The organism is Acidovorax sp. GW821-FHT11A03 (assembly GCF_058809075.1).
Map to the genome: position 1 here is coordinate 111,222 of NZ_JBXASG010000002.1, position 56,301 is coordinate 167,522.

Genomic DNA, 56,301 nt, shown 5'->3' on the forward strand with positions numbered 1-56,301 from the left:
CCTGGACAATTTTGCGCTGCACAATATCAATATCAACGGCCCCTACCGAAGATCGATTGAGCTCATCCCTGCCACTGAAGAATATTCGATAAACATCATCCTCCAAATGTACAGGCAAGGGATTTGCGGCATGAGAGCGAAGCTTGGGATGCCTACCGGTCGACGCTGGTTCATAAATCCGCCCTAGTTTTTCCCATTTTTCCTGGATCATATTCCCCTCAATCTTGAACTAGGCACCCTCGAGCGTTCAGTTGCTGCTCCTGTATACACGCCATCAGACTCCGCATCCCCAAGAAGCAATGCTCCCGCACCAATCACACATCTGGCACCAATTTTTATGTGGTCCCGCAGCGTGGCATTGACACCAATAAAACACTGCTCCCCCACTTCAACACCGCCTGATATAACTGCATGTGAAGCAATGAATGTATGATCGCCGATCATGGAATGATGGCCAATATGGTTACCACTCCACAAGGTCACATTGTTACCAACAACCACAAATGGTTGAATAGTATTATCTTCCAAGACAAAGCAGTTCTCACCGATTTTGCGACCATTCAAGATGGCTGCACGAGAGCTTATATAGCTGGCGAGCCCATACCCAAGGCCCTTGATCGTGAGATATTTTTCTTTGCGAATTGCATTGATTTTGGAGTAACTCAATGCCACAAAAAAATCATGATCTGCCGGTGAGTATTTATCACTCACGCCCTCAAAAGGAACAATGGGCAGACCACAAAGCTCCTCCGTATCAATAAAATTCGCGTCGACGGAGAATGCTACCACTTCGTAATCAGAGTCTGTGCTGAAGTAGAAATGAGCAATCTCTGCTATATTGCCGGCGCCAAAAATGATCAGCTTCTTTTGCATCACAATTTCCTTACAAGAATGGTGAACTCATACAGCCCATAGTCATGCAGCAATGCTACCTCGCGTGAATACCTCTTCTTGCAGAGGTCAAACAATTCGCAAGGATCCGAATAATACAAATAATCTCGCTTCCTATCCTCATCCGAATACGAAGTCAAGCAATTAAATGAAAATCCACGCCTACTTGTTTTATCCAACACATCAAGAGTGGCCTCCAAATAACCTTTCCACTCCACGTCACTACGACCAAGACGGACATTGAATATTCCGCTGGCAATCCCATAATCGGCGATCGTATCAGGTTGATGCGCGACAATAAACTTGGCTCGGGCTCTTGCTTGATGGCGAGTCCGTGCAGCACGCACCATATCCTCCGAAACATCGACCCCGAGATACGAATACGAACCTACCGGATGCCTAGGATCCAAATAGTCAAGCAGTGCTCCGTAGCCACAGCCCAAGTCATTGACAGAAAATTCGCCATCATCTCCTTTTATGACTTTGCAAAGCTGCTCAAAGCGAAGGATCTGACCTTGTTCTCCGTTCCAGTCAACACCGTGCGGCGTGTCCCCATATTCCGCAATTTTCTCTGAATAATAGGAGGCAACTTCTGTAAGTAGGACCGCATTATCTTTCGTCATAGATATGCCGTATGATTGTGTATGGACGCTGCTTGGCCTCAGAGAAAATTTTCGATAGATAAATTCCGACAACACCGACAAATGAAATAATCATCCCCCCGAGCAGCCAGATTGAAGCCATCACGGACGTCCAGCCACCAAGAGGGTGACCCAGAAACAACCAGTTGATCACCAGATAGGTGATATAGAACAAGGCAAAAATCGATATTAAAACACCAATGTAAAAGATACTGATCAATGGAAGATTACTAAAAGATGTCACCGAATTGACCAGAAGCGACATCTTCCGTCGAAATGTGTATGTTGTCTCGCTGGTGTTGTGTTTCTTTATTTCGCAAGGTGATTGCATGAAGCCAGTAATGTGCCAAAGACCAGCCATGAACACTTCTCTTTCTTGGTGCCTCAGCAGTGCTTCAACATAACGTCTCGACATCAGACGCGCCGTGACGATATTTTCTGGCAGAGCAAGCCCAGTCAATAATCTGAAAAACTGATAAAACCAACCACCACTCCAGCGCTCAAACCAGTTTCCCTTTCGCCTCTCTTGAACACCATAGACCACATCGCTGGCCTCACTGTTCATCTGCGCAGCAAAGCGCTCCAGCCACTCAGGCTCCTCCTCAAGATCACTATCGATCAGGAATATGCGCTCTCCTTTAGCATGCGCCAAACCCGTCATCATCGCTTTGTGATGGCCGAAGTTTCTTGACAAATCGATGACAACGATGCGCGAGTCTCTTTTTGCAAGCCTGACAGAGAGGTCCAAGCTGTCATCCGGTGAACCATCATTGACAAGAAGAATTTCAAAATCTTCTCCGACTAATCGGGTTGCCGCTGCACTGGCCCGTTCATAGAATTCGCTGACATAGGCCGCAGATTGATAGAGAGTCGCAACAATTGAAAGCCTCATGCGAGATACCTCATGTACTTCGGCGAGCTCTTGCCACAGTTGAACAGAAGATCGAGAATAGTGACATCCTGCCTGAAATCACCCCACAATTGTGGATAATCCGAATATCCTGCATAATCAAACCACGTAAGCTCTACTGATTTTTCAGAAAATATCCCTTCATTGATGTAGTCTTTTGCCGCGGGGCCTGAGATATATTCGGAAGCACCCGCTTGGACGCAGAGATCGACAAGGCGCTCAGTTTTACCATCAAGCAGTACGTAGTCCCATGAGCTCTTGATTACTGTTTTAATAGTCAAATAACTACAGACAGCATCGATAAATAATCTATTCAGTTGCGAAATATGGGTGTATTCCCGCTCCAAGTACAGAGGCTCCAACCAGGCAGTGATTTCGGAAAAACAAGGAGCACGCCGATAATTCTGCAGCAGTGCCTTCCAATGAGACAGCTTCCATTCATCCCCTTCAATTTCAGTTTCCCGAATTTTCTGAAGGTATTTCCCCTTTACCCGAACGGGGACTGTGAGCCACTGAACATCCTGTGGTGTTTTGATTTTATTTCTATTCCTCCAATCTCGACGCGTGTATTGCATATCATCGTAAACGATGAACTCATCCACCGCCGCAATCATGTCGAAGTATCCTCTCCAGGGAATATAATTCGACTGAAGAATCGCCACTTTCTTTCCCATCCTTCAACCCCTCATAAACAAGACAGCCCCAGCAGCTAAAATCTAAAGAATTTTGAGCCTTTTCGAGGCGGATAGAATTTTATATATCACAACCTAGAGAGTCGTTCGTTCATACTTTGAGAGTGAAACATCCACCCCTCGATATTCGACGTATGCATAGACAAAATGCACGGATGGGCTAATCGGTGCATACCATTGCATTCAATGAAAATATTATCCCGAATGATGCCAGCCTCTTTACTCCTGCGGCGACGCTACCGTTTTATCCGGTACGCAAGATCATGGGCAATGTGCTTGATCAGATAAGGTATCAAGGCACGGTGAATCTGTGCCCAACTCACCTCGTGCCCCAGCGCACGCCGACGTAAGCGAGCCATCTCTTCCATGCCGATTTCGTTAATCTGCGCCGATGTTTTCTGAGCACCATGGATACGGAAAGCCCCGAGGAAATCGGGCAAGCGCACCATACGGGCTCCGGCATTCCGGAAACGCTGCAGCAGGTCCCAGTCCATGGCGAAGCGGAAACTCTCGTCGATGTGGCCGCCGGCTTTCTCCCAGATGGAACGTCGCCAGAACAGGGTTTCCTGGGGAATGAAGTCAGCCCAAGAAAGCACTTCATCGTCATGCGCGGGCAGCACCCAACGCCCGATCTCCGCGCCTTGCTCATCGATCAAGACTCGATGCCCATACACTACATCCACCTCCGGATGGGCTTCAAAATACTCGGCCACGGTAACCAGAGCTCCGGGCAATAAGAGATCATCTGAATTGAGCCAAGCCATGATCTCTCCGGATGTTTTTGCAAAGCCCAAATTAATAGCCTCGGATTGTCCACTATCCCGAGCCGACTCCCATCCGCTCAATTTTTTTTCATAGCACTTCAAAATTTCGACCGTCCCATCATCTGAAGCGCCATCCTGAACAAAATAATCAAGCGATGGATAATTTTGGCTAAGCACGCTATCCATTGTCTCTTCTATAAAATGCGCTTGCCGAAATGAAGGAGTCACAATAGAAATTCGCGGTGCGCTACGATCCGAGCCCCATTCACGATGAAGAGGCCTCTGCAACGGAAACGGGGCATGATGCTCAAGTCTACCTAACTTGGGATAGAATAACCTGGACAGGTTTCGAATAGTTCTCAGCACCGGCATTACCGGGCGGATAAAAAAGAATGCGGTCCGATAGGCTCTCAGGGCATTAGCCTGCTCTCTTATTATTTTCTCTTTAGCTTCCAATTCAGATTGAGTTGCAGCTTTCATCCCCAAGATAACCTCTTCAAGGCCCTCTGGATTGGTGATCTGCTGCATTTTCTCAATGACAATATCTTTCGCAAATATTTTCTCCTTGAGTTGACTGCAACAGTCAATTGCTTGAAATGCCTGGAGCCAGTCGACGCCATTATTTCGTGCATAACTCTGAATCACGAAAGACATTGAGGCCGGAAAGAAAATAATCACGTCGTTCACAACCGCAATACGGTGGACATCACTCAAGGATCGTAGCGACCGGATGATTTCGTCAAAGCTTGGCCAATGGCTCACTTCGTGCGGGTATGGAGGCGAGGCGAGAAAGAGGCGCGCATCGTCAATCAGCACAACAGACTCTTCATTCAGCCCCTCAATAGCAGCCAATTCATTCAAAAGGGGGCATTGTGACGTCTGACCAGCAGTATCAATAGCGACGCACCAATGGGCATCAAGATAATACAAGATCGCTTTCCCAAAAAGCTCACCTCTCAATTCACTTAGAATTTTCGGTGAAGCGCCATGACGAATATCTATGTTATCCCATGCCTCAAAGCGTTTCATTGCTTCGGCATGCAAGGATTCCGAGAGTTCGATGGATACCAAGCGAGGGAAATAAGGGCGTGCGAGCTCTATGGTATCCCCGTGGAAAGTACCGGTCTCGCAAAAAATATCAAACTGTTTTGCACTGCACAAGGCGTTCAACAATTTGGAGTCAATATGAAAAGTTACCGCACCCATCCGCTCAATCTCCGGCTAAAAGAGTCGATAATTCCCAAGCGTTCGTCGCATGCAGCTTTGAGCCCATCAATTACCGCGAGTCTCTCATCGCAAATATCCCTCAACTCCGCCCGATCACGAATCAGTGCCGAGACAATCGATAGCAAAGCAGGAATTTCCCCACCGATACTATGTTGAGCCGAGTCAACCTCAGATTTATTCGCATACCCTCGCTGGATCATCAGATTCCCATGAAGGTGCATATAAATGCCATTTATCCAAGGTGTCCACTCGGGAGGAGGCTCCCAAGCAACTTGCCCTTCTCGGAAAAAACTGGGATTTCGAGCCTGAAGTTGCTGAAATGGATTACTCCAAGCAATCGGAGAATTTTTCGATCGAATAAAATCTCGCAGCTTTAGCAAAATCTCCGGTGTCGGATTTATGAGCTCTTCAAATCCCACAACCAGTGTATTGGGGCGCTCATTCACCCAACATTGAAAGTGGTCCGTCCATCCACCGTAGTAGTCGACACCCAATACGAGCCCCAGCAAATCCGGTCGTGGACTGGGGGTACGACGACGATGATAATATTCGTAGGATAGTAAGGCCTTTCGACCATCGCGCACGACATAGACGGCAGGTTGATTGTCGACAGGCGGACGGTGTGTCTTTACCAAGAATATCTTATCCGACTCAGTGGCACGCACATAAAAGTCCTTCCAGGGCTCGTTGATCTCCAGCAAACCAACCGTGTGTGCTACGTCTTCCAATTGCCTACTAATATCCTCATCGCCTGGCTCATCCGAGTAGGATCCCACTCCCAATGCTCCACTCAACACCTGACGAAGCAAGGTATTTCCCGAACGAGGAAAGGAGGCTAGCCATATAATCAATTCAAAATCTCCGGTTCAGACCGTTGCTCCACGCACCGGCAGTCCAAATAAACCAAGGAATGGTGCAGCCTCGTTTTCATAGTCCCAGCGAACTTCCAGCGGACCAAACCAATTTGTACTATCCAATTCAATTGCACGATTATGACCGTTCGGCATGGATAATGCGACACGCAAGGAATACAAGCCTGCTTCTAGACGCAGATCAATCTCAAACTCAAATACAGACCAAGCGCGCTCCTGAGATACAATTTTTTCACAGCCCAATCGACTGGAATTCGAGGAATTGACTATCTGATCATACCGATTTTTGATAGCAAGTCCGACACGGAGGTTCTCAATTTCCCTTCCTACCTGAAAATACACTCTAACTTTTACCGTATCACCAAGACGCGCGGCAGTCGTATCACAATCGGCGCCATCCAGCACGCGCACGGCGAAAAGGCATTTACCCGATGTGGCCGGACGAGACCAAGCAATCCCATCTTCGAACTTCGGCAACTCCCCATCTAGGAGTGGGAGAGGAATCTTGGCTTGGGCCGTCGAAACCGGGTCCGAACCTTCGGCAAAGTAATGCCGCACCGCGACTTGTGTTTCACCGACATAAACTTGCTCTCCGTTGCGCAAGTACACAGCCCTCTGACATAGGTCACGCACCGTCCCCATGTCGTGGGAGACGAACAATAAGGTTAGTCCCCGGTCACGCATTTCCCGCAGTCGGTTGAAGCATTTTTGTTGGAAGAAGAAATCCCCGACGCTCAAAGCTTCGTCGACGATCAGAATGTCGGGATCACACAACACCTGCACAGAAAAGGCAAGGCGCATCATCATGCCGCTGGAATATGTTTTCACCGGGCGGTCGATGGCATCCCCGATTTCAGCGAATTTCTCGATTTCAGAAAAGCGACCCAATATCTCTTGGCGTGACAAACCAAGCAGCAGGCCATTCAGCAGCACATTTTCACGACCTGAATACTCTGGATTGAAGCCACTACCCAGCTCCAGTAAAGCAGAAACCCGCCCATGAACGCTCACCGAACCCATCGTCGGCTTCAGGGTGCCTGTCAGGATTTCAAGCAGTGTGCTTTTGCCCCCTCCATTTCGGCCGATGATGGCGACGGACTCTCCTTTTTGCACTTCAAAATCGATGTCACGCAGAGCCCAATGCTCTCTGACACCCCGTTCATATTTTGGCCACAGCGTATGCAGCACTCTGGAGCGGGCTGAATCGAAGACTGGATAGCACTTGCTCACGCCCCGGACTGAGATGACAGCGTTATTCATGATCTAGAGCAAATCAGCAAACAAGGGGCGGACCCGCCTAAAAAAATAGAGCGAGCCGTACGCAAAAGCGATGCTGAAGGCCATATAAATAAAAATCCCGGTAGCACCAGGCAAGTTCCCAATCAAAAGCAAATCACGAATCCATCCCACCAGCAGTGTGAGTGGATTCCATATCAAAATCGACCGCAATGGCTCAGGCATGCTTTCGGCAGAATAAAATATCGGGGTAACAAATAAAAATACATGACTGATGATGCCAACGATCTGCCCGGTATCGCGCAGCATTACCCCCAGCGCGGAAAATATCCAACCTATCCCCAGCAACAGGGGGAGCATGGCAATAAAAATCATGGGAAAAAAGAGTGCCGTCATTTTTGGCATGCCAAAAAATACCACGCAGCACAGAAACCAGACAGCAATCCCAATGGTCGCATGCAGCAGTGCCACGATAGCGCTCACCAAGGGGAGAATTTCCAGAGGAAAAACCACCTTCTTCACAAAATTCTGGTTTCCCACAACCATCGCAGGCGCTTTTATCAAGCACTCTGAAAATGCGTTGAATACTATCAACCCCGCAAAAATATACAATGCATAACCGAAGGTTCCTCCTCCTCCGTCCCAACGAGTTTTCAGCACTACACCAAAAACCAAGGTGTAGATGGACAGCAGAAACAGCGGATGGATCAGGGCCCACAACACCCCCCCCAGCGATCCTTGATAGCGCCCGGAGAATTCACGCCGTACCAATTCAGCAATCAGGCCTACGTGCTTCATGCTTTGATCTCGCGATGTCTATCAATCATTCAGCAATCCGGCCGTAGGTGTCTTCAAACCGCACAATGTCATCTTCCGCCAGATAACTTCCAGATTGCACTTCAATAATTTCCAATGGCACTTTGCCTGGATTTGCCAAGCGATGGACATGGCCTAGAGGAATGAACGTGGATTCGTTCTCGCCGAGCAAGAAGGTCCTGTCGCCATTGGTGACCTGCGCCGTTCCCTTCACCACAATCCAGTGCTCGGCCCGATGGTGGTGCATTTGCAGGCTGAGCTGTGCGCCAGGATGAACCACGATGCGCTTGACTTGAAAACGTTCGCCACTGTCGATGCTGTCGTACCAGCCCCAGGGGCGGTGCACCTTGCGGTGAGTCGAAGCCAGGCTCCGCTTTTGCGTTTTCAGCTCTGCCACGATTTTTTTCACGTCCTGGGTTTTGCGCTTGTCCGCCACCAAAATGGCATCGGCGGTTGCCACCACCACCAGGTTATCCACGCCCACGGTGGCCACCAGGCAGGTTTCGGAAAACAACAGGCTGTCGCGGGTGTCGATCGCAAGGGTTTGGCCGGTGTGGGCGTTTCCACTGGCATCGCGTGGCAAAACGTCCCAGAGCGCATCCCAGGCGCCCAAGTCGGACCAACCAGCGTCGAGCGGCACCACGCGAGCCGGCATGTTCAGCTCTTCCTGACCCGGCAGATGTTCCATGACCGCGTAGTCGATGGAGTCGGCCGGGCAAGCAGCAAAGGTTTCACTGTGCGGACGAATGAAGTCCATGTCCCGGCTGCTGTGCTCCATGGCGGAGCGACAGGCTTGAAACATCGCAGGCTGCAACGCCGCCATGGCCTTGAGCCATTGGTCGGCTCGCACCATGAACAAGCCACTGTTCCACAGGTAGTTGCCGCTGGCGATGTATGACTGAGCCAGTTCAAGGCTGGGTTTTTCTTCAAAGCTCTGGATGGAGAACGCGCCAGTACCTACGATGGGATGTGCCTTCTGGATATAGCCGTATCCGGTTTCAGGGCGGTCGGCCACAATGCCAAAAGTGACCATCGCGCCGTCCTGTGCCAGCGGCCAAGCCTCTTTCACGGACTGGTGCAGGTTCCCTGCGTTTGCGACGACGTGATCTGCAGGCATGGCCAGCAAAATGGCCTGAGAATCGGCCGCGAAGGCGGCCAAGGTCAAAGCAGGGGCTGTGTTGCGGCCGGCAGGCTCCAGCACAAGCTGCGCGCCGTCAACACCGGCTTCCTGCAATTGCTGGGCCGCCAAGAAGCGGTGGGCGCTATTGCACACCACAAGTGGTGGCTTCATCGCGATGGAGGAGTCCAGGCCGTCCAGACGTGTTGCTGTGTCTTGCAACATGGAAACTCCGTCGCCACCCAGTGCCAGGAATTGCTTGGGATAGGTTTCGCGGGAGAGTGGCCACAAGCGGGTACCCGAACCGCCACAGAGGATGACGGGGAGCAGGTGATAGGAGGTCATGAATCGATGGTGTCAGCGGGGCTTGCAGTCGCCGCCGTATTGCGAAGGATTTCGTTATCTGCCTCCAGCAGCGCGAGTCGCTGGTTCAACCGGCGCATGTCCCGTTCAATGCGGGTATTTACCATGTCAGCGTGGAGGGCCTTGACTACCAGCAACACACAGGCCATCAGCAGTAAAAGCGCTGGCGGGTAGCCAAACCCTGCCCATCCGGCCAAGCGATCGATCAGGCCCGGCCAAGCTCCCAGCACCGCCGCGACCCCGGCTACAACGGCCCAGCTAAGGCCATGCATCAGGTAAAGATGATCGCGGCGTACTAGATAGAGAATCAGCACGGCTAAACCCGTGCCCATGAGTGCTGTCGTTACTTGCAAGGGTGCCATTGGGCTCACTACTCCTCCAGGTTTGGATGCGAGACCGTGTGCCGTTCTATCGCAGGCGGAGCAGTCGGGTCAGGGACCACCGCATCGCAGGCGCCCCCGTCGCAAATGCGCAGGGCGTTTTGGTCTGCGGCGATTGTAGAGCCTTGCGTTACTACGGAACGCCACCGCGCATTCGTCTCGAGCCTTACGTAAATCATTGATCTGTTTGAGCCCTTGGAAGCGCACGACAGAAGGGCACAGATGCCTGCATTGGTTCGCGAGAATTCCACGCCACTGGAATTTATTTAGATTGTGCCCTGCTCCCTTTTGGTTTCCCGTAGACGATGTTTGGTTCGGGTTCGCAAGCGCCCGGAGTGGCATTCGCTTGTTTCGCCCCCCAAGCTGCCATCGCCCCATGTCGTGAGAGGACCAATTGAATCCCCTTTGTGCCTGGGCCATACCTGTATGGAGAAATTTCAGTCTACGAGGTGCCAGGACGCTGCCCATAGCTGGAACAATCATCATCTAGGTTGCAGCGATCCCGATACTGGCGCAGCCCTGGGCAATATCGGCCAAGGCAGTTCAGTTCAGCGTTCGAGTTGAGCAGAGGTGTAGACATCGCCATATCGGACGATCTGTGTCCTATATTGGATGAGCGTCCCGAACCGATCGCTGTTTCAAGCAGCGCAGCTCTTGTACCAAGCGAAGAGCCCCTCTCGCTCGGGGTAAAGCTCAGTTTGTCGGACCTCAAACACCTTTGCGCCAGCACGGTGCGCAGGCTCAAACGATCTCTCAATCATCGAGGTGCCGACCCCATGGTGTCGATATGCTGGATCAACGGACGCAGCCCAAAGAATGCAGTGCTTTCCATTGAACTGATGGAAGTAATTCGAAAACCAACTATCTCTCCCTGGACATCAGTCGCATTGACAACGACGTGTGACAGGGGATCTGTCTCGCCTATCTCCGCGGAGTGTCTTGACCTCACTCGCGCACATGGTTCTACATAAGATTCGGCATCCAGCTTTGCCGCGTCCAGTAACTGACAGACTGACTGCATGGGGTAGAGGCAATGCTGAGCGTTGAGGTGAGCGGACGCTACGGACGGTCCGATTGAATGCCCATGTCATTCTTCAGCGCGGATATGTAATAAGCGCCATCACAGCGAGGGCCAACATGAAGCGCCCAGGTTTTAGTAGGAGGCCATTCCTCGCGACAGGGCGCGTGGCGGCTCCCGGGCTCTCAAGGCGCCTTTGCTGAACGGTCACAACGACCTCTCACCTTCTGCCGCTTAAGCTTGTTCGAGAAGCGCGCGCGGAACGGCGCGGGGAACGGCGCGTGCCCAAGGACGATTCAGCGTAGCTCCAGGCGCATCCTCCAGTTGGAAGGTGCTCACGGCTTCGGTGAGTTGCTGGGCCTGCAGCTCCAGGCTCTTGGCGGCGGCGGCGCTTTGCTCCACCAGAGCCGCGTTCTGCTGCGTGGCGTGGTCCATCTGGTTGACGGCCTGGCCGATCTGGGAAATGCCCGTGCTCTGCTCGGAGCTGGCGGAGCTGATCTCGCCCACGATGTCCGTCACCCGCTTGATCGCGCCCACAACCTCGACCATGGTCTGCCCGGCTTGATCCACCAGGCCCGTGCCCACGGACACCTTCTCCACGCTTTCGTTGATCAGCGCCTTGATCTCCTTGGCGGCGCTGGCGCTGCGCTGCGCGAGATTGCGCACCTCGGTGGCCACCACAGCAAAGCCTCGGCCCTGCTCGCCGGCGCGGGCTGCCTCTACCGCGGCGTTCAGCGCCAGGATATTGGTCTGGAAGGCAATGCCATCGATCACACCGATGATGTCCGAGATCTTGCGCGAGCTGTCGTTGATGTCCCGCATCGTGGTGACGACCTTGGAGACCACCTCGCCGCCCCGTGTGGCCACGGCGGATGCGCTGATGGCCAGCTGATCGGCCATCTTGGCGTTCTCGGCGTTGTTGCGGATCGTGGAGGTGAACTCTTCCATGGTGGCGGCGGTCTGCTGCAAAGCGCTGGCCTGCTCTTCGGTGCGCTGGCTCAGGTCTGCGTTGCCCATGGCGATCTCGCTCGTGCCGGTGGAGATGGAGTCGGTGGCGCCCCGTACCTTGCTCACGATGCTGGCCAGGTTCTGCTGCATGGCACTCAGCGATGCCAGCACGCTGCCGCCGGGGGCTGCGCTCGCCCCCGCAATGCTGGACAGGTTGCCGCCCGCCACCTTGCTGGCGGCACTGCTCAGTGCATCGGGCTCGGCACCCAGGGCCCTCAGCACTCCGCGGGTGATGGCCACCCCGCATGCCACCGCCATCACGGTGGCCAGCAATGCCAGGCCGATCAAGAGCCGGCGCTGGAATTCGAAATCGGCCTCGGAGGAATCCACCAGCTGTTTGGAGCGCTCATCGGTTGTCTTTTGGTACTCGTCGGTCTTGGCAATCAGGGCGGCGAGAAGCGGCCGGCACTCGTCATTGATTTTCGCAATGGCTTCGTCCTTTTTGTCGGCCATCGCCAAATCGACGATGGACAGGGCCACCGGCCCATATGACTGCTCGATCTTTGCGAGTTCGGCCACCAGCGTCCTGACGTTGACTGGAATGCCTGGGCCTTCTACCGCCTGTTTGAGCAGGGCCAGGCGTTTTTGGACGTCTTCGTGGGCTTTGACGACAGCCGCCTTTTCCGCGTCGCGTTCTGCAGGCTTGGTCGCCAGCACCATGTTCCGGGCGGCCACGGCGCGCGCGTCGACGGCGCTCCGTATTCCTTGGGCCAGATGTGCCCGTGCGTCGATACCGGTCACGAAGTCATGAAATTGCGTCTTGGCGCTGCTCATGTCCTTGATGGCGAACGCGGACAGGACCACGATAAGCACCACCATCAAGCCAAACGACAGTGCCAACCTCGCCCGCATCGTCATGTTCTGAAAACCCATCGCAGTCCCCCAATGTTCATCTGCGTTATGGTCAGTAGATTTGTAATATTTTGTCAATAGACAACAACTATTGTGATGAAGGATATGGATTCAGTGTTCATTGCTGCGCTGCCACGTGACCCATGTGCGGAGAAATAGATCACACCGGGACACGGCATTCCCCCGGGGATCACCGCTTCGGCCCGCCCCACTGCTCGCAAGGGCTTGATCGTTCTTGGCACCACCAACATCATTCCACCGACTGTTCGGCAGCTGCAAGGCCTGGCCTCACCGCTGCAGACCAGGCCGTTGCTCAGACCCCTTTCAGGCCTCTTCGCGCAGCGACGCCCTGAGGATCTTTCCCACCGGCGACTTGGGCAATTGCTCGCGGAAAACGATCTGGCGTGGCACCTTGTAGGCCGTGAGCTGGGTGCGGCAGTGGCGCTCCACGTCCTCTGCGTTGAGCGCCGGGTTGCGCGCGACCACGAAGGCGCGCACGGCCTCGCCGGTGCCGGCATCCGGCACACCGATGACGGCGGCCTCGGCGATGTCGGTGTGGGCCGCGAGCACGTCTTCCACCTCGTTCGGGTAGACGTTGAAGCCGGACACCAGAATCATGTCCTTCTTGCGGTCGACGATGCGGATGAAACCGCCCTCCTCCAGCTGCGCAATGTCGCCCGTGTGCAGCCAGCCGTCCCGGATCGCGCTGGCACTATCTTCCTGCGCATGCAGGTAGCCGGCCACCACCTGCGGCCCTTGCACCAGCAACTCGCCGCGCTCGCCCTGGGGCAGATCGCGCCCCTGGTCATCGACGATGCGCACCCGGCAGCCCGGCATGGGCACGCCCACGGTGCCCAGGCGCGGCGTAGCCGAGGGCGGGTTGCACGAGACGATGCACGATGTCTCGGTCATGCCGTAGCCCTCCAGGATGGGGCAGACCACCGCCTGCCAGGCCTGCGCGGTCGACGTGCGCAGGGTCGTGCCACCCGAGAAGGCGTAGCGCAGCTTCGGTGGCCTGGCCTGGAACCAGGGCTCGGCCAGCAGGCCGGCGAACAGCGTGTCCACGCCGGTAGTCCACTGCACGTCGAACTGCTCGAAGGTCTTTTGCAGGTTGGACATGGGACGCGGGTTGGGCACCAGCAGGTTGCGTGCACCGACCTCGAAGAACACCAGAAAGTTCACCATGAAGGCGAACACGTGGTACATGGGCAGCACGGTGAGCATCGTCTCGCCCTGCTTCGGCCCGTCGTAGGCGTCGAGAAAATCGCGCGTGATGCGCAAGGTGGCCAGGATGTTGCCGTGCGTGATCACCGCCCCCTTGCTGCGCCCGGTGGTGCCGCCCGTGTACTGGTACAACGCCACGGGGTGGCTGTGGCGCGCGATGGGCGCCAGCGCCTGGCCGCGCACCAGCGCGTCGGCCATGCGCGACAGCGGCGCCGCGGTGGAGTCCGCAGGCCCGGCCATCTTGGCGCGGATGGCCGATGCCACAGGTTCCTCAAAGAAGTCCCACAGGCTGGCCGTGAGCACGGGCAGGCCCAGGCCCTCGGCCACAGGCTGTGCCACCGGCAGGAACAGGTCGCACACCAGCAGCAGCTTCGCACCGCTGTCTTCGAGCTGCAGGCGCAGCTCGCGCCCGGTGTACAGCGGGTTCACGTTGGTCACGATGAGCCCGGCCTTCCAGGCGCCGAACACCGCGATGGGGTAGTGCAGGCAGTTGGGCATCTGCAGCGCAAGCACCCCGCCCGCCTGCAGCCCCTGCTCGCGCACCAGCCAGGCGGCAAACGCGTCCGACAGCGCATCGATCTCCTTGAAGCTGCGCACCACGTTGGCCCCTGTGGGCAGCACGAAGGTGAAGGCGGGTTGGTCGCCGTGGTCTGCAGCGGCCTTGGCAGCCAGTTGCGCCGCGTTGGCGGGCAGTGCCGCCAGGTCCAGCTGGTAGTGGCGCAGGGCCTCAGGGTAGGAGCACTCCCAGGGCGTTGGCGATGCGGTGGTGGCGGTCATGGGCGTTGTCTCCGGTCTTTTCTTTTGTGAACGCTTCTTCAGGCCTTTGCCTTGAAGGCTGGGAGCTTGTCACCCAGCCGCGCGCCCATTTCGGCTCCCAGCGCCTGCAGGCCGCTCAGGGGACGCACCATGACTTCGAACTCTGTTATCTGGCCCTGCTCGTTGAAGCGCACCAGGTCGATCCCCTTGAGCTGCTTGTCGCCGACGCGCGCGCTGAACTCCAGCACGATGTTCAGGCCGTCGTCGGTGGCCAGCTGGCGGTGGTAGGTGAAGTCCTCGAACACCTGGATCACCGTGGACAGGGCCAGCATCAGCGCCGGGGCCGAGGTGTAGGCCGTGTTCGCCATGGGCGAGCGGAACACCGCATCGGGGTGCACGATGGAGAGCAGGTTCGACAGGTCGCGGCTGGCCACCATGTGGTGCCAGGTGTCGAGCGAGCGGGCGACGGCGGGGTGGATGTTCTTCGGGGCTTCGGTCATGGATGTCTCCTGGGGTGAGGTTGTTGGATCAGATGGCGGCGGCAAGCGTCGTGCCCTGCAGGATGGCGCGCTTGGCGTCGAGCTCGGCGGCCACATCGGCACCGCCGATGAGGTGCGCGCTCTGGCCCCCGGCCAGCAGCACGTCGTACAGTTCGCGCAGCGGCTCCTGGCCGGCACAGACCACGATGTGGTCGACATCGAGCACGCGCGGCTGGCCGTCGATGGTGATGTGGAGACCGGCGTCGTCCACGCGCTCGTAGGCCACGCCCGAGCTCATGCCCACGTTGCGCGCCTTGAGCGAAGTGCGGTGGATCCAGCCCGTGGTCTTGCCCAGCTGGTCGCCCACCTTGCTGGCCTTGCGCTGCAGCAGGTGCACCTGGCGCGCGGGCGCCTCCACCTGGGCGGCGCGCAGGCCGCCGGCCTGGGCATAGGCGGTGTCGATGCCCCATTCGTCATTGAACTTGGCGGGCGCCAGGGCCCCGCTCTCGCCTTCGTGCGTGAGGTACTCGCCCACGTCGAAGCCGATGCCGCCCGCGCCGATCACCGCCACGCGCTGGCCCACGGGCTGCTTGTCGCTCAACACGTCCAGGTAGCTCAGCACCTTGGGGTGGGTGATGCCGTCGATGTCGGGCGTGCGCGGCCGGATGCCCGTGGCCACCACCACCTCGTCATAGCCCTGGCCCGCCAGTTCCTGCGCGGCCACGCGGGTGGAAAGGCGCACCTCCACGCCATGCAGCTCCAGCTGGCGGCGGTAGTAGCGCAGGGTCTCGTAGAACTCCTCCTTGCCCGGCACCTGCTTGGCGATGTTGAGCTGGCCGCCGATCTCGCTGCCCGCATCGAACAGCACCACCGTATGGCCCCGCTGCGCGGCCGTGACGGCAAAGCTCAGGCCGGCAGGGCCGGCGCCGACCACAGCGATGCGCTTCTTCGCCGCAGCGGGTGCAATGACCAGCTCCGTCTCGTGGCAGGCACGGGGGTTGACCAGGCAACTGGTGATCTTGCCGCCGAAAGTGTGGTCCAGGCAGGCCTGGTTGCAGGCGATGCAGGTGTTGATCTCGTCGGCCCGGCCCTGGCGTGCCTTGCGCACGAAGTCGGCATCGGCCAGCAGCGGCCGCGCCATGGAGACCATGTCGGCGCAGCCCTCGGCCAGCAGGCGCTCGGCCACCTCGGGCGTGTTGATGCGGTTGGAGGTAATGAGCGGTATGCCCACCTGCCCCATCACCTGCTTCGTCACCCAGGCATAGGCCGCGCGCGGCACCTTGGTGGCGATGGTGGGGATGCGCGCCTCGTGCCAGCCGATGCCGGTGTTGAGGATGGTGGCGCCCGCCGCCTCGATGGCCTGGGCGAGCTGTATCACCTCGGCCAGCGTGGAGCCGCCCTCCACCAGGTCGAGCATGGACAGGCGGTAGATGATGATGAAATTCGGCCCCACCCGCTCGCGCGTGCGCCGCACGATCTCCACCGGAAAGCGCATGCGATTGGCATAGCTGCCACCCCATTCGTCATCGCGGTGGTTGCTGCGCGCTGCGATGAACTCGTTGATCAGGTAGCCCTCGGAGCCCATGACCTCCACCCCGTCGTAGCCCGCGTGCTGGGCCAGCGCGGCGCAGCGCGCGAAGTCTTCGATGGTCTGCTCCACCTCTTCCTCCGTGAGCGCGTGCGGCACGTGGGGGTTGATGGGTGCGCGCAGCGCGCTCGGGGCCACCAGGTCGCGGTGGTAGGCATAGCGGCCGAAGTGCAGGATCTGCATGGCGATCTTGCCGCCCTCGGCGTGCACGGCCTGCGTCACCTTGCGGTGCTGCCCGGCCTCGTGTTCGTTGACCAGCATGGCCCCGCCCTGCATGGGCCGGCCGCGCTCGTTGGGCGCAATGCCGCCGGTCACGATAAGCCCCACCTCGCCACGCGCCCGCTCGGCATAGAAGGCCGCCATGCGCTCGAAGCCGTTGGCCACCTCCTCCAGCCCCACGTGCATGGAGCCCATGAGCACGCGGTTCCTGAGCGTGGTGAAGCCCAGGTCCAGCGGGGCATGCAGGTGGGGATAGGGACTGCCGCTACCAGCAGCCTGTGGAGCCGGGGCAGGTTTCGGGACGGCGTTCATCGGGGGTCTCCTTGTTTATGCAACCAGTTGCACAAATATAGCCAGCATCACGCATTTATGCAACTGGTTGCAGAAACAACGGAGAGCAGTCCCGATTCAGGCAAGATGGCGAACTACACAGCTTTCTCCGGCGCCCTCTTCCGATGTCCCTGCCCCACGCCCTTCTCACCGCCCTGGTCGAGCACCCCTGCTCGGGCTCGGAACTCGCCGAGCGCTTCGACAAGTCCATCGGCTACTTCTGGCACGCCACGCACCAGCAGATCTACCGCGAGCTGGCGCGGCTCGAAGAAGCACGGTGGATCGAGGCCCTGCCGGCCGAGACGGGCCGCGGCCGCAAGCGCCAGTTCCGCCTGCTGCCCGCGGGCCGCAAGGAACTGCGCCGCTGGATCGCCGAGCAACAGGACCCCACGCCCCTGCGCGACGAACTCATGGTGCGCCTGCGCGCCGAGGCCGCCGTCGGCCCCACCGGTCTGGAAAAGGAAATCGCCCGCCTGCAGGCCATGCACGAGGACAAGCTGGCCGTCTACCAGCGCATCGAACAGCGCGACTTCATGGGCAAGGAAGCGAGCCGAGAGCGCCGCCTGCAGCACCTGGTGCTCAAGGCCGGCATCCTGCAGGAAGAGCTGTCGCTGGCGATCGCGAGAGAGGCGCTGGAGATACTCGGCACACCGCGCCCGCCTCCGACGCCCTCTGCCCGGTGACCACATGTCACTCGCAGCGCAACCAGCCTCCGGCGTACCCCAGTGCCAGCGCCAGCTAGTCACACCAAGCAGCACCACGCCATCGGAGCATTCAAGATGCCGAGTCCGCATGTCTCCGCCCAAGAACTATTTCAGCGTGCAGTGGACGGCCTACATGATCTTCATGGCGCTGGCGGGGAGGGATCGGCACCATGGAAGGCCCCATTCTCGGCGCGCAGCTTTCCTTGCGGTAGAGACGACGTGGGGCGGACAGGGCGTGCTGTATCTCATCGGCCCTGGTGCCATTGCCATGCTATTCGCGCTGTTTTTGCCCAGGGGCGCTTGAGGGGCAGTGCAGCAGCGCTGGAACGTGCAACCGCTGTCCGCGGGCTATCGGATGCGTACGCGCGCCACACATGTTCCAGAAAGAGAGGAGCAATATTCAAAATCAATAGCAAACAACGCTTATGGGACAAGCGGTAGATGCCATTTTCAATCGAAAAATTCGACGGTACGCGGGTCTTTGCACCCGTCGAAATACTTTTGCAGCATGGCGTGAAACACGCTGCCGGGCGCAGAAACTTCGCCAAACAGCGTCATGCTGGAGCGCAGCTTGAGATCGTCCGGCGTGCCAAACACATCCAGCGCCGAGCACGTCCCCAGGCCCAGCAGGATCTGGCAGCACTCGCGCAGCCGGCCGGCAAGCACTGGATGCGCCAGGTAGGCCTGCGCCTCGGCCAGCGACTGGATGGCATAGCGCTGGGCCACGTCGCTATGCCCCAGTCCCTTGATCTGCGGGAACACAAACCACATCCAGTGCGTGCGCTTCTTGCCCGCCCGCAGTTCGGCGATCACGCGGGGCCAGACGGGATCCTGGGCTTGCAGGAAACGGTCGAGGACAGGGGGAAGGGGCATGTTCGGGCAGTGGATGCTCGTCTGGCGGAAGTGAATGGTGACCATGAATTCACCGGAAGACAACAGTTGAATGATGACGGAAAGCCAGGGCTGGCTGCAGGTGATGTGCCCGAAACACCTGGATCAGATCACCATGCCAGAATGACCCGATGAGCACATCGACATCCGCCTCCTTTCTGTCTAGCGCAGACGGCATCCCGGTCATCACCTACACCTGGGCCGAGACCCCCGGCAAACCCGTGGGCGCCGTGCAGATATCTCACGGACTAGCCGAGCACGGCGAGCGCTACGACCGCTTTGCGAAGGCCTTGAACGCTGCCGGCTTCATCGTCCATGCCGTGGATCATCGCGGACACGGGCGCACCGCTGGTGGCAGGTTGGGGGACTTTGGCGCCGCAGGTTTCAGCGGGCTCATTGCCGATGTGGCCCAGTACGGCGCGCTGCTGCGCACGCAGCACGCCGGCCTGCCGCTGTTTCTGTTTGGGCATTCGATGGGTTCGTTTGCGGCGCAGGCGGCGATCCTGGATCACGCATCGACCTGGTCAGGTGTGTTGCTCTCAGGTTCAACCGCGCTGGATGCGCTCGCCGCAGCTATGGCCAATGCTCCCGCAGACGCGCCTGCCGGATTGGAGGCATTCAACGCAGGTTTTGAGCACCGTACGGGATACGAATGGCTTTCGCGGGACGGTGCGGAGGTCGATGCCTATGTAGCGGATCCGTGGTGTGGGTGGGATGTGCCGGACGATGTGATCCCGTCGCTGTTCGCTCCGGCTTCCCGGCTGGCGGATCCAGCGCTGCTAGCAGGTATCCGCAGTGACCTGTCAATCTTCATTGCCTCTGGCGACGCAGATCCGCTCGCGGGGGGCGGTGCGCTGATTCAGCTGCTGGGTCAGCGCTACCGCGATGCAGGCATCACCGACGTGACAGTCAAGCTGTACACGGCTGCCCGCCACGAAATCCTCAATGAGACGAATCGTGATGAGGTGACTGCCGACATCGTGGCCTGGCTGCGTGCCCATGTGGGGTAGCCTGATGCGGTGTCGCGCATTGCACGACTGGAGGCCTGACCTCGGAGGGCCTCGAGCCTGAGTCCTGCTATTTGAACGACCGATACTCCACATTCATGGACTGAACCAGTTCGGCGGCAGTCGGCAGGGACGTCACACCCGACACCGAATGCCCCGCACTCCACAGATCCGACCACCGTTGGATGACGGGTCCTTCAGATCCGCCTCCGAATTTCTTGCGGGCCTCCTGCACGGATACCGTCTCGTCCAGCCCATCGGGGTCGAGTCCGACACGGACGATGGACGGTTTCAAGAAGTTCGCGGGCAACCCCGTAAAGGCACGCGTCGCAAGCACATCGTCCATGGAGCTTTCCAGAAGCATCTGCTTGTAGTCTCCCCCAGCCAGGCTTTCCTTGGTGGCGATGAATCGCGTTCCCACGCACCCCAGGTCGCAACCCAGGACCGTCGCTGCGCGCAACGCCACACCGTCGGACAGGCCACCTGACAGCACGATGGGGCCATCGAACAGCTGGCGCACGGCGCGCACGAAAGCGAACGGGTTGGCCCAGCCGGTGTGCCCGCCCGCGCCGGACGAGAGCAGCACCAAGCCATCGACGCCCGCCTCCAGAGCACGCTCTGCATGGTGCAGCGAGGCCACATCGGCAAACACGAGGCAGCCGCCGTCGTGCAAGATGGGAATCACCGACGCGGGCGACCCGACGCTGGTGATCACCAGCTCTGCGCCGTGGCGCACGATCAAGTCCGCTTCGGCCTTGAGGCGTGCGGGGTCGCGGCGCATGATGAGATTGGGGCAATAGGGCGCCCGGCTGGGCTGTTCTTCGGCCTCGCGCTGAAGCCGCTGAAGCCAGGTCTCGAACTCGTCCAGAGACGTGCAGTTGGCCGTGGGAAATGCGCCGATGACGCCAGCGGCGCAGGCAGCGGAGACCAGTTCGATTCCCGAGACACGCAGCATGGGGGCCGCAATGACGGGCACCACCAGCCGCTCCATAAAAGGCAGTCGGTTCATTCTTGCTCCATTGAATCCAGTGAATGCACTGTGCGCAGGGCCGTGATGGCCTGCACTGCTTCGTCCACCAGGCCGTTCACGATGGCCTGCAGCGGCTCGATACGCTTGGCGAATGCGATGGCTGGCCCCAGGGAGGCCATGCCATGACGCCAGTCGCCCTCGGCGTAGCAGCGGTCGCGCGCGACCGTTCCGCTGATGAGGTCGCCGAACGCGGCGTGTTCGGTGGCGCCTGCCCGTTCGATGGCCTGAACCTGGCGCGCAGTGTCGTTGAGCAGCACGCGCCAGGTGGTGCCCAGCGATTGCAGCAGCCGCACCGTGGAGTGCTCGTCGCAGGTCAGCAGATGCTCTTTGTAGCGGGGGTGCGCCTGGATTTCCTCGCACACCAGGAAGCGGCTGCCGACGAGTACGCCGTCAAGCCCTTGGGCCAGCACCGCAGCCAATTGCCTGCCGCGGCCGATGCCGCCGCCCAGCACCACCGGCACGCTGAACTGGCCGTATGCCAGCGCCCCCATGAGCATCGTGGGCAGCTCATTCATGCCCGGGTGCCCGCCTTCCTCCATGCCGACCAGGGCAATGGCATCGGCGCCAGCGCGCTCCGCCGAAAGAGCGTGGCGGATGTTCGAGGCTTTGTGAACGACGATGGCATCTGCCTTGTGAAGAGCGGTGATGAGGTCCGCCGGTGCATGTCCGGCTGTCTCGAAGATCCTCACGCCGTGCGTCAGGGCTGCATCCATCCAGCGCGGAATCATGGTGTTGGCTTCGGGCCGGTGCGAGAGCGTGAGGTTGACGCCAAACCGTTTGCCATGGGTCAGTTCCGAGCACAGCGCAAGGGCTTCGCGGAAATCCGCTTCGCTGGCGTACGACCGGGGCGTGATGAAGCCCATGCAGCCCGCATTCACCAGCGCGGCAACGTACCGTGCGTCGGACAGCCACATGAGGCCGCCGCCCAGGATGGGGTGGTCGATCCCCAGCAGCCGGGTGATCCGCGTGTGCAAGACGCTGCCCATGGCCTACCAGCCTGAACTGCCGAGCTGCGGTGCGCCTGCAAGGTCTGCACCGCCCATTCCCTCGAGTGGAACGGGGAACCTGACCAAGGGCAAGTCTTCGCCGGGAGCGAATTTGCCGCGTGAGGCAAAGTGCGGCTGGGCGGCCAACTCTGCGGGCGGCACCACTGGCGCGGCGGGCACATCGTGCCGGCACAGCAGTTCAAAGGCCTCGTGCGAATCCAGGTGCTGCATGGCCTGCTCGATGCGCAGGTTGATCGCATCCGCCACAGATTTTCTCGCCTTGTGGGTGACGTACTTCGCGCCGTCGAAGGGAGCCAGGTCCAGCACCGCACACAGGCGCTTCCAGAAATGATCCTCCAGCGCAGCAATCGACACGTAGCGGCCATCCTTGCACCGGAAGGCGCCGTAAGCCGCCTTCACCAGCGTTGCCTCGCGCTGCGCTTGCAGCGTGCCTGCGCCTGCGGAGCGGTAGGCGCCCAGCCGCGGGTTCATCCAGTGCAAGGCGCAATCGGCCAGCGCCACGTCCAGATGCTGCCCCCGGCCGGTGGCCTGGCGCTGAAACAGCGCGGCGAGTGTGGCGGACAGCGCGTACATGGTTCCGCACAGATCGGCCACGGGCAGGCCGAAGCTCTGCGCGGGTGCGCCGTCCGGCGTACCCGAGACGGCCAGCACCCCCGCGGCAGCCAGGTAGTTGATGTCATGCCCCGGCAGGTCGGCCCAGGGACCGGTCTGGCCGTAGCCGCTGAGAGACACATAGATGAGTTGCGGATGCGCCTGGCAGAGCGAAGCGGCATCCAAGCCCAGGCGCGCCATCACGCCAGGGCGGTAGGACTCGACCACGACATCGGCCGACGCGATCAGCTCGCGGACCTTGTCGCGCTGGGCTTCGTCCTTGAGGTCCACCAACAGGCTCTGCTTGCCCCGGTTCACGGCCTCGAAAGCGCCCTGGCCCAGGTGACGGGCGTTGTCGCCATGCGGCGGGCGCTCGATCTTGATGATGCGTGCGCCCATCTCCGCCAGGTTCTGCGTCAGAAACGGCCCCGGCAGCAGCTCGCTGAAATCCACCACCGTGATGCACTGCAACGGCGGCCGGGCGGCGGTGGCCGTCATGCGGACGCTCCTTCGGCGGTTCTTTCGATGATCACGGCGTCCAGCGGCAAAACGCCTTCTCCGCGGGCGCCAATCCACACCGGGTTGAGGTCCATTTCCTCGATGCGGCCAGCGTTGTGCATCACGAAGTCCGAGATGCGCAGCAGCAGCGTCTGCAGCGCCTCCAGGTCCGCCGCTGGGCGGCCGCGCGCACCTTCCAGCAGGGGAAAGCACCGCATCTCACGCACCATCGCCGCGGCCTCGCTGGCGCTGAGCGGCAACATGCGGCGTGTCACATCGCGCAGGATCTCCACGTAAATGCCCCCCAGGCCGAAGGTCATCACGTGGCCGAACACCGGGTCGCGCGTAACGCCGACCATCAGCTCCAGCCCGCCGCGGGGCGCCATCTTCTCGATCAGCAGGCCGTCGATGTGCGCGTCGGGCCGGTGGTGCTTCGCGGCGTCCATGATGTCCGCCCAGGCCTGGCGCAGTTCGTCGGCATTTTGCAGCCCCACCTTGACGCCGCCGATGTCCGACTTGTGGACGATCTGCTCGCTGGCGATCTTGGCCACGACGGGGTAGCCCATGGCGTTGGCGGTCACCAACGCTTCTTCCATGGTGGACGCGAGCATGTTGGGCAGCAGGCCGATCCCCGCAGCCTGCAGCTGGCCTTTGGCCTGCGCTTCAGACAGGCTGAGGGTGGCGGCGGCTGGCGGCAGAACGACCACAGGCTGCATGGGCGGCTGGGTGCCACGCGAGCGCTTCCAGCGGCCATATTCAACCCAGCGCTGAATGGCCTTGATGGCTTTGCCCACCGAACGCGGCGGGGCGAAACCGCCTTCGACCAGCATGCGATACCCCTCCCCCATGCGGTCACTCATCCAGATGGGAATGATGGGTGTTGCGCAGCCTTTCTGCGCCGCGATGATGGTGCGCGCCAGCTGGATCGTGGTGTCGCCATAGTCCAGTGCAATCGGAACGATCACGCAACCGAGGTTCGGGTCCACGGCCACCGCGCTCAGCGATTTTTCGATCAGCGCAGCATCGCTCAGCACGGCGGCGGTGGTGTCCACCGGGTTGTCCAGCGCCGCGAAGTCGGGCAGCAGCGAGGCCAGCACCTCCCGCGTGTGCGGGGTGAACTGAGCGAGGGTCAGGCCTGCGGTGCCCACAGCATCCGCCGTCAACGCCGCCGTCCCGCCCGAAGAGGTGTAGATGGCCACCCCTTCGCTTGGGGGCGGCTCCGCGCGTGCGAACAGCCAGGCTGCATCGACAAGCTCGTCGATGTCATCGACCTCGATCACACCGCACTGTCTGAACACCGCGCTGTTCACCTCGGCCGACCCCGTGAGGGACGCTGTGTGCGATTGCGCCGCCTTTTGCCCGTACTCAGACTTGCCGACCTTGAGCGCAATGACTGGCTTGCCATTGGCGGCTGCGCGGTTCACGGCAGCCACGAACTTCGCGCCATCCTTGATGCCTTCCAGCAGGGTCACGATCACCTTGATGTCGGGTGCATCGGCCATGTAATGGATGAAGTCGGCCACCTGCAAGTCCACCTCGTTGCCGGTGGAGGCCCACAGGCCAATGCCAATGCCGCGGTCCATGGCCTGCATCACGTTGCGCCCCAGGCCGCCACCTTGCGTGGCCAGGCCAATGGGACCCTTGACGAGGTCGTGCGGGAAGGATGGCGAGAAAGTCAGTCCCAGGCGGTGGTTGACGTTGGTGAGGCCCGGGCAGTTCGGCCCGTACAGGCGCATGCCGCCCGCGTCGGCGATTTCCTTGAGGCGCACCTGAGCGCGTTCGCCTTCTTCGCCTGCCTCGCCAAAGCCCGATGTCAACACGATGGCAAAAAGGACGCCCCGGTTGGCACATTCCTCCGCCACGGCCAGCACGCCGGATGCGGGCACCACGATCACAGCAACGTCGGGCGTGGCTGGCAGTGACGCAACGCTGGGCCAGCAACGGTGCCCGCGGATCTCCGCCTTGGTCGGGTTGACGAGGTAGATGTCTCCGTCGAACTCGGAATGGTCCAGCAGATTGGTCAGCGTGCGCTCGCCGATGCTTTGCGGGCGGTCCGAGGCGCCCACGAGGGCAATCGAGCGAGGGCGGATCAGTCGTGAAAGGTCTGTCAATCTTGTCTCCTGGTCGTTATTGGGGTGGCGTGGAGGCTCAGGCAATCGCCGAGATGCCCAGGATTTCCCGACCTGCGATCAAGGTCTGCACTTCGGTGGTGCCTTCGGGAATCGTTCCGCCGCGCGTGTCGCGAAAGATGCGCTCAATGGGGTAGTCGGTGGCGTAACCCAGCCCGCCATGCACTTGCAGTGCCATGCTGGCCACTTCATGCGCAGCCTCGGTGGCGTAGAGCTTGGCAATGGAGCAGGCGGTGCGCGCATCGGCATTGGCATCCAGCGCGGCAGCGGCACGCAGGCTCAGTGCGCGTGCGGCTTCCACCCGGATCGTCATGTCCACGATGAGCTTTTGCACCAGCTGGAAGCTGCCGATGGGCTTGCCGAACTGTGTACGGGTGCGGGCATAGTCGATCGAGAGGTCGAGGGCCGCTTGCGCGGCGCCGACCGCACCCATGGCAATGTTGACACGGGCGCCGTCCAGGCCGATGAGCATCTTCTTGAGCGCCTTGCCTTCCTCGCCCAGCAGGTTCTCGCGGGGCACCTTGACATTGTCGAATGCCAGCTCCGCCGTGCCGGTGCTGCGCAGCACCATCGTGTCGATGTTGCGCACTTCATACGGAGACACCTCGCGCTCCACAAGGAAGGTGGAGAGCTGCCCCTGGCAGTCGGGGCTGAACGTACGCGCGACCACGATGCCGAAGTCGCCAAATGCCCCGTTCGTGATCCACAGTTTTCGGCCGTTGAGGACGTAGTGGTCCCCCTGCAGGTCTGCACGGGTCTGGACCTGGGCGATGTTGGAGCCCGTGCCTGGCTCGCTGATGGCGTTGAACACGCGGCGGTCAGATGCCAGCAAAGGCTTCAGGAAGCGTTCGCGCTGCTCCTCGTTCGCCTCTGCGGCCAGCTTGTTGATGGCCGCATTGGTGATGTTCACCATCGTGCGCAACGACAGCCACGTGTAGCCCGCCTCTTCCATGAGCATCGCCCAGGTCATCTGGTCCATGTCCATGCCGCCCAGGGCCTCGGGCAGCCTGCCGCCGATGTATCCGAACTGCGACAGCTCCTTGAGAAGCTCGAAGGGAAAGGTCTTGTCCCTGTCGTGCTGGGCGACGCGGGGAGCGACTTCGCTTTTCATGAAGCGGCGCACGCTGTCGCGCAGCATTTCTTGTTCGGAATTCATCGTTGCATACATGGCTAGGTCTCCTGGGTTGAATGCATGGATCCGCCGCTAGGAGGCGGTGGTGTCTTTGGCGCCCGCGCCGCGCCGGCCGGATGCCGTGGCGCGCAGCGTGGGAGCCGCGTTCTGGGGGTGGAACACAAGTGCCTGCACCTCTTGCAAGGCTTGCAGGCAGGCGTCCTTGGTACGGCGAAGGCGTTCGGTGGGGCCGGCGATCGACAGCGCGAGGGGTTCATCGCCCAGGTAGCCAGCGACGGCGATGGCGGCCAGGCCGTCGAAGCCTTCGTTTTCCACCCAGATCCAGCCTTGCTGGCGTGCTTGTTCGATCTGTGCCTCCAGTGCTGCGAGGTCCGTGATGGACCCGGGGGCGATCTGCTTGAGCGGCTTGAGCCGCAGCTGGCGTGCGGCTTCTTCGGGTGTACCCAGCGACAGCGCCGCCTTGCCCAGCGCGGACACGTGCAACGCAATCTTGTTGCCCACGTTTTCCACATAGCGCAGCGGATGAGTTCCCTCGGCAAACGCCAGTACCTTGACCACGCCCGCCTCCACGCGGCCGCACATCCCTGTCTCTCCCGTCTTGTCACGCAGCAACTCGCACGCTTCGGACGCCACGGCGTAGAGCGAATCACCCGCAGCGATGCCTTTGGCAATCGTGAGCAGACGGGCCGTTGGATAGAAGCGTCGGGTTCGCGCCGTCCGCATCAGGTAGCCCAACTCATGCAGCGTGTGCAGCAGATCGGAGCAGCTGCTCTCGGGAAGGTCCATCAGGCGCGCAAGGTCTGAATTGGAGAGTTCGCGGCGCTCCCGGGCAAAGACCTCCAGCAGGGCCATGGTGCGAGAAGCTGCGGGGACAATGGTTGGCATAAGTTCTCCGGTATTTCGTAGATGTCAACGAATCATAACTTTGAGGTGAGCGCGATTGCAGCAGGCCATTCCTTATGAGATTCAAATTTTCTTTTGAATGCAGCTCACAAGATTTCTTGCATTTCTACGAAATATTGAAGTATTCTACGACCAGCCGCAATGAAGTGGCAACAAAAATGGAGACAAGCATGCGTAGAACCTTCCGAGAACTGATTGTTTTTGTCATTGCCTCGTTGGCCTTTGGCGTCCTGCATGCAGCAGGAGATACGTGGCCGAGCAAGCCCATCACCTTCGTGGTGCCGTTCCCACCCGGGGGCATCACGGACAACACGTCGCGGCTTTTGGCCAAGCTGCTCAGCGCACAGCTGGGACAGTCGGTGGTGGTGGACAACCGTCCCGGTGCCGGTGGCTCCATCGGTGTGGAGTCGGCTTCGCGCCAGCCGCCAGACGGCTACACCATCATTTACGGCACGCAGGGAACGCATGGCGCCAATCTGGCGCTGTACAAGAACGTGCGCTACGACCCCGTGACGGACTTCGTGCCCGTGCATGCCATGTCGGAAACGCCGCTCATGCTGGTGATCAACCCCTCACGCCCGTTCAAGACGGTGCCCGAGCTGATTGCCTATGCCAAGGCCAATCCCGGCAAGCTCAACTACGGCTCCGCCGGTCCAGGCACGGGCACCCACCTGACGGCCGAGTTGTTCCAGACCGCCGCGGGCATCAAGATGACCCATGTGCCATACCGCGGCAGCGCGCCGGCACTGAGCGACCTGATGGCCGGGAGCATCGACCTGATGTTCGACTACCCGGCGGTGGTGTTGCCCCAGGTGCAGGCGAACAAGCTCAAGGCGCTGGCGGTCACCTCCAAAAAGCGTTTGTCCAGCTCCCCCGACGTGCCCACCGTGGGCGAGCTGGGCGTTCCCGAAGCGGAATCCACGGCCTGGGGCGCGGTGTTCGTTCCGGCCAAGACGCCGCCGGAGATCGTGAAGCGCCTGGGCGACGAGATCGCCAAGGCCATCGTTCACCCCGAAATGCTGCAAGCCACCGAGAAATTCGGCAGTGTCCCGCTCGCCGGCCTGCGCGACGCCAAGCTGGGTGCCTTCGTGAAATCGGAGATGACCCGGTGGCGTGCGGTTGTTCAGCAGTCGGGCGCCAAGCTCGATTGACGGGGTCGCGGGCACTACATGCCCGCCCCCCCACCTTTCCCTTTCACCCCCTTCTTTCTATGACCGATTCAAAGACCTCCTTGAAGCCGTTGCAGCCGACTCTGTATGAGCTGGCTGATGACGGCCACTCGCTCAACTTCTTCTTTGCGCAGTGCGGCGCCTGCAGTGGGATGAGTTTTCCTGCCAACGCACCGGGATGCATGCACTGCGGAGACCCGCTGAGCGGAGCGCAACGCGTCACGCGCCCGGGGGGCGGAGAGTTGCTGGAGTTCGTGACCCTGCACGTGCCGCTGTTGCCTGGCATGGCGGCGCCCAGCATTGCTGGAGACATCCGCATCGCGCCCGGCATCGTCGAAGAAGGTGTGATGGCCGTTGGGGACGAGACGGCGCTGAAGCACGGCATGGCGGTTCGCGCCGTTGCCGAGGTGAAGCGGGAAGAAGGTGTTTACGCCTGCCGCTTTGTGCCCGCGAATGAAGGAGCCGTGCAGTGAGCAATACCAATCAATCCATTTCAGGCAACTGGCTGGATGCCCATGGCGGTGTGTTCATCGCCGGTGTCGGTCTGCATCCCTATCAGTTCCCCACCGAGACGCCTTACACCGAGCTGGGCCTCAGGGCTGTGCGTGCCGCACTCGAGGACTCGGGTGTTTCCTGGGCCCGTGTGCAGAGTGCCTACGTGGGCACAACCTCGATTGGCATGGCCGCCGGCCGCGTGATGCTGCGCCACCTGGGATCCACGGGTCTGGCGGTGACGCAGGTGGAAAACGCGTCGGCCTCTGGATCGTTCGCTTTCCGGCAGGCATGCATGGAGGTGGCTAGCGGCATGAGCGATGTGGTGCTGGCGGTGGGCGTGGACAAGCACGGTGACGGGCGCCGCGCTGCCAACAAGGACGGACTGGAAAGGCTCAGCGAGACCGCCACCATTCCGGCGGTGAAGTTCGCGATGATGGCGCGCACCTACCTGCGCGAGCGCGGCGCCTCCGTGGAGGAGATGGCCGGCGTGGCGGTGAAGAACCACGGCAACGCAGCGCGCAATCCGTTTGCTCAGTTTCGCAAGCCCCGGACGCTGGAGCAGGTGCTCGCATCGCCGCGCGTGGTGGGCGACCTCACGGTGCAGCAATGCTGTCCACGCGGCGAAGGGGCCGCGGCGGTGATGCTGGTTTCTGGCAACGCCATCCGAAAGCTGGGACTGGATGCGCGGCGCTGCGTGCGCGTGAAGGCTTCCGTCGCAGGCAGCGAGCGCCCCGAGATGCAATACGGCGACAGCGCCGTGGAGCTGGTCCGCACCAGCGCGGAGGCCGCGTTTGACCAAGCAGGCATTGCACCCAAGGAGCTCGACCTGCTGGAGCTGCACGACGCCTTCTCCGTGGAAGAGCTGCTGTACAGCGAAGCCATCGGTGTGTGCGACCCAGGCGAGGGCGCCCGCTATCTGGCGCGTGGCGATTCGCACATCGGTGGCCGCTGCGCCATCAATGCATCGGGCGGCCTGATCGGCATGGGCCACCCACTCGGGCCCACGGGCATCGGCCAGTTGGCAGAAATCACGCGCCAGCTGCGGGGCGAGGCGGAGGGTCGCCAGCACCCCAACGCGCGCTGGGGCATGGCCCACATGATCGGGCTCGGCTCGGTCTCCGTCGCCCACGTGCTGTCGGCATCGGCCTGACGGCGCCGCACACTTCTTTGTGGAAAGCAATCCAATGACTACCCCTGACATACAGGACCTGGGCACATTGCTCTATGAGGTGCGCGACCGCGTGGCCGTGATCACCCTCAACCGGCCCGAGCGCATGAACACGCTGGGCAGCACGATGAAGCCCGACCTCGCCCGCGCCTTCTTCGAACTGGCCCGCAACGACGACCAAGTGCGCGCGGTTCTGATCACCGGCAGCGGCGACAAGGCGTTCTGCGCGGGCGCCGACATCAAGGAGCGCGCCACCGACGTGGTGCGCGGCACGGAATACTTCGTGCGCCAGAAGGCGACCCACGAACTGTTTCGCAACATCGAAGAGTTCGAGAAGCCCGTCATCGCTGCCATCAACGGCGTGGCCCTGGGCGGCGGGCTGGAGATTGCGCTGTGTTGTGACCTGCGCATCGCGGCCTCCCACGCGCGCTTCGGCTTGCCAGAAATCAAGCTGGGAGTCATCCCGGCGGCCGGTGGCACGCAGCGGCTGCCACGGCTGGTGGGTGAAGCCCGGGCCAAGGAACTGATCCTGACGGCCGACCTGGTGGATGCAGAGACGGCGCTGCGCTACGGCCTGGTCAGCCGTGTGGTGCCGCAGGCCGAGCTGATGACGGCTGCGCTGGAACTGACCCAGCGCATAGCGCAACACCCCCCGCTGGCAGTCCGTTTCGCCAAGCGCGCCATCAACCGCGGCATGCAGACCGACCTGGACTCGGGCCTGGAGTACGAACGCTACGCGGCCGCAATGATCGTGGACAGCGAAGACCGCATCGAGGGCATGCGCGCCTTCGTCGAGAAGCGCGAACCCCAATTCAAAGGACGCTAGTGCAATACCGCACTGGTGACTTCATTCAAACAACACGCACGAAAGGAATCCCATGGAACTCGGATTGAACGAACAGGTCGCTCTCGTCACTGGCGGCGGACAAGGCGTGGGCAGGCAAATTTGCATCGAACTCGCAGCCGAAGGGGCGCGCGTGGTGGTGAACGACCTTTTTGCCGAGCGTGCCCAAGCGGTGGTTGATGAAATCAACGCCGCTGGCGGAAAGGCCTATGCAGCGCCTGCGGACATCACCCAACTGGAGGAGGTCGATGCCATGGTGGCAGGTGCTGCCCAGCACTTCGGCGCGCCCATCACCGTGCTGGTGAACAACGCGGGGATCATTCCCGAGCGCCGCGAGAAAGGTGGCCGCACACCCGCCTTCGTGGATACACCCGTGGTGGACTGGGCCAAGATCGTGAACCTCAACGTCTACGGCACCATGCACTGCTGCCGCGCCGTGCTGCCCGGCATGGTCGGGCGCAAGACGGGCCGCATCATCAACATCATCTCGGAAGCAGGCCGCATCGGCGAGGCCAACATGGCCGTTTACTCGGGCGCCAAGGCGGCGATTGCCGGGTTCGCCAAGGCTCTCGCGAGGGAGCACGGCCGCCACGCCGTCACGGTCAACTCGGTGGCCCTTGGCGCCGTGTCCCACGAGGGGATCAAGGACGGCCCGCTGAACATCCACGCCACGGTGGAAAACAACGAGCTGCTGGGCAAGATGCTCAATGCATACCCCATCTCCAAGGGCGTGGGGCGCCTCTCCCGCCCAACGGATGTGTCCGGCATCGTCGCGTTCCTGGCGTCAGACCGCGCGCTGTTCATCACGGGGCAGACCATCGGTGCATCCGGCGGGTTCGCGATGGTTTGAAGCAGGGCGAAACGCTCCAGCAAGCCACTTCGGTTCCGATCATGTGGTGAGAGGTGCTGCATTCACACGCGGCACTGCCGAACACACAACAAGGAGACAAGACCATGATGAACCGCCGCCACTTCTCGGCATCCATGGGTGCTTTGGCACTCTCGCCCCCGGTATTTGCACAGAACGCTTACCCGCAGCGCCCCATCACACTGGTCGTGCCCTTCTCCGCGGGAAGCGTGGTCGATGTCCAGGCCCGTTTGATCGCACGGGCGCTGAGCGACAACCTGGGCCAGCCCATGGTCATCGACAACCGGGTCGGTGTGAGCGGGTCCATCGGCGCCGAATTCGTGGCCCGTGCGGCGCCCGACGGGTACACCCTCCTGATCGGAACGCAGGGCACGCAGGGCACCAACACCGCCCTCTTCAAGAACATCCGCTACGACCCGGTCAAGGACTTCGTGGCCATCCACGGTCTGACGGGGAACGCCAACGTTCTGGTATCCCATCCAGGCCTGAAGTTCAGCACCATGGCCGATGTGATCGCGTTCGGCAAGCAGAAACCAGGAAAACTCAACTTTGGGTCTGGTGGCAACGGTACGTCAGCGCACCTTTGCCTGGAACTATTGCAAACCCAGACCGGCGCGCGCTTCAACCATATCCCCTACAAGTCGAGCACGGCGGCCATGGTCGATCTGATCGCCGGCAACCTCGATGTGATGTTCGACTACGTGCAGACCTCCCGGGCGCAGATCCGGGACGGGAAAATTGCCGCGCTGGTCGTCACCAGCACCAGCCGCCTGACCGTGCTCGCCAATGTGCCCACCATGGCCGAGGCCGGAATCCCCAGCGTGGTGGCCATGAACTGGGGCGGTGTCTTTGCACCAGCCAACACGCCTGCGCCCATCGTCAAGCGCTTGTCCGATGCGGTGGGCCAGGCACTGAACTCGCCCGAGGTCACGGCGTCGCTGGACGCGGTTTCGAGCGTCAAGATGGGCATGCCGCACGAGCAGTTTGCCCCTTTCGTGGCCGCCGAGGCCGCCAAGTGGGGCGAGGTGATCCGCAAGTCCGGAGCGAGTCTCTGATGCCGACGCCCCAGGTAGCCGTTGTCACCGGCGCGGGCAGCGGTATCGAACGCGCGCTCGCGCTGGCCTGTGCCCGCGAAGGCATGGCGGTGGTGGCGGCCGACATCGAGGCAGAGATCCTGGCGCACACGCAGGTGCTGGTGGAGACGGCAGGCGCCGCCTGCCTGGCACAGTGTTGCGACGTGTCCGACGCCACGGACGTGGAGCGGCTGGCCGAGGCCAGCTGGAACCGGTGGGGCGGTGTGGACTGGCTATTCAACAACGCCGGCGTGGCGGTGCTCGGGACAGCCTGGAATGCCACGGACGACGACTGGCGGTGCGTGCTGGCATGGCCGCTTCTGCCATCAGTGCCGAGGATGTAGCGCGCGCCGCGGTCGAGGCGATTCATGCGCGCCGCTTCTACGTCATTCCCCATGCCCACACGGGTGCGTCCGTGAGGGACCGCAGCCAAAAGATCATGGGCGATTTCCACCACATCCACCAGGAGAGTCTTCAGTGACCGCAGTCCACCCACCAGCCGACCTTTCAGCCTCGCAGGACCTTGTCCGAGCGCTCACGGAACGCGTTGAACGCATGGAGAGCATTGAAGCCATCCGCGCGCTGCGCGCCCGATACCACGAAATGGTGAATGAGGATGCGGGGAACCGCCTCTACGAATTGTTTGCCCCCGATGCCTACGTCGCCTACGGCGGGCGTCCCGAGGTGCGGGGCCGGGACAACATCCGTGCGTTCTTCGCTGCGTTTCCGGTCCAATCGGCCCGGCAGTTCATCCATAGCCATGTCGTGCAGGTGCAGGGCGACCGGGGCACGGGGTCCAGCTACCTGGACGGTCGGCCCGTGCGGGACGGCAAGAGCTACTACGTGGTGGGCCGCTTTGACGACGAGTACATCCATCTGGATGGGCAGTGGTTCTTTCAACGCGTCACCTTGAGCGTGCACTACATGATCGAGGCTGCCGAGCGCTGGGACCACCTCATTCCCCTGCAGGTGGAGCGTTGATGCACAGCAGAGCCGCCATGGCCTTGTTGCCTTCCTTGTTCGATCTGACCGGCCAACGTGCGCTCGTGACCGGTGCCGCCAGTGGCCTCGGGCTGGCCATCGCAGAAGCCCTGCTGGACGCGGGCGCGGAAGTCGTGCTGTCCGACAGCGACGCCCAGGCATTGGACGCCGAGGTGCACCGCCTGCGCAAGACGCACGCGAAGGTGCAGCAGCGGGTGATCGACGTGAGCGATGGCGCCGATGTGGACCGCAACATCGACGCGATGGCGGCAGAGGGGCCCATCGATTGCGTGTTCGCCAACGCGGGCATGAGCGCCGGGCGCGGATTCCTGGTGGAGCCTGGGCGCCTGGAGAACGTGGACCCGGCTTCTTGGGAGCGGGTGCTCCAGGTGAACCTGAGCGGCGTGCTGGCCACGTTGCGCGCGGCCACCCGCCACATGAAGCCCCGGGGCCAGGGGCGAATCATCGTGACCTCGTCCATCGCGGGGCTGCGGGCGGAGGCGCACTCCGGATATGCCTACGTGGCCTCCAAGGCTGCGGTGAACAACGTCGTGCGCCAGGCGGCCATCGAGCTGGCGCCCTTCAACATCCTGGTGAACGCCATCGCCCCCGGCCCATTTGCCACCGGCATCAACGGAGGACGCCTGCGCCTGCCGGAAAGCGCCGAACGCATGCGCACCTACATCCCGCTTGGCCGTATCGCCCAGCCGCACGAGATCCAGGGGCTTGCGTTGCTGCTGGCGTCACCTGCCTCGAGCTACATGACCGGTGCCATCATCCCTATCGACGGCGGCGCCAGCGCGCGCTAGCGCGGCATCATCATTTCAAGCACCGACGACAGGAAGGCACACCATGATCATCGTTACCGGCCATGTGATCGCACGCCAGGACACGGAGGACACCGTTGAGCGGCTGGCCCTGGAGCATGTCCTGCGCTCCCGGATGGAGGCGGGATGCGTGTCCCACGAGGTGAGCCGCGACGCGCAGCAGCCGCTGCGCTTTGTGTTCATTGAGCGCTGGAGCGACCTGGCCGCGCTGCAGGCCCATTTCCGAGTAGAAGCCTCGCGCGATTTCGCACACTCGATGGCAAGCTTGTGTGAGGAGGCTCCGCAAATTGATGTATACGAAGCGGAAGTGATTTCCATACGCTGACGGCGTTGGTCCAAGACCAGGCAATCCAGCAAGCGGAGCACGGTATTTGGATCAAATTTTCCGAGACGCGTTTGAGGCCCCGCGACGATTCAACACAGCCCACTGCGTTGTGGTCAGTACCTATTCGAGAAGTTCGCGCTGATGCGCTGGCGCAGGTACTCCGCGCCCGTGATGGGCGGGTACTTCTTCGTCGGGCCTTCAATGAGTGCGTCCTCATTGGCTTGGCAGAAGAAAGCCAGGCTGTAGCGCGCGCCCTGGTACTCGTGCGGCAGAGGGTTGCGCACCCGGTGGAAGTTGCTGGGCAGTTGGTCGTCGCTCCAGCGCGTGAGCATGTCGCCGATATTGCAGGTGATCACGCCCTCGGCTGGCTCCACGCTGGTCCACTGGCGGCCCTCGGCCTCCTTGCCGGGCAGCACCTGCAGGCCGCCCTGGCCGGGGCGCTGGAACAGCAGGGTGAGGCAGTCAAAATCGGTGTGGGCGCCGGCGCGCCACAGGCCCAGTTCGTCCTTGAGCGCCGGATCCACCGCAAAGTAGTGCAGCATGCGCAGCGTGCTCTGGTAGGTGGGCAGGTCGGGGTCGTGGGCGCGGGTGAAGAAGTCCGCATCAAAGCCCAGCTTGTAGGCAAAGCACGAGAGCAGGCGCATGCCCACTTCCCAGCACTGGCGCTCGAATGCCAGCGTGGCGGCCTGGAAGCCGGGCAGTTCGGCCTCGGTGGGCCAGAGGCCCGCCATGCGTGGGCGCGTGACCTGGTAGGACTCCTTCTGGTCCGGCGTGCGCGTGGAGGGGCGGATCTGCGCCTTGTGCTCCCAGCCGGCGTTGCGCGACAGGGGCCACTGGGCCTTGGTGGCCTGGGGCTGGTCGAAGAAGGCCTGTGCCCTTGCAAAGGCGGCGCGGATGTCCTCGATGGGGATGCCGTGGTTCGTCACCTGGAAGAAGCCGATGTCGACCGACGCGCTCCACAGCTGCTCGGCGATTTCCTCTTTGCGGTTGTCGAAGTCGGAGATGTCGATGCAGCGCACTTCGCGCGTGGAGGTCTCGCTGTCCATCGCGCCGCCCATGCGCGATTCTTTTTCGAGCTCGCCCAGCACGTCGGGAGCGACGGTCGGTTCGTAGACGGGGGATGTGGTGGGGTTTGCGGCAGTGCTGCGCATGGCGTGATTTCCTCGTTGAGTCGTCAATGACAACAAGGCACACGGCAGGCCGCAGCAAGGAGTGAAGATGCGGCACGGCGCCATGTGGCTCTTGAAGGGGACAATGGCAGCGGCCCGCAGGCTGCGGGCCTTCAACAGGCACCACGCACCGCACGCAAGCCGCCACCGGCTTCAAGAGCAATGACCCGCCGGCCGGTCCGCGCAATGCGGATGGGCTGGACTGAACGCTTCTACTCTTACCCCGGATGCTAGCAAACAGCAGGCCAGCAATGCCGTCGCGCACTCCATAGGAAAGCCGCACCGCGCCATGCGGCCCAAGGCCCGGGCACTCACCAAACCAGGGCAGCGGCGCACCAAGCCTGCGCACCGCAAATGCGTGCCCAGCGCTTGCCAGCTCCATCGCACAGGGGGCCCCGCAGCGGCTTGCGCCAAGGCAAGATCTGGGCAAAACGTGCCTGGCGCTCAGCACGGCGCAGCGCTTTCGCGACACCGGGCACGCTTTCTGCATCAGCTCCTGCCGAGTAGAAGCGTTCAGCGCTGCCATCCCTTGCGGGTGGTGGCGCCCGGAAATTGCTCAGTTCGACCCGGTCCCGCGGCGGCACACGCCTGTGGGTGCAGGGCATTCCACCGAACCTGGGCCACCACCATGTTGATGCAACGCCGCCGCTTTCTCTCGACCACCCTCGCCTCCTCCATCGCCACCACGCTGGGCGCAGCCAGCCTGGCCGCGCCTGCCGTGGTGCATGCGCAGGGCGCGCTCACTCCGCTCAAATTCACGCTGGACTTTCGCGTGACCAGCCAGACCTCGCCCTTCTTCCTGGCGCAGGCCAAGGGCTATTTCAAGGAAGAAGGCCTGGACGTGACCATCGACGTGGGCTCGGGCTCCGTCGCGTCGATCACGCGCGTGGCCAGCGGTGCCTACGACATCGGCCTGGGCGACATCAGTTCGCTGGCCGAGTTCCACGCGCAGAACGCCGACACGCCGGTGCAGGCCATCTACCAGTACTACAACCGCGCGCCCTTCGTCATCATCGGCCGCAAGGACCGCGGCATCACCACCGATTTCCAGTCGCTCAAGGGCAAGAAGGTGGCGGCGGCCGCCGTGGAAGCCACGCGCCGCAGCTGGCCCATGGTGGCCCGCGCACTCAAGACCAGGCCCGAGCTGTTCGACTGGGTGACCACCGACTTCAGCGCGCGCGACAACGTGGTGGTGCGCGGCGATGTGGATGCTACCACCTATTTCCACGACTCGGCCGTGTCGCTGTTCGCGCGCGTGCCGGCCAAGGAACTGTCGGTGCTCGAATACAACAAGGCGGGCCTGAACCTGTATGGCAACGCCGTGCTGGCCGGCAAGCTGCTGCAGGAGAAGCCCGAGGTGGCCAAGGCATTCCTGCGCGCGAGCAACCGCGCCCTGCGCGAGGCGCTGGCCAACCCCGAGGCCGCGTTTGCCGCCATCAAGGCGCGCGAGGCCATTCTGAACATGGACGTGGAGCGCGAGCGCTGGGCCATCACGCGCCAATACCTGCAGACGGCCGAATCGCAGGCCGTGGGCCTGGGTGGCGTGCAGGGCGCCGTGCTGGCGCACCAGATCGAGGAGGTGGCGGCCGTGTTCAACCTGGCGCGCAAGCCCGCGCCCGAGCGCGTGTTCAACCCGGCCTTTTTGCCAGCCCTGGCCGACCGCAAGGTGGTGGCATGAACGGCAGCGCAGCACCCGCCGCACTGCTGCCGCAGGAGGCCACCATCGACGAGCGCGACGGCAGGTACCTGCGCCAGGCCATCGTCCTGGCCGACAAGGCCCGTGCACGCGGCAACCGTCCCTTTGGCGCGGTGGCGATCGGCGCCGATGGCAGGCTGCTGGCCGAGGCCTACTGCAATACCACTGAAACCGGCGACTGCACCGGCCATGCCGAGACCAATGCCGTGCGCCAGCTCAGCCCGCGCGTGGGGCGCGATGCGCTGGCCCAGACCACGCTGTACTCGTCGGCCGAGCCCTGCGTGATGTGCGCGGGCGCCATCTTCTGGTCGGGCATCGGCCGCGTGGTGTTCGGCATCGACGCGGTGCGCCTGCGCGGGTTCCGCGGCGAACGCGCCGAGCAGCGCGATGCCGAACTCTCGTGCCGCGACGTGTTCGCCGCATCGCCGCACGCCATCGAATGCATCGGGCCGGCCCTCATCGCGGAAGCGAGTGCCTCGCACGTGGGCTTCTGGAAGCTCTGAGCAACCAGCGACAATCGCCCACCATGCCGCCCAAAGCCCCGCCAATCACCGAACCCGAAGCCGATGGCAGCAGCAATGTCTCCGGCGCACTGCTCAGCCGCTCCAAGCAGGGGCGCGAGCGCATCCTGGGTGCGATCCGCGAAGCGGCGATTGCCGAGTTCAGCCGCCATGGCTTCAAGGGCGCTTCCACCAAGGCCATTGCCGAGCGCGCAGGCCTGACCAAGCCACAGCTGCACTACTACATCGCCAGCAAGGAAGAGCTGTACGAGGAGCTGCTGTACTCGGTGCTCAACGGCTGGTCGGGTGCCTTCCAGTTCGACAGCCAGAGCGACGACCCGAAGAAGGTGCTGAGCACCTATGTGCGCAAGAAGCTCGACTACGCGCTGGACAACCCGGGGCTGTCGCGCATCTTCACCACCGAGGTGCTGGGCGGCGGGCGCAACCTGGGCCGGTACTGGCCCGTGGCCGTGAAGTCCACCCAGCAGAAGGTGGACCTGATCGACCGCTGGATCGCCGAGGGCCGCATGCGCCCGCTGGACGCGCGCCTGCTGCTGATGCAGATCTGGGGCATGACGCAGCACTACGCCGACTACGGCGTGCAGGTGCACATCATGCTGGGCCTGGCGCCCGAAGAGACCATCGACCGCGAACCCATCGTGCGCGAGCTCACCAATTTCGTGCTGCTGGGCTGCGGCCTGGCACCCGATTTCGCACCAGAGTGAACAGGCCTGCACGCTTGCGGGCGTAGCAGCAGCGCCCATACAGCGCTTTGACCCAGGGCAAGGCAGGCCACGGCCCGAAAGCCCTGCTGGCACAGCATTTGCAATAGTTTGACCAATCGATCAAATCAAGTGGTCAAACATGCAAACCCCAGCCACGGCAGCGCCCCTGCCCGCCACGGAACCGGCTTCCTTTGAACTGGTGCTTGCGCGCAGCCAGATGCGGCTGCCCGTGCAGCCTGGCGAAAGCATGGCCGATGTGCTGCAGCTCGCCGGCATCGCCATCGACACGCTGTGCGAACAGGGCGTGTGCGGCACCTGTGCCACGCGCTGGCTGGCAGGCGCGCCCGACCACCGCGACAGCTGCCTGAGCCCTGAAGAGCAGGCCACCCATGTGGCCGTGTGCTGCGCGCGCAGCCACGGGCCCACGCTCACGCTCGACCTTTGAAAAAGGAGCCCCCGCCATGCGCATCCTCGTGATCTATTGCCACCCGGTGGAGACCAGCTACAACGCGGCTCTGCACGACGAGGTGGTGCGCAACCTGCGTGCGGCCGGCCACGCGGTGGACGACTGCGACCTGTATGCCGAGGACTTCAACCCCGTGCTCAGCCGCGAGGAGCGCCTGGGCTACCACGAGGTGCCGAGCAACCGCCTGCCGGTGCAGGGCTATGTGGACCGGCTGCTGTGGGCCGAGGCGTTGGTGTTCTGCTTTCCCACCTGGTGCTTCGGCATGCCGGCCATGCTCAAGGGCTTTTTCGACCGGGTGCTGATGCCCGGCGTGGCCTTCGACATCAGCGACCCGCACCACGTCAAGCCCTCGCTCACGCACATCCAGCGCATCTCGGCCGTGGTGACCTATGGCCGCCCGCGCTGGACGGCACTGCTCATGGGCGACCCGCCGCGCAAGTCCGTCACGCGCTACATGCGCCTGCTCACGGGCGGCAAGGCGCGGGTGGACTACCACGCCTACTACCACATGAACGTGGCCACGCCGCCGCGGCTCGAGGCCTTCAAGGCCCGCGTGGGCCAGGCCATGGCGCGCTTTGCCTAAGGGGATTTTTTCCATGCACGCATCCAACGCCCCCGACCACCTGCTGCGCGCGCGGCTGCCGCGCTGGCTGCTGCCGCGCCAGTGGCCCACCCAGGGCAGCCAGCCCGCGCTGGCCGACGTGCACCTGGTGCAGGGCCGCATCGAGTCGATCGCCCCCCACAGCCCCGTGCAGCCCACGCCGGCCGGCGCCACCTGGGATCTGGCCGGCGCCCTGGTGCTGCCCGGCCTGGTGGATGCACACACTCACCTGGACAAGGCCTTCACCCTGCCGCGCATGGGCACCGTCAAGCCCGGCCTGCTGGGCGCCATCGAGGCCATGATGGTCGACCGCCAGGGCTGGACCGAGGCCGACATCCGCCCCCGCGCCAGCCGCGCCCTGCAATGGGCGTACGAGGCGGGCACGGTGCACCTGCGCACCCACTGTGATTGGTGGGAGCCCGATGCACCACCGCTCGCCTGGAACGTGCTGCGCGCGCTGGCGCAGGAATGGGCGGGCCGCATCGCGCTCGAACGCGTAGCCCTGATCCCCCTGCACCTGTACACCGAGCGCGCCACCGCCATGCGGCTGGCCGCCACCGTGGCCGACAGCGGCCCGGGCGCGCTGCTGGGCGGCTTCGTGCATTCCACCAACTGGGATGCACAGGCCCTGCGCCACCTGTTCGAGGCTGCGCAGCACCATGGCCTGAACGTGGACCTGCATGTGGACGAGGAACTGCACCCCGGCGCGCTGGGCCTGGCCACCACAGCCGCGCTGCTCCAGGAATTGCGCTTCGGGGGCCATGTGGTCTGCGGCCACACCTGCGCACTGGCCGCGCAGGACGAGGCCACCGCCCTGGCCACGCTGGACGCGGTGGCGCAAAGCCCGATCACGCTGGTCACGCTGCCCATCACCAACCTGCTGCTGCAGGACGCGGTGACCGGCCGCACACCGCGCCAACGCGGCATCACCCTCGTCAAGGAGGCGCGTGCGCGCGGCATCCCGGTGCTGGTGGCCAGCGACAACGTGCAGGACCCGTTCTGCCCCGTGGGCAGCTTCGACCCGCTGGAGGCCCTGGCCACCGGCGTGCTGGCCGCGCAGCTCGATGCGCCGTTCGACCGCTGGTCCGAGGCGCTGTGCCGCAGCGACTGGCTGCGCCGCGGGCCCGATGCCCTGCCCCTGCAGCCCGGCATGCCCGCCGACCTGATCGTCTTCCAACAGGCCGATGGCTGGGGCTTTCCGTCGCGCACGCAGCAGCGCGTGGTGCTGCGCCAGGGCTGCGTCGCCGGTGGCCATGCCAGCGCGGCGTGGCATGTGGCGGGTACAACGCCGTCCCCTTCCCCCATCCCTGCACGGAGCATTGCATGACCGCACCCACCACCCCGGGCATTGCCCAGCCCCTGGCCCGCTATGCCGCCTGGCGGCGCGCGGGCGACCTGGTGTTCCTTTCCGGGATCATCGCCGTGGACCCTGCGGCCAGCCGCATCGTGCGCGGCTATGCCGACATCCCCGACGAGGCGGCCACGCTGATCGGCCGCACGGGCGAGTTCAGCAGCGACATCAAGGAGGGGCCCATCCTGGCGCAGAGCTGGTATGTGCTCGACCGCACCCGCCAGACCATCGAGGCCGCGGGCGGCCAGATGTCCGACGTGTTCAAGCTGGTGCAGTACTTCAAGCACCTGGACCACTTCCCCCAGTACAGCCGCGTGCGCAAGCTGTTCTTCCCGGGCGAGCCGCCGGCCTCCACCGTGGTGGAGGTCACCGGCATGCTGCCCACCGCCGACATCCTCATCGAGGTGGAAGCCACGGCTTATCTGCCGCTGCGCTGACCTCCCGCACATCCCTCCATCCACGAAAGACCCGCCCCATGCTGCACGGCTACACCCCGCCCCACCGCTACCTGCCCTACCTGAGCTGGACCGAGATCGCCGACCTGCCGGACAAGGAGAACACCGTGATCGTGCTGCCCACGGGCGCCACTGAACAGCACGGCCCACACCTGCCCTGCGCGGTGGACACGGTGATCAGCGCGGGCGTGGTCGGCCATGCTATGGCGCGCCTGCCGGCCGAGGTGCCGGCCTTTGCCATGGCGCCCATCACCTACGGCAAGTCGGAGGAGCACCTGCACTTTCCGGGCACCGTCACGCTCAGCGGAGAGACGCTGCTGGCCACCATGAACGAGGTGGGCGAGTCGGTCTACCGCGCGGGCTTTCGCAAGCTGCTGTTCGTCAACGGCCACGGCGGCCAGCCCCAGGTGATGGAGATGTGCGCACGCGAGCTGCGCCTGCGCCATGGCGACTTCATCGTGGTGCCCAGCTTCACCTGGCGCGTGCCGCACGTGGCAGGCAAGTACCTGTCGGAGCAGGAGAAGAAGCTGGCCATGCACGCCGGCCATGCCGAGACGGCGCTGATGCTGGCCCTGGCGCCCGACACCGTGCACATGGAGCGCGCGGTGGTGAACTACCCGCCCGTGTTCGGCTCGCCCCTTCTGTCGCCCGACGGCCGACCCGCCTGCGCCTGGAGCGCACGCGACTTCGGGCCCAGCGGCATCATCGGCGACCCGCTGCCCGCCACGGCCGAGCAGGGCCACGCCATCCTCGACTCGCTGGCCGTGAGCTGGGCCGCCGCCATCACCGAGCTGCACCAGCTGCGCTGGGCCCCGCGCGCCGAAGCCACCTGGGGCCGCGCCAACCACACGGGCCATGTGGAGCACTCCACCGCCCTGGCTTGAAACCTGCGAACGCAGCCGCATCCACACCCCCGTTTTCGTCCCTGTTCCCCTCCACCACCTACCGGAGCACTGCCATGATGAAGAAGACCGCCTCCCGCCTTTCCAAACTTGGTGCAGCTGCGCTGCTCGCTGTGGGTGCCGCCGGCACCCTGCAGGCCCACGCGCAGGAAAAGTTCACCTACATGACCAACTGGTACGCGCAGGCCGAGCACGGCGGCTTCTACCAGGCGGTGGCCACGGGCCTGTACAAGAAGCACGGACTGGACGTGACCATCAAGATGGGGGGCCCGCAGGTCAACATCGTGCAGATGATGGCGGCCGGCCAGGCCGAGTGCGTGATGGGATCGAGCGACCTGCAGATGATCCAGATGCGCGAGGGCGGCGTGCCCGTGACCACGGTGGCGGCCGTCTTCCAGAAAGACCCGCAGGTGCTCATCGCGCACGACGACGTGAAGAAGTTCGAGGACCTCAAGGGCAAGACCATCCTCATCGCCTCGTCGGCCCAGCGCGGCTACTGGCCCTGGCTGAAGGCCAAGTACGGCTTCAACGATGCACAGACGCGGCCCTACACCTTCAACATCCAGCCCTTCGTGGCCGACAAGAACACTGCCCAGCAGGGCTACCTGACGTCGGAGCCCTTCGCCATTGCCAAGGCCGGCGTGAAGGCCAACACCCTGATGTTCAGCGACCAGGGCTACCCCGCCTATGCCACCACGGTGAGTTGCATGGACAAGACCGTCAAGGAGCGCGGCACCGCCGTCGCCTCCTTCGTGAAGGCCACCATGGAAGGCTGGAAGAGCTACCTGGCCGACCCGGCCCCGGCCAATGCCCTGATCAAGAAGGACAACCCGAACATGACCGATGAGCAGCTGGCCTACAGCGTGGCCAAGCTCAAGGAGATGGGCATGGTGACGGGTGGCGATGCGGCCAGCATGGGCATCGGCGTGATGACCGATGCGCGCGCCAAGGCGAGCTACGACTTCCTGGTGGAGGCCAAGCTGATCGACCCGGCCAAGGTGAAGCTGGCCGATACGTACAGCACCGCTTTCGTCAAGGACCTCAAGGTTCTTCCGTAAGCCCACCCTGCCCTGAAACAGCGGCCCCGACCCCGCGCGCAGCGGGGCGGGCCGCATCCATCGAAAGGCGACCCCATGCAGTCCGCTGAGCCCACCCCCGCCGCCCCGGCGGCGACCCACCGCCCCACGCCCGCCGTGCAGGTGCTGTCGGCCGAGAAGACCTACCCCAACGGCACGCAGGCCTTGCTGCCGGTGGACCTGACCATCGAGGAAGGCGAGTTCGTCACCCTGCTCGGCCCCTCGGGCTGCGGCAAGAGTACGCTGCTGAAGATGGTGGCCGGCCTGCTGGAGCCCACCGATGGCCGGCTGCAGCTGTGGCACAAGCCGGTGGCCCAGCTGGAGGAAAGCGGCAAGAAGATGGCCTTTGTCTTCCAGTCGCCCACGCTCATGCCCTGGGCCAGCGTGCAGACCAATGTGCGCCTGCCGCTGGACCTGGCCGGCGTCCCGCGCCCCGAGGCCGATGGCCGCGTGGCCGAGGCCCTGGCCCTGGTGGGTTTGTCGAAGTTCGCCAACGCGTTGCCGCGCGCCCTGTCGGGCGGGATGCAGATGCGCGTGTCCATCGCGCGCGGCCTGGTGACCCAGCCCGACCTGCTGCTGATGGACGAGCCCTTTGGCGCGCTGGACGAGATCACGCGCCACAAGCTCGACGCCGACCTGCTGGACCTGTGGCGCAAGAAGAAGCTCACGGTGATCTTCGTGACCCACTCGATCCACGAGGCGGTGTTCCTGTCGAGCCGCGTGGTGATGATGGCCGCGCGCCCCGGCCGCGTGGTGGAGGAGTTCCGCATCGACGCGCCCTACCCCCGAACGGCGGACTTCATGGTCTCGCCCGAATTCAGCCGCTACGCCAAGCAGTTGCAGGACAGCCTGCTGCGCGCCAGCGCTGACACCGAGGAGACCGCAGCATGAGCACCCCTTACCCTACTGCACCTGCAGCGCCCGCACCTGCAGAGCGCAGCGCGCAACCCGCCCGAGCCAAGGCGCTCAGGCCCGTCGCAGCGCGCGTTCCCCTCATGGCCCAACCGCGCGTGCAGCGCGTGGTCTACCCGCTGCTCGTGGGCCTGGTGCTCATCGCACTGTGGCAGGGCCTGGTCACGGCCATGGAGCTGCCGCCTTACCTGGTGCCCTCGCCCCTGCTCATGCTCAAAACGCTGTTGACCGACTGGGCGGCCCTGGGCGGCTCGCTCTGGGTCACCGTCAAGATCACCGTGCTGGCGTTTGCCGTGGCCACGGTGGCGGGGGTGCTGATCTCGTTCCTGTTCGTGCAGAGCAAGCGTATCGAGACGGCCCTCTTCCCGTACGCCGTGCTGCTGCAGGTCACGCCCATCGTGGCGGTGGCGCCGCTCATCATCATCTGGGTGAAGGACCCGACGGCGTCGATGGTGATCTGCGCCGCGCTGGTGGCGCTGTTCCCCATCATCAGCAACACCACGCTGGGCCTGCGCAGCGTGGAGCCGGACCTGCAGAGCTATTTCCAGCTCAACCGCGCCACGCGCATGCAGACCCTGCTGCGCCTGCGCATACCGAGCGCGCTGCCCTATTTCTTTGGCGGCCTGCGCATCTCCAGCGGGCTGGCCCTGATCGGCGCCGTGGTGGCCGAGTTCGTGGCCGGCACCGGTGGCCAGGGCGCCGGGCTGGCGTACCAGATCCTGCAAGCGGGCTTTCAGCTCAACATACCGCGCATGTTCGCCGCGCTGCTGCTGATCTCGCTGACCGGCGTGGCGCTGTTCGCGCTGATGGCCTGGGGCACCCGCTTGGCCCTGGGCAGCTGGCACGCCAGCGAAAACTCGCACGACTGACCCTACCCCCCGACCGAACCGCATTCATTTTTTGACACCGCGCACGCGTGGTGGGGCCGCGCATTGCCCGCCACCACCCGCCGCACAGACAGGAGAGACACATATGACCACCGTAACCGCCCCCCAACTGCCCGAACAACTGCCCGGCCTGGACTGGATTGCTGACCCGCTGCGCGTGGGCCGCCTGTCGCAGGACTTCGCCTGGTTCAGCCCCGTGCTCAAGCGCGATCTGGCCGGCAAGCGCGGCGACGTGGCCGTGCGCCCGCGCACCGAGGATGAGATCCACCAGGTGGTGGCGGCCTGTGCGCGCGCGCAGATCCCCCTGACCGTGCGCGGCAGCGGCACCGGCAACTACGGGCAGAGCACGCCGCTGCATGGCGGGGTGATCCTGGACCTGTCGGGCTACAACGGCTTTGGCTGGGTGCGCGGCGCCGTGGGCCGGGCGCAGGCGGGCATCCGCCTGTCGGACTTCGACGCGCAGGCCAAGCCCCTGGGGCAGGAGCTGCGCTGGCTGCCCTCCACCTACCGCAGCGCCACCTTGGGCGGGCTGTTCGGCGGCGGCTTCGGCGGCGCCGGGTCGATCAACCACGGGCCGCTGGCCGCGCCGGGCAACGTGCTGGCGGTGCGCGCCATGACGGTGGAACCCGAGCCCCAGGTCATCGAGCTGCGCGGCCCCGAGGCCATGCTGCTGCACCACACCTACGGCACCAACGGCATCGTGCTGGAGCTGGAGGTGGCGCTGACCCCCGCCGTGGCATGGACGGAGTGCATCGTCACCTTCACCGACTTCGACGCCGCGCTGGAATTCGCCGACCGCTTTGGCGCCGCACCGGGGCTGGAGAAAAAGGAGGTGTGCTTTCTGGCCGCGCCCATCCCGGCCTACTTCACCAGCCTGGCCGAGCACCTGCCCGCGGGCTGCCACGCAGTGATGCTGCTGGTGGCCCCGCACTCCGAAGACGGCATGCGCGACATGGCCACCCGGTACGGCGGCAGCGTCAGCTACCGCAAGACCGCCGACGAGGTGGAAAAGAGCCACAAGACCCTGCTCGAGTACACCTGGAACCACACCACCCTGCATGCGCTGAAGGTGGACAAGACGCTCACCTACATCCAGAGCGGCTTCAACCCCGCCACCCGGCTGGAGCAGGTGAAGGCGCTGGAAAAGGCCCTGGGCGGCGAGGTGATGATGCACCTGGAGTTCCTGCGCACCAAGGAAGGCGCCTTCAACTGCAGCGGGCTGCAGCTCATCCGCTACAGCACCGAAGAGCGCCTGAACCAGATCATGCAGATCTACCGCGACCACGGCGTGCAGATCAACAACCCGCATGTGTATATCGTGGAAGACGGCAAGCAGAACAACCTGGATCCTGCCGTGGTGGGCACGAAGCGCCGCTTCGACCCGCAGGGCTTGCTCAACCCCGGCAAGCTGCGCAGTTGGTCCTCCCTGCAGTGACGGGGGTTTTCTGCCATCGCCATGGCGCCTTCCGATGGCCAGGGCGAAGCAAACGTAGGAACCGGCGCATGGGCGTGATGCCGGCCCCCGTGTCGGTGGGCGCGCACCTGCAAAAGACCCATGGACTGGTGCAGGTGGGCACCAGCCCCGACGCGCAGGAGCAGTTCCACCTGATCTACAGCGCGCGCAGGGTGATGCACCCGCTGCTCACGCGCCTGCTGGAGGCCGAAAAAAGCGGAATGCTATTGAATCAATAGCTGTTTGCGCTTATTGGAAAAGCGCTGGAGGCCAGTTTCATTCAAACCCCCAGGCGCCGCCGCCCACGCCAGCCCAGGACGCCCAGCAGCGCCGACAGCAGCAGCACGCCCCACTCCGACAGCGTGGGGATGGCCTGCGCACCCACTACGGGTGGCGCGGCAAACAGCAGCATCGCGTGCGGGTCGGTGATCGCGCCCGGCGTGGTGGTGTCGCCGTCGCCCACGCCATTGTCCGTCACGGTGAAGGTCAGCCGGTTACCCGCCACGCTACCGTGAGGGAACCACGTGGACGCCGGGGCGCCCACGCTGGCGGGGCCGAACTTGTGGGGCTGCAGGCCCGCCAGGCTGCCTGCGGGGTAGTCCATCTGCACCGCCAGCGTGGCGCCCGCGCAGCCCGTGGCGGCAAAGCGCAGCACGCCCAGCGGGGCCGTGGCGTTGGCGGGCAGGTTGTCGCCTGCGGTGGCAGCGCTCAACGTGAGGCTGCTCACCACGCAGCCCGCCGGGCCGCCGCTGATGCCCACCACCACCTGCTGCCCCATGCCGCCGCCGGGCAGCGGCAGGCTGACCGGGCTCACGGTGTGCGTGATGCCCGCCAGGGCGCCCATGTTGTTGGCGTCGCCGCCGTAGCTGGCGGTGATGGCCTGCGTGCCCATGGGCAGGGTGTTCACGGCGCAGACGGCCGCGCCGCCGACGAGGGGCGCGGCCGCGCACAGCGGCACGCCGCCTGCGCTGAACGCCACCGTGCCCGTGGGGCTGTCCGCCCCGGACAGCGTGGCGGTGAAGGTGACACTGGCACCTACGGGGCTGGGGTTGGCGCTGGCGGCCAGGGCCAGCGCGGGCGTGGCATGGGTGCTTGTCGGCAACGCGTCGGACACCATGCCGTTGACGAACACGCGCAGCGCGTAGCGGCCACGCGGCAACACGCCCGGCGCGGCCACGTCCACCGTGGTGGCCGACGATGCCGTGGGCGTGAGCCAGCGCGTGGCGCCGTTGTCCAGCCGCCGCAGCTGCACCAGCGGCAGCGGCGTGGGCGATGCGCCCGTGCCACCGCCGCTGGCCTCGCTGTCGCCGTGCAGGCGCAAGCCGCCCAGGGTGAAGGCGGTACCGTCCACCAGGCGGGCCGGGCCGCTGGCAAGCTGGGGCACGCGGGCCGCTGGCACGGTGCCTCCAGCGGGGTCATAGCGTTCGGCACTGGCCAAATTGCCACCGGAACCAATGCCGCCCGCGGCCAGCACGTGGCCCGAAGGCAACAGCACGCTGGCGTGCTGCGCACGGCCCGTGATCAGCGGTGGCGTGCTGGCCCAGGTGTTGGCAGCGGGGTCGTACAGCTGGCTGCCGCTCCGTGCCCCGCTGAGGTAGCCCCCAACCAACAGCACCTGGCCGCCGGGCAGGAGCATGGCCGTTGGATCGCTGCCGCCGGTACCTGAGGCCAGCGTGCCCGCGGGCGACCAGGTGCCGGTCGCCGGGTCGTACAGCTCGGCGGTCAGCTCGGCGGTGGGGCTGTTGAAGGGGCCGGTGGCGCCGCCCGCCACCAGCACCTTGCCCGAGGGCAGCAGGGTCGCGGTGTGGTCGCTGCGCGGGATGGCCAGCGCGCCCGTGGCGGTCCAGGTGTCTGATTGGGGGTCGTAGATCTCCGCGAGGGCGGTGCGGCCACCGTTGGTGAACCCGCCCGCCACCAGCACGCGCCCATCGGGCAGCATCACGCTGCTGCCAAAGTAGTGCCGGACCGAGAGCATCGGCGCGCGCAATGCCCAGGTGTCGGTCGCGGGGTCGTAGAGCTCCACGGTGTTGCTGGACGGGCCTGTCCCGTTGGCCCCGCCGACCACCAGTACCTTGCCCGACGCCAGCAGCGCGGCGCCCCCGCCTCTGTGTGCGGCGTTCATGGGGCCGGTGGCCGTCCAGGTGTTGGTGTTCTCGTCGTAGCGCTCGGCGCTGGCACCTGTGCCGCTGGCCACCAGCAACTGGCCGGACGCCAGCAAGGTCAGGGTGGGCATTTCGCGGCTGGTGAGGTGGTTGGCGGCAGGGCTCCAGCTGTTGCCCACGGGGTCATACAGCCGTGCGGAGGTCGACAAACTGGTAATCGCCAACACCTTGCCTGACGGCAGCAGCGAGGCCCGCGTGACGCTGCCCCCCATGCCCATGCTGCCCGCCGCGCTCCACGCGCCGCTGGCGGGGGTGTAGACCTCCGTGCTGGCCAGAAGCGGGCCGGCGCCGGCGCCAGCCACGGCGAGCACCGTGCCATCGGGCAGCACCGTGGCCGTGTGGTGGAGGCGCGGGCTGGCCAGCGCGGGGGCCGCAGTCCAGCTGTTGGTGCCGGGGTTGAACAACTCGGCGCTGCCGAGCAGCCCATGGATCAAGTTGGAGCCTGCCGCGACCAGCACCGTGCCGTCGGGCAGCAGGCTGGCCGTGTGGCTGAAGCGCCCCGTGGTCAGCGGGCTGACGGCGGTCCAGGTGCCGGCACCGGGGTCGTACAGCTCGGCCTGGGCCAGGGCCAGGGCCAGGCTGTCGGCTCCGCCCACCACAAGGACCTGGCCGCTGGGCAGCAAGGTGGCCGTGTGGTCATAGCGCGCGGTGGCCAGCGTATTGCCGACGGTGGTCCAGATGCCCAGGGCGGGGTCGTAGAGTTCGGCGCTATTCAAAGCGGCGCTGCCATTGGCCGTGCCCCCTGCGACGAGCACCTTGCCATCGGGCAGCAAGGTGGCCGTATGTTCAAAACGCGGCTGGGCCAGGGCGCCGGTGTCGGACCAGGCGCCCAAGCCGCCGTTCGCGGCGGGGTCGAAGAGCTCCGCCGGGCTGGTGGCTGGGCCGGGGGGCCATCCCCCCGCCACGAGTACCTTGCCATTGGCCAACAGCGTGGCGGTGGCTTCGCGGCGGGCATGGCCCAGGGCGCCAGCGGCGGCCCAGGTGCCAGTGGCGGGGTCATACAGCTCGGCACTGGCCAGGACAGCGCCATCCATGCCCCCCGCCACCAGCACCTTGCCGCTGGGCAGCAACGTGGCGGTGTGGCCTTGGCGCGCCGCAGCCATGGCGCCCGTGGCCGCCCAGGCGCCGGTGGCAGGGTCGTACAGTTCGGCGCTGGCGGTGCGCGCGTTGCCTGCCACTTGCCCACCGGCCACCAGCACCTTGCCATTGGGCAGCACGGTGGTGCTGTGGTCGCTGCGCGCGGCAGCCAGGCTGGCACCGCTGGCCCAGCCCACAGCCTGCGCCTGCGCGGCGCCCGCCTGGAGCAGCAGCCAGCCCCCCAGCAGCCAGGCCAGACACAAGGCGGCACGGTGGCGCGCGGACAGCAGGTTTCTTGGCATGTTTTGACCTCCGGCGCTTATCCATTCAGCGCAAGCAGCTATTGTTTTGATAGTTCTTCAGCCATGCGCCTGCGCACAGGCGAGTGGTGCGCGCGATGCTGCCATCGCGCCGGGCCGTTGTCTGTCCTCAGAACTGATGACATCACACAGCTCGCCACAATATGGGCGCGGCGCCCCGTCATGTGCACGATCGCAGTCGTCACGAACCCGGGGGGGCAGTCAACGAGGTGGAAGCCACGGGAAGGCAACCAAGGAAAAGACAGAGGACAACCTTCGGTTCACGACGGCGCATGGTTCCTCTGGGTCGACACGCGCCGGTCACACACCAAACCGGTCACTCGCACCGGTATCCCCGTCGGCAACGATCGAACGCCCGGTCTCGGCGGAGCAGTGGCCGTCGGTGCGGCTGCCCGTCGATTGACCGCTCAATACGAAGCCGTCGCTCAGGTTGTCGACGCGAATGACTTGGTACAGCCTGTAGCTGACCTTGAAATACGACCGCAGTGGTCAATGGCAAAGTGCGTTATTGCTCACTTCCAGTTCAAGCCTCTGTGGCTGGTGCTCAGCTAAATGGCGTTCATGCGAGGTGCTCCTCAGGTTCACGGTCGCGGGTGCCGAAATCTAAAGTTGAATGGCGGAACAACGAAAGTAGAGTGGCGTTCCGCAACATCCGCAGTAACAGACAGCCGAAATGTGCGCGGCGTCTTGAAACCGCCACAAATGCCCGTATCATTAGCACTCACCACAGACGAGTGCTAACACCGCACCGCCTGCCGGAAATTTCGCAGCGCCTGGTCCCCCGGGTGCTGGTAAGTCAGCTTTTTTTCACTGAAAACAGGAGCAATGCAATGAACCTTCGCCCTCTGCACGATCGCGTGATCGTCAAGCGTATCGAAAGCGAAACCACGACCGCCTCCGGCATCGTGATCCCTGACAACGCCGCTGAAAAGCCCGATCAAGGTGAAGTGCTGGCCGTTGGCCCCGGCAAGAAGAACGACAAGGGCGAACTGATCGCCCTGAACGTGAAGGTCGGCGACCGCGTTCTGTTCGGCAAGTACTCGGGCCAGACCGTCAAGGTCAAGGGCGACGAACTGCTGGTCATGAAGGAAGACGACCTGTTCGCAGTCGTCGAGAAGTAATCCTTTCTCCTTCGGTTTACTCACTTTTTCATAGCTGCTAGCGCTTTACCAATAAGCGCTAGAAGCATTTTTGATTCAAATCTTGTAGGAGCCAAACATGGCAGCAAAAGACGTAGTTTTCGGCGGCGAAGCCCGCGCACGCATGGTTGAAGGCGTGAACATCCTGGCCAATGCGGTCAAGGTGACCCTGGGCCCCAAGGGCCGCAATGTGGTGCTGGAGCGCTCGTTCGGCGCCCCTACCGTGACCAAGGACGGTGTGTCCGTGGCCAAGGAAATCGAACTCAAGGACAAGCTGCAGAACATGGGCGCCCAGCTCGTGAAGGAAGTGGCCTCCAAGACCAGCGACAACGCTGGTGACGGCACCACCACCGCCACCGTGCTGGCACAAGCCATCGTGCGCGAAGGCTTCAAGTACGTGGCCGCCGGCATCAACCCGATGGACCTCAAGCGCGGTATCGACAAGGCCGTGACGGCCCTGGTCGCCGAGCTGAAGAAGGCTTCCAAGCCCACGACCACCTCCAAGGAAATCGCCCAGGTGGGCTCGATCTCCGCCAACTCCGACGAAACCATCGGCAAGCTGATCGCTGACGCCATGGACAAGGTCGGCAAGGAAGGCGTGATCACCGTGGAAGACGGCAAGTCCCTCGACTCCGAACTGGACGTCGTGGAAGGCATGCAATTCGACCGCGGCTACCTGTCGCCCTACTTCATCAACAACCCAGAAAAGCAATCCGCGATTCTGGACAACCCCTTCGTGCTGCTGTTCGACAAGAAGATCAGCAACATCCGCGACCTGCTGCCCACGCTGGAGCAAGTGGCCAAGGCCGGCCGTCCGCTGCTGATCATTGCCGAAGAAGTCGAAGGCGAAGCCCTGGCTACGCTGGTGGTCAACACCATCCGCGGCATCCTGAAGGTCGTGGCCGTCAAGGCTCCAGGCTTTGGCGACCGTCGCAAGGCCATGCTGGAAGACATCGCCATCCTGACGGGCGGCAAGGTCATCGCTGAAGAAGTGGGCCTGACCCTCGAGAAGGTGACCCTGGCCGACCTGGGCCAGGCCAAGCGCATCGAAGTGGGCAAGGAAAACACCATCATCATCGACGGCGCCGGTGCTGCGGGTGACATCGAAGCCCGCGTCAAGCAAGTGCGCGTGCAGATCGAGGAAGCCACGTCCGACTACGACCGCGAAAAGCTGCAAGAACGCGTGGCCAAGCTGGCTGGCGGCGTGGCCGTGATCAAGGTCGGCGCTGCCACCGAAGTCGAAATGAAGGAAAAGAAGGCCCGCGTGGAAGACGCGCTGCACGCAACGCGCGCAGCTGTGGAAGAAGGCGTTGTGGCCGGTGGTGGCGTGGCCCTGCTGCGTGCCAAGCAAGCCGTGGGTGACTCGATCAAGGGTGACAACGCTGACCAGGAAGCCGGTATCAAGCTGGTGCTCAAGGCGATCGAAGCGCCCCTGCGCGAAATCGTGAACAACGCCGGCGGCGAAGCCTCGGTGGTGGTGAACGCTGTGTTGGCCGGCAAGGGCAACTACGGCTTCAACGCATCGAACGACACGTACGGCGACATGCTCGAGCTGGGCATCCTGGACCCCACGAAGGTCACCCGCACGGCCCTGCAGAACGCTGCCTCCGTGGCATCGCTGCTGCTGACGACCGAAGCCATGGTTGCAGAAGCACCCAAGGACGAGGCCGGTGCCGGCGGCGGCATGCCCGACATGGGCGGCATGGGTGGCATGGGCGGCATGGGCATGTAATTGCCCGGCCGCTCCGGGTGGAACCCAGGTTCTGCCCGGTAGCCCACAAAAAACCCCGCAGGTCGCAAGACCTGCGGGGTTTTTTACTTGGAACACGTGAAGCACGTCGTGGCGCGGGCCGCTCTTTCGACATTTGTATCGCGATTCACTGCACCGCGCCAACCCAGAGCAAAGGGCCCGGCCTTCGCATGGGCACTGTCCCGTGCCAGTGCCACCGTGCAAGGGCCGCCCCGCCGCATGGGCGGCGTCCCCCTCGGGAAAGACGCGAAGCGGCTCAGGGGGGTTAAAACCTATACGTCGCGCTCAGCACCACGTTGCGGCGCGTGGCCCACCAGCAGTCACCGCGCGACAGGCAGGTGCTCATGTACTTCTTGTCGGCGAGGTTGCTGATGTTGAGGGCATAGCGCCAGTCCTGGGTGTCGTAGGCCAGCAGCGCATCGACCACCCCGGCGGACGGAACCTCGGGGCCGGTGCCGTCGCGGAACGACGACAGCCAGCGGTAGCCCGCGCCCGCCGAGAAGCCGCGCACACCGCCGATGGAGAAGCGGTACACGCCCCACACGGCGGCCTGGTGGCGGGGAAGCCCTTCCAGCAGGGGATCGACGTCCGTGTAGTTGTAATGGGCCGTCAGGTCGAAGGCCGTGGCCACGCGGGCCTTGTACTCCAGCTCCAGGCCCTTGTTGCGGGTCTGGCCCACCTGCAGCGAGTTGTCGGGGTTGGTCGGGTCGGCCACCTTCTGGTTCTTTTCCTTGAGGTCGTACACCGCCGCCGTGAATTGCGTGGAGCTGCCCGCGGGCGCGTACTTCACCCCCACCTCGATCTGCTCGCCCTGCAGCGGCTTGAAGCGCTGGCCATAGGCGTTGGTGCCGCTCACGGGGCTGAAGGACTCTGCGTAGCTGATGTAGGGCGTCCAGCCTCCGGCCAGCTGGTACATCACGCCCAGGCGCTTGGTGGTGTCGCTCGTGCGGTCATCCGGCTGGCCCGCCAGGCCGTTCACGGCGCGGTCGTGGCGCAGGCCGGCGATGAAGATCCACGGGCCCCACTTCATCTGGTCCTGCACATACAGGCCGCTTTGGCGCTGCACGTTCTCGGGTTTCGCGATAAGCGTCGGATTCAGGACGTTGCCGTACACCGGCGCATAGGCGTCGATGGGCGTGTTGTAGGCATCGTCCGCCTCGTTCTTGTTCTCGGTCTGCCGGTTCCAGTCCACGCCCAGCAGCAGCTGGTGGCTCAGCGCGCCGGTGGTGAGGTTGCCCTGCAGGTGGGTGTCGACCGCGGCCATGCGCGTGCGCGTGACGTTCTTGCCGTAGATGCGGCCCGTCAGGCGCTGGTTCACGGGGTCCCAGCCGAACCCGCCGGGGACCGTGAAGAAATCGGCGTAGTGGTAGCCACCGCGGTTCTCGTTGCGCGCCAGGCGCAGGTTCTGGCGCACCGTCCAGGCATCGTTGAAACGGTGCTCGAACAGGTAGCCGATGGATTCGCGGTCGCTGTCGTAGTAGTCGCCGGGCTCGCCGATGAAGCGGTTGATGGGCAGCATGCCATTGGGGTTGGGCAGCAGCGTGCCCGACCAGGGCAGGAACTGCGCCGTGCTGCCCGTGCGGTCCTGCTGCCAATGGGCCTGCAGGGTGAGCGACGTGGCGGCATTGGGCCGCCAGGCAAGCGAGGGCGCGATCAGGCGCCGGTCGTTCTGCACGTAATCGGTCTGCGTGTCCGCATCGCGCGCCACGGCCACCAGGCGGTACGACCATTCGCCGTCCTGGGTGAGCGGGCCGGTCAGGTCGGCCTGCAGCTGCTTGCGGTTCCAGCTGCCGATCTGCACGCCCACCTCGCGCTGCGCCTCCTGCAGGGGGCGCTTGCTCACCATGTTGACCACGCCGGCCACCGTGCCTGCGCCGAACAGCATGCCCGAAGGGCCGCGCAGCACCTCGAGGCGCTCCAGCGTGTAGGGCTCGGCGGGGGTGCTGCTGGTGTACCAGTTGTAGTTCTGGCGCAGCCCGTCGAGGTAGGTGTCTGGCGAGCTGCCGCGCACGCGCACGCTGTCGGAACGGCTGTCGAGGCCGTAGGCGTCGCTGCGCACGCCCGCCGCGTACAGCAGCGCCTCCTGGAAGGTGGTGGCCCCCTGGTCCACCAGCTGGTCGCGGGTGACCACGGTGACGGACTGCGGGGTTTCCGACAGCGGCGTGTCGGTCTTGGTGGCGGTGGCTGCATTGCGCGCGCGGTAGCCCACCACCGGGCCGGTAGCCGTCTCCTTCTCCGCGCTGGCGTCGACGCGCACCTCGGACAGCGTGGCCGCCGCGCCCTGTGCCGCCGCCCAGGTGGGGGCCAAACCGAAGGCCAGCGCGATGCCCATGCAGACCGCCGTCTGCCGATGTTGGATTGCCATGATTTTTCAGAATGGAAGTAAGAATGATTACCATTTTAAAAATCAAAGCAGCCTCCTGGACGGATCCGGCGCGGGATGTCGTACAACGACAACATCCCTGGCCCCCGATTTTTTCCTGAATTCATCAAATTTAATAGCGGCTTGCGCTTGTATATCAAGCGCCAGGGCCACTTTTATTCACGATCCGGGCGGCGGACTCCCTCCAGAAAAACCAGGGCGATGCCCATGTGCCCACAAGCGCGGCCCCAACAAAAAAGCCCGCCGGCCGTA

At 63.4% G+C, this 56,301-nt stretch carries 51 protein-coding genes and 2 pseudogenes (1 of these 53 cut by a window edge); 27 read left to right on the top strand and 26 right to left on the bottom strand.

Annotated features, from left to right (window positions below; all coding sequences use genetic code 11):
- The 16 genes and pseudogenes from AC1RVY_RS04280 to AC1RVY_RS04355 all read right to left on the bottom strand — a co-directional run.
- Window positions 1–211, bottom strand: the start of a protein-coding gene (locus AC1RVY_RS04280) for a hypothetical protein (protein ID WP_492805471.1). 719 nt of this gene lie to the left of the window's left edge; only the first 211 of its 930 coding nucleotides appear in the window; the start codon lies at window positions 209–211; the stop codon falls past the left edge of the window.
- Window positions 208–873, bottom strand: coding sequence for an acetyltransferase (locus tag AC1RVY_RS04285; protein WP_492805472.1), 666 nt, complete (start codon window positions 871–873; stop codon window positions 208–210). Before AC1RVY_RS04285 ends, AC1RVY_RS04280 begins: the two co-directional genes overlap by 4 nt.
- Complete coding sequence (locus AC1RVY_RS04290; RefSeq protein WP_492805474.1) at window positions 873–1,514, bottom strand: class I SAM-dependent methyltransferase; 642 nt, start codon at window positions 1,512–1,514, stop codon at window positions 873–875. Before AC1RVY_RS04290 ends, AC1RVY_RS04285 begins: the two co-directional genes overlap by 1 nt.
- Window positions 1,501–2,424, bottom strand: a complete 924-nt coding sequence (locus AC1RVY_RS04295; RefSeq protein WP_492805476.1) for a glycosyltransferase family 2 protein — start codon at window positions 2,422–2,424, stop codon at window positions 1,501–1,503. Before AC1RVY_RS04295 ends, AC1RVY_RS04290 begins: the two co-directional genes overlap by 14 nt.
- The gene (locus tag AC1RVY_RS04300) at window positions 2,421–3,116 is read right to left on the bottom strand and encodes a WbqC family protein (protein ID WP_492805477.1); all 696 of its coding nucleotides are present in this window, start codon (window positions 3,114–3,116) and stop codon (window positions 2,421–2,423) included. The genes AC1RVY_RS04295 and AC1RVY_RS04300 overlap by 4 nt, the downstream gene beginning before the upstream one ends.
- A gap of 254 nt (window positions 3,117–3,370) precedes the next feature.
- Window positions 3,371–5,104: a glycosyltransferase family 2 protein gene (locus tag AC1RVY_RS04305; RefSeq protein ID WP_492805479.1), complete on the bottom strand. Its 1,734-nt coding sequence runs from the start codon at window positions 5,102–5,104 to the stop codon at window positions 3,371–3,373.
- Window positions 5,092–5,976, bottom strand: a complete 885-nt coding sequence (locus tag AC1RVY_RS04310; protein ID WP_492805480.1) for a sulfotransferase domain-containing protein — start codon at window positions 5,974–5,976, stop codon at window positions 5,092–5,094. The genes AC1RVY_RS04305 and AC1RVY_RS04310 overlap by 13 nt, the downstream gene beginning before the upstream one ends.
- A gap of 15 nt (window positions 5,977–5,991) precedes the next feature.
- The gene (locus tag AC1RVY_RS04315; protein WP_492805481.1) at window positions 5,992–7,257 is read right to left on the bottom strand and encodes an ABC transporter ATP-binding protein; all 1,266 of its coding nucleotides are present in this window, start codon (window positions 7,255–7,257) and stop codon (window positions 5,992–5,994) included.
- Between the two features lie 3 nt (window positions 7,258–7,260).
- Window positions 7,261–8,031 carry an ABC transporter permease gene (locus AC1RVY_RS04320; RefSeq protein WP_492805482.1) on the bottom strand — a complete coding sequence of 257 codons (771 nt, stop codon included), beginning with the start codon at window positions 8,029–8,031 and terminating at the stop codon, window positions 7,261–7,263.
- Window positions 8,032–8,056: 25 nt separating this feature from the next.
- Complete coding sequence (locus AC1RVY_RS04325; RefSeq protein WP_492805483.1) at window positions 8,057–9,511, bottom strand: mannose-1-phosphate guanylyltransferase/mannose-6-phosphate isomerase; 1,455 nt, start codon at window positions 9,509–9,511, stop codon at window positions 8,057–8,059.
- Window positions 9,508–9,891 carry a DUF2304 domain-containing protein gene (locus AC1RVY_RS04330; protein ID WP_492805484.1) on the bottom strand — a complete coding sequence of 128 codons (384 nt, stop codon included), beginning with the start codon at window positions 9,889–9,891 and terminating at the stop codon, window positions 9,508–9,510. The genes AC1RVY_RS04325 and AC1RVY_RS04330 overlap by 4 nt, the downstream gene beginning before the upstream one ends.
- 656 nt (window positions 9,892–10,547) lie before the next feature.
- Window positions 10,548–10,733: pseudogene (locus tag AC1RVY_RS04335) on the bottom strand (hypothetical protein); the annotation flags it as partial.
- Window positions 10,734–11,161: 428 nt separating this feature from the next.
- On the bottom strand, window positions 11,162–12,808 hold the full coding sequence (locus AC1RVY_RS04340) for a methyl-accepting chemotaxis protein (RefSeq protein ID WP_492244403.1): 1,647 nt from the start codon (window positions 12,806–12,808) through the stop codon (window positions 11,162–11,164).
- A gap of 303 nt (window positions 12,809–13,111) precedes the next feature.
- Window positions 13,112–14,788: an AMP-binding protein gene (locus AC1RVY_RS04345; protein WP_492805486.1), complete on the bottom strand. Its 1,677-nt coding sequence runs from the start codon at window positions 14,786–14,788 to the stop codon at window positions 13,112–13,114.
- A gap of 38 nt (window positions 14,789–14,826) precedes the next feature.
- Complete coding sequence (locus AC1RVY_RS04350) at window positions 14,827–15,267, bottom strand: nuclear transport factor 2 family protein (protein WP_007854945.1); 441 nt, start codon at window positions 15,265–15,267, stop codon at window positions 14,827–14,829.
- A 28-nt stretch (window positions 15,268–15,295) separates the two neighbouring features.
- Window positions 15,296–17,365, bottom strand: a complete 2,070-nt coding sequence (locus AC1RVY_RS04355; protein ID WP_492805488.1) for a 2,4-dienoyl-CoA reductase FMN-binding domain-containing protein — start codon at window positions 17,363–17,365, stop codon at window positions 15,296–15,298.
- Window positions 17,366–17,508: 143 nt separating this feature from the next.
- Between AC1RVY_RS04355 and AC1RVY_RS04360 the strand changes: the two genes are divergently transcribed.
- On the top strand, window positions 17,509–18,066 hold the full coding sequence (locus tag AC1RVY_RS04360; protein WP_492805489.1) for a PadR family transcriptional regulator: 558 nt from the start codon (window positions 17,509–17,511) through the stop codon (window positions 18,064–18,066).
- Window positions 18,067–18,537: 471 nt separating this feature from the next.
- Here AC1RVY_RS04360 and AC1RVY_RS04365 read toward each other — a convergent pair whose 3' ends face one another.
- Window positions 18,538–18,960, bottom strand: coding sequence for a DUF1810 domain-containing protein (locus AC1RVY_RS04365; RefSeq protein ID WP_492805491.1), 423 nt, complete (start codon window positions 18,958–18,960; stop codon window positions 18,538–18,540).
- 149 nt (window positions 18,961–19,109) lie between these two features.
- Between AC1RVY_RS04365 and AC1RVY_RS04370 the strand changes: the two genes are divergently transcribed.
- Complete coding sequence (locus AC1RVY_RS04370) at window positions 19,110–19,988, top strand: alpha/beta fold hydrolase (RefSeq protein ID WP_369641598.1); 879 nt, start codon at window positions 19,110–19,112, stop codon at window positions 19,986–19,988.
- Between the two features lie 67 nt (window positions 19,989–20,055).
- Here the strand turns inward: AC1RVY_RS04370 and AC1RVY_RS04375 are convergent, their stop codons facing one another.
- Genes AC1RVY_RS04375 through AC1RVY_RS04400 form a run of 6 tightly spaced genes read right to left on the bottom strand, consistent with a single transcriptional unit; the run spans window position 20,056 to window position 27,257 of the window.
- Window positions 20,056–20,994, bottom strand: coding sequence for an NAD(P)H-dependent flavin oxidoreductase (locus AC1RVY_RS04375; protein ID WP_218293370.1), 939 nt, complete (start codon window positions 20,992–20,994; stop codon window positions 20,056–20,058).
- Entirely contained in the window at window positions 20,991–22,001 is a 1,011-nt protein-coding gene (locus AC1RVY_RS04380) for an NAD(P)H-dependent flavin oxidoreductase (RefSeq protein ID WP_218293369.1), read from the bottom strand. The genes AC1RVY_RS04375 and AC1RVY_RS04380 overlap by 4 nt, the downstream gene beginning before the upstream one ends.
- Window positions 22,002–22,004: 3 nt before the next feature.
- A complete protein-coding gene (locus AC1RVY_RS04385) occupies window positions 22,005–23,111 on the bottom strand; it encodes a CaiB/BaiF CoA transferase family protein (protein ID WP_492805493.1) in 1,107 nt (368 codons plus the stop codon).
- Window positions 23,108–25,222 carry an acetate--CoA ligase family protein gene (locus tag AC1RVY_RS04390; protein ID WP_218340387.1) on the bottom strand — a complete coding sequence of 705 codons (2,115 nt, stop codon included), beginning with the start codon at window positions 25,220–25,222 and terminating at the stop codon, window positions 23,108–23,110. The genes AC1RVY_RS04385 and AC1RVY_RS04390 overlap by 4 nt, the downstream gene beginning before the upstream one ends.
- A 37-nt stretch (window positions 25,223–25,259) precedes the next feature.
- Complete coding sequence (locus AC1RVY_RS04395; RefSeq protein WP_492255452.1) at window positions 25,260–26,408, bottom strand: acyl-CoA dehydrogenase family protein; 1,149 nt, start codon at window positions 26,406–26,408, stop codon at window positions 25,260–25,262.
- Window positions 26,409–26,444: 36 nt separating this feature from the next.
- Complete coding sequence (locus AC1RVY_RS04400; protein WP_492244396.1) at window positions 26,445–27,257, bottom strand: IclR family transcriptional regulator; 813 nt, start codon at window positions 27,255–27,257, stop codon at window positions 26,445–26,447.
- A 188-nt stretch (window positions 27,258–27,445) separates the two neighbouring features.
- Here AC1RVY_RS04400 and AC1RVY_RS04405 point away from each other — a divergent pair, with 188 nt between their 5' ends.
- The 10 genes from AC1RVY_RS04405 to AC1RVY_RS04450 all read left to right on the top strand — a co-directional run bounded on the left by AC1RVY_RS04405 (window position 27,446) and on the right by AC1RVY_RS04450 (window position 35,025).
- Window positions 27,446–28,426 (top strand): Bug family tripartite tricarboxylate transporter substrate binding protein, encoded by a 981-nt coding sequence (locus AC1RVY_RS04405; protein ID WP_492805494.1) that lies wholly within the window; start codon window positions 27,446–27,448, stop codon window positions 28,424–28,426.
- A 59-nt stretch (window positions 28,427–28,485) separates the two neighbouring features.
- Window positions 28,486–28,917, top strand: a complete 432-nt coding sequence (locus AC1RVY_RS04410) for a PhlB family protein (protein ID WP_492805496.1) — start codon at window positions 28,486–28,488, stop codon at window positions 28,915–28,917.
- On the top strand, window positions 28,914–30,089 hold the full coding sequence (locus AC1RVY_RS04415; RefSeq protein ID WP_492805497.1) for a thiolase family protein: 1,176 nt from the start codon (window positions 28,914–28,916) through the stop codon (window positions 30,087–30,089). Before AC1RVY_RS04410 ends, AC1RVY_RS04415 begins: the two co-directional genes overlap by 4 nt.
- A gap of 34 nt (window positions 30,090–30,123) precedes the next feature.
- The gene (locus AC1RVY_RS04420) at window positions 30,124–30,933 is read left to right on the top strand and encodes an enoyl-CoA hydratase/isomerase family protein (RefSeq protein ID WP_369641592.1); all 810 of its coding nucleotides are present in this window, start codon (window positions 30,124–30,126) and stop codon (window positions 30,931–30,933) included.
- Window positions 30,934–30,985: 52 nt separating this feature from the next.
- The gene (locus tag AC1RVY_RS04425; protein WP_492805498.1) at window positions 30,986–31,801 is read left to right on the top strand and encodes an SDR family NAD(P)-dependent oxidoreductase; all 816 of its coding nucleotides are present in this window, start codon (window positions 30,986–30,988) and stop codon (window positions 31,799–31,801) included.
- 104 nt (window positions 31,802–31,905) lie between these two features.
- Window positions 31,906–32,874 carry a Bug family tripartite tricarboxylate transporter substrate binding protein gene (locus AC1RVY_RS04430; RefSeq protein ID WP_492805500.1) on the top strand — a complete coding sequence of 323 codons (969 nt, stop codon included), beginning with the start codon at window positions 31,906–31,908 and terminating at the stop codon, window positions 32,872–32,874.
- The gene (locus AC1RVY_RS04435) at window positions 32,874–33,236 is read left to right on the top strand and encodes an SDR family NAD(P)-dependent oxidoreductase (RefSeq protein WP_492244392.1); all 363 of its coding nucleotides are present in this window, start codon (window positions 32,874–32,876) and stop codon (window positions 33,234–33,236) included. Before AC1RVY_RS04430 ends, AC1RVY_RS04435 begins: the two co-directional genes overlap by 1 nt.
- A gap of 133 nt (window positions 33,237–33,369) precedes the next feature.
- Window positions 33,370–33,873: a nuclear transport factor 2 family protein gene (locus tag AC1RVY_RS04440; RefSeq protein ID WP_369641589.1), complete on the top strand. Its 504-nt coding sequence runs from the start codon at window positions 33,370–33,372 to the stop codon at window positions 33,871–33,873.
- A 17-nt stretch (window positions 33,874–33,890) separates the two neighbouring features.
- Window positions 33,891–34,682 carry an SDR family NAD(P)-dependent oxidoreductase gene (locus AC1RVY_RS04445; protein WP_492805503.1) on the top strand — a complete coding sequence of 264 codons (792 nt, stop codon included), beginning with the start codon at window positions 33,891–33,893 and terminating at the stop codon, window positions 34,680–34,682.
- Window positions 34,683–34,725: 43 nt separating this feature from the next.
- Complete coding sequence (locus AC1RVY_RS04450; protein ID WP_492805505.1) at window positions 34,726–35,025, top strand: putative quinol monooxygenase; 300 nt, start codon at window positions 34,726–34,728, stop codon at window positions 35,023–35,025.
- Window positions 35,026–35,138: 113 nt separating this feature from the next.
- Here AC1RVY_RS04450 and AC1RVY_RS04455 read toward each other — a convergent pair whose 3' ends face one another.
- Complete coding sequence (locus AC1RVY_RS04455) at window positions 35,139–36,083, bottom strand: isopenicillin N synthase family dioxygenase (RefSeq protein WP_492805960.1); 945 nt, start codon at window positions 36,081–36,083, stop codon at window positions 35,139–35,141.
- A gap of 745 nt (window positions 36,084–36,828) precedes the next feature.
- Between AC1RVY_RS04455 and AC1RVY_RS04460 the strand changes: the two genes are divergently transcribed.
- The 13 genes and pseudogenes from AC1RVY_RS04460 to AC1RVY_RS04520 all read left to right on the top strand — a co-directional run.
- Entirely contained in the window at window positions 36,829–37,872 is a 1,044-nt protein-coding gene (locus AC1RVY_RS04460; protein WP_492805961.1) for an ABC transporter substrate-binding protein, read from the top strand.
- Entirely contained in the window at window positions 37,869–38,393 is a 525-nt protein-coding gene (locus AC1RVY_RS04465; RefSeq protein WP_492805506.1) for a nucleoside deaminase, read from the top strand. The genes AC1RVY_RS04460 and AC1RVY_RS04465 overlap by 4 nt, the downstream gene beginning before the upstream one ends.
- Before the next feature lie 23 nt (window positions 38,394–38,416).
- Window positions 38,417–39,115, top strand: coding sequence for a TetR family transcriptional regulator C-terminal domain-containing protein (locus tag AC1RVY_RS04470; protein WP_492805507.1), 699 nt, complete (start codon window positions 38,417–38,419; stop codon window positions 39,113–39,115).
- 139 nt (window positions 39,116–39,254) lie between these two features.
- Window positions 39,255–39,560 (top strand): 2Fe-2S iron-sulfur cluster-binding protein, encoded by a 306-nt coding sequence (locus AC1RVY_RS04475; RefSeq protein WP_492805508.1) that lies wholly within the window; start codon window positions 39,255–39,257, stop codon window positions 39,558–39,560.
- Window positions 39,561–39,576: 16 nt separating this feature from the next.
- Entirely contained in the window at window positions 39,577–40,164 is a 588-nt protein-coding gene (locus AC1RVY_RS04480; RefSeq protein WP_492805509.1) for an NAD(P)H-dependent oxidoreductase, read from the top strand.
- Between the two features lie 13 nt (window positions 40,165–40,177).
- Window positions 40,178–41,509, top strand: a complete 1,332-nt coding sequence (locus tag AC1RVY_RS04485; protein WP_492805511.1) for an amidohydrolase family protein — start codon at window positions 40,178–40,180, stop codon at window positions 41,507–41,509.
- Window positions 41,506–41,970, top strand: coding sequence for a RidA family protein (locus tag AC1RVY_RS04490; RefSeq protein ID WP_492805513.1), 465 nt, complete (start codon window positions 41,506–41,508; stop codon window positions 41,968–41,970). Before AC1RVY_RS04485 ends, AC1RVY_RS04490 begins: the two co-directional genes overlap by 4 nt.
- 38 nt (window positions 41,971–42,008) lie before the next feature.
- A complete protein-coding gene (locus tag AC1RVY_RS04495; RefSeq protein WP_492805515.1) occupies window positions 42,009–42,872 on the top strand; it encodes a creatininase family protein in 864 nt (287 codons plus the stop codon).
- Window positions 42,873–42,949: 77 nt separating this feature from the next.
- The gene (locus tag AC1RVY_RS04500) at window positions 42,950–43,948 is read left to right on the top strand and encodes an ABC transporter substrate-binding protein (protein ID WP_492805962.1); all 999 of its coding nucleotides are present in this window, start codon (window positions 42,950–42,952) and stop codon (window positions 43,946–43,948) included.
- A gap of 75 nt (window positions 43,949–44,023) precedes the next feature.
- Window positions 44,024–44,857, top strand: a complete 834-nt coding sequence (locus AC1RVY_RS04505) for an ABC transporter ATP-binding protein (RefSeq protein ID WP_492805517.1) — start codon at window positions 44,024–44,026, stop codon at window positions 44,855–44,857.
- On the top strand, window positions 44,854–45,747 hold the full coding sequence (locus tag AC1RVY_RS04510) for an ABC transporter permease (RefSeq protein WP_492805518.1): 894 nt from the start codon (window positions 44,854–44,856) through the stop codon (window positions 45,745–45,747). Before AC1RVY_RS04505 ends, AC1RVY_RS04510 begins: the two co-directional genes overlap by 4 nt.
- A gap of 103 nt (window positions 45,748–45,850) precedes the next feature.
- Window positions 45,851–47,200 carry an FAD-binding oxidoreductase gene (locus AC1RVY_RS04515; RefSeq protein WP_492254648.1) on the top strand — a complete coding sequence of 450 codons (1,350 nt, stop codon included), beginning with the start codon at window positions 45,851–45,853 and terminating at the stop codon, window positions 47,198–47,200.
- A gap of 68 nt (window positions 47,201–47,268) precedes the next feature.
- Window positions 47,269–47,457: pseudogene (locus AC1RVY_RS04520) on the top strand (LysR family transcriptional regulator); the annotation flags it as partial.
- 41 nt (window positions 47,458–47,498) lie between these two features.
- Here the strand turns inward: AC1RVY_RS04520 and AC1RVY_RS04525 are convergent.
- On the bottom strand, window positions 47,499–50,759 hold the full coding sequence (locus tag AC1RVY_RS04525; RefSeq protein ID WP_492805520.1) for an IPTL-CTERM sorting domain-containing protein: 3,261 nt from the start codon (window positions 50,757–50,759) through the stop codon (window positions 47,499–47,501).
- An 848-nt stretch (window positions 50,760–51,607) separates the two neighbouring features.
- Between AC1RVY_RS04525 and AC1RVY_RS04530 the strand changes: the two genes are divergently transcribed.
- Both AC1RVY_RS04530 and groL read left to right on the top strand, forming a co-directional pair.
- Window positions 51,608–51,898: a co-chaperone GroES gene (locus tag AC1RVY_RS04530; RefSeq protein ID WP_005799501.1), complete on the top strand. Its 291-nt coding sequence runs from the start codon at window positions 51,608–51,610 to the stop codon at window positions 51,896–51,898.
- A gap of 97 nt (window positions 51,899–51,995) precedes the next feature.
- Window positions 51,996–53,648, top strand: coding sequence for a chaperonin GroEL (gene groL, locus AC1RVY_RS04535; RefSeq protein WP_010462232.1), 1,653 nt, complete (start codon window positions 51,996–51,998; stop codon window positions 53,646–53,648).
- A 283-nt stretch (window positions 53,649–53,931) separates the two neighbouring features.
- Here groL and AC1RVY_RS04540 read toward each other — a convergent pair whose 3' ends face one another.
- The gene (locus AC1RVY_RS04540) at window positions 53,932–56,031 is read right to left on the bottom strand and encodes a TonB-dependent siderophore receptor (protein WP_492805523.1); all 2,100 of its coding nucleotides are present in this window, start codon (window positions 56,029–56,031) and stop codon (window positions 53,932–53,934) included.
- Window positions 56,032–56,301 lie beyond the last annotated feature (270 nt).

Excerpts from the sequence above, each read along its gene's own strand:
- AC1RVY_RS04480 (WP_492805509.1), top strand. The coding sequence starts at position 39,577 with ATGCGCATCCTCGTGATCTATTGCCACCCGGTGGAGACCAGCTACAAC.
- AC1RVY_RS04425 (WP_492805498.1), top strand. The coding sequence starts at position 30,986 with ATGGAACTCGGATTGAACGAACAGGTCGCTCTCGTCACTGGCGGCGGA.
- AC1RVY_RS04325 (WP_492805483.1), bottom strand. The coding sequence starts at position 9,511 with ATGACCTCCTATCACCTGCTCCCCGTCATCCTCTGTGGCGGTTCGGGT.
- AC1RVY_RS04350 (WP_007854945.1), bottom strand. The coding sequence starts at position 15,267 with ATGACCGAAGCCCCGAAGAACATCCACCCCGCCGTCGCCCGCTCGCTC.
- AC1RVY_RS04305 (WP_492805479.1), bottom strand. The coding sequence starts at position 5,104 with ATGGGTGCGGTAACTTTTCATATTGACTCCAAATTGTTGAACGCCTTG.
- AC1RVY_RS04475 (WP_492805508.1), top strand. The coding sequence starts at position 39,255 with ATGCAAACCCCAGCCACGGCAGCGCCCCTGCCCGCCACGGAACCGGCT.
- AC1RVY_RS04515 (WP_492254648.1), top strand. The coding sequence starts at position 45,851 with ATGACCACCGTAACCGCCCCCCAACTGCCCGAACAACTGCCCGGCCTG.
- AC1RVY_RS04315 (WP_492805481.1), bottom strand. The coding sequence starts at position 7,257 with ATGAATAACGCTGTCATCTCAGTCCGGGGCGTGAGCAAGTGCTATCCA.
- AC1RVY_RS04405 (WP_492805494.1), top strand. The coding sequence starts at position 27,446 with ATGCGTAGAACCTTCCGAGAACTGATTGTTTTTGTCATTGCCTCGTTG.
- AC1RVY_RS04340 (WP_492244403.1), bottom strand. The coding sequence starts at position 12,808 with ATGGGTTTTCAGAACATGACGATGCGGGCGAGGTTGGCACTGTCGTTT.
- AC1RVY_RS04500 (WP_492805962.1), top strand. The coding sequence starts at position 42,950 with ATGAAGAAGACCGCCTCCCGCCTTTCCAAACTTGGTGCAGCTGCGCTG.
- AC1RVY_RS04380 (WP_218293369.1), bottom strand. The coding sequence starts at position 22,001 with ATGGGCAGCGTCTTGCACACGCGGATCACCCGGCTGCTGGGGATCGAC.
- AC1RVY_RS04410 (WP_492805496.1), top strand. The coding sequence starts at position 28,486 with ATGACCGATTCAAAGACCTCCTTGAAGCCGTTGCAGCCGACTCTGTAT.
- AC1RVY_RS04345 (WP_492805486.1), bottom strand. The coding sequence starts at position 14,788 with ATGACCGCCACCACCGCATCGCCAACGCCCTGGGAGTGCTCCTACCCT.
- AC1RVY_RS04510 (WP_492805518.1), top strand. The coding sequence starts at position 44,854 with ATGAGCACCCCTTACCCTACTGCACCTGCAGCGCCCGCACCTGCAGAG.
- AC1RVY_RS04330 (WP_492805484.1), bottom strand. The coding sequence starts at position 9,891 with ATGGCACCCTTGCAAGTAACGACAGCACTCATGGGCACGGGTTTAGCC.
- AC1RVY_RS04435 (WP_492244392.1), top strand. The coding sequence starts at position 32,874 with ATGCCGACGCCCCAGGTAGCCGTTGTCACCGGCGCGGGCAGCGGTATC.
- AC1RVY_RS04300 (WP_492805477.1), bottom strand. The coding sequence starts at position 3,116 with ATGGGAAAGAAAGTGGCGATTCTTCAGTCGAATTATATTCCCTGGAGA.
- AC1RVY_RS04495 (WP_492805515.1), top strand. The coding sequence starts at position 42,009 with ATGCTGCACGGCTACACCCCGCCCCACCGCTACCTGCCCTACCTGAGC.
- AC1RVY_RS04285 (WP_492805472.1), bottom strand. The coding sequence starts at position 873 with ATGCAAAAGAAGCTGATCATTTTTGGCGCCGGCAATATAGCAGAGATT.
- AC1RVY_RS04375 (WP_218293370.1), bottom strand. The coding sequence starts at position 20,994 with ATGAACCGACTGCCTTTTATGGAGCGGCTGGTGGTGCCCGTCATTGCG.
- AC1RVY_RS04360 (WP_492805489.1), top strand. The coding sequence starts at position 17,509 with ATGTCCCTGCCCCACGCCCTTCTCACCGCCCTGGTCGAGCACCCCTGC.
- AC1RVY_RS04525 (WP_492805520.1), bottom strand. The coding sequence starts at position 50,759 with ATGCCAAGAAACCTGCTGTCCGCGCGCCACCGTGCCGCCTTGTGTCTG.
- AC1RVY_RS04355 (WP_492805488.1), bottom strand. The coding sequence starts at position 17,365 with ATGAACGCCGTCCCGAAACCTGCCCCGGCTCCACAGGCTGCTGGTAGC.
- AC1RVY_RS04370 (WP_369641598.1), top strand. The coding sequence starts at position 19,110 with ATGAGCACATCGACATCCGCCTCCTTTCTGTCTAGCGCAGACGGCATC.
- AC1RVY_RS04450 (WP_492805505.1), top strand. The coding sequence starts at position 34,726 with ATGATCATCGTTACCGGCCATGTGATCGCACGCCAGGACACGGAGGAC.
- AC1RVY_RS04465 (WP_492805506.1), top strand. The coding sequence starts at position 37,869 with ATGAACGGCAGCGCAGCACCCGCCGCACTGCTGCCGCAGGAGGCCACC.
- AC1RVY_RS04295 (WP_492805476.1), bottom strand. The coding sequence starts at position 2,424 with ATGAGGCTTTCAATTGTTGCGACTCTCTATCAATCTGCGGCCTATGTC.
- AC1RVY_RS04395 (WP_492255452.1), bottom strand. The coding sequence starts at position 26,408 with ATGTATGCAACGATGAATTCCGAACAAGAAATGCTGCGCGACAGCGTG.
- AC1RVY_RS04490 (WP_492805513.1), top strand. The coding sequence starts at position 41,506 with ATGACCGCACCCACCACCCCGGGCATTGCCCAGCCCCTGGCCCGCTAT.
- AC1RVY_RS04460 (WP_492805961.1), top strand. The coding sequence starts at position 36,829 with ATGCAACGCCGCCGCTTTCTCTCGACCACCCTCGCCTCCTCCATCGCC.
- AC1RVY_RS04290 (WP_492805474.1), bottom strand. The coding sequence starts at position 1,514 with ATGACGAAAGATAATGCGGTCCTACTTACAGAAGTTGCCTCCTATTAT.
- groL (WP_010462232.1), top strand. The coding sequence starts at position 51,996 with ATGGCAGCAAAAGACGTAGTTTTCGGCGGCGAAGCCCGCGCACGCATG.
- AC1RVY_RS04365 (WP_492805491.1), bottom strand. The coding sequence starts at position 18,960 with ATGCCCCTTCCCCCTGTCCTCGACCGTTTCCTGCAAGCCCAGGATCCC.
- AC1RVY_RS04455 (WP_492805960.1), bottom strand. The coding sequence starts at position 36,083 with ATGGGCGGCGCGATGGACAGCGAGACCTCCACGCGCGAAGTGCGCTGC.
- AC1RVY_RS04505 (WP_492805517.1), top strand. The coding sequence starts at position 44,024 with ATGCAGTCCGCTGAGCCCACCCCCGCCGCCCCGGCGGCGACCCACCGC.
- AC1RVY_RS04320 (WP_492805482.1), bottom strand. The coding sequence starts at position 8,031 with ATGAAGCACGTAGGCCTGATTGCTGAATTGGTACGGCGTGAATTCTCC.
- AC1RVY_RS04385 (WP_492805493.1), bottom strand. The coding sequence starts at position 23,111 with ATGACGGCCACCGCCGCCCGGCCGCCGTTGCAGTGCATCACGGTGGTG.
- AC1RVY_RS04400 (WP_492244396.1), bottom strand. The coding sequence starts at position 27,257 with ATGCCAACCATTGTCCCCGCAGCTTCTCGCACCATGGCCCTGCTGGAG.
- AC1RVY_RS04430 (WP_492805500.1), top strand. The coding sequence starts at position 31,906 with ATGATGAACCGCCGCCACTTCTCGGCATCCATGGGTGCTTTGGCACTC.
- AC1RVY_RS04485 (WP_492805511.1), top strand. The coding sequence starts at position 40,178 with ATGCACGCATCCAACGCCCCCGACCACCTGCTGCGCGCGCGGCTGCCG.
- AC1RVY_RS04420 (WP_369641592.1), top strand. The coding sequence starts at position 30,124 with ATGACTACCCCTGACATACAGGACCTGGGCACATTGCTCTATGAGGTG.
- AC1RVY_RS04445 (WP_492805503.1), top strand. The coding sequence starts at position 33,891 with ATGGCCTTGTTGCCTTCCTTGTTCGATCTGACCGGCCAACGTGCGCTC.
- AC1RVY_RS04540 (WP_492805523.1), bottom strand. The coding sequence starts at position 56,031 with ATGGCAATCCAACATCGGCAGACGGCGGTCTGCATGGGCATCGCGCTG.
- AC1RVY_RS04470 (WP_492805507.1), top strand. The coding sequence starts at position 38,417 with ATGCCGCCCAAAGCCCCGCCAATCACCGAACCCGAAGCCGATGGCAGC.
- AC1RVY_RS04530 (WP_005799501.1), top strand. The coding sequence starts at position 51,608 with ATGAACCTTCGCCCTCTGCACGATCGCGTGATCGTCAAGCGTATCGAA.